This is a genomic window from Nitrospira lenta (assembly GCF_900403705.1).
In the GTDB taxonomy this organism is placed as follows: Bacteria; Nitrospirota; Nitrospiria; order Nitrospirales; family Nitrospiraceae; genus Nitrospira_D; species Nitrospira_D lenta.
The window spans coordinates 171,424-228,976 of sequence record NZ_OUNR01000017.1 but is presented as its reverse complement, the minus strand read 5'-3'; the positions used below and the strand labels follow the sequence as shown (position 1 = coordinate 228,976).

Annotated in this window: 55 protein-coding genes (2 of these 55 running past the window's edge); 47 read left to right on the top strand and 8 right to left on the bottom strand. The window is 56.8% G+C overall.

What is annotated here, in order from left to right; genetic code table 11:
- The 22 genes from NITLEN_RS12795 to NITLEN_RS18165 all read left to right on the top strand — a co-directional run.
- On the top strand, positions 1-884 hold the 3' portion of the coding sequence (locus NITLEN_RS12795; RefSeq protein ID WP_121990006.1) for a hypothetical protein. It extends 196 nt beyond the left edge of the window; only the last 884 of its 1,080 coding nucleotides appear in the window; the start codon falls outside the window, past its left edge; the stop codon is at positions 882-884.
- 3 nt (positions 885-887) lie between these two features.
- Positions 888-2,768: a cytochrome ubiquinol oxidase subunit I gene (locus tag NITLEN_RS12790; protein ID WP_121990005.1), complete on the top strand. Its 1,881-nt coding sequence runs from the start codon at positions 888-890 to the stop codon at positions 2,766-2,768.
- 19 nt (positions 2,769-2,787) lie between these two features.
- Entirely contained in the window at positions 2,788-3,444 is a 657-nt protein-coding gene (locus NITLEN_RS12785; RefSeq protein WP_121990004.1) for a DUF3047 domain-containing protein, read from the top strand.
- A 19-nt stretch (positions 3,445-3,463) separates the two neighbouring features.
- Positions 3,464-3,862, top strand: a complete 399-nt coding sequence (locus NITLEN_RS12780) for a hypothetical protein (protein ID WP_121990003.1) — start codon at positions 3,464-3,466, stop codon at positions 3,860-3,862.
- 36 nt (positions 3,863-3,898) lie between these two features.
- Positions 3,899-4,816: a formylglycine-generating enzyme family protein gene (locus NITLEN_RS12775; RefSeq protein ID WP_121990002.1), complete on the top strand. Its 918-nt coding sequence runs from the start codon at positions 3,899-3,901 to the stop codon at positions 4,814-4,816.
- 5 nt (positions 4,817-4,821) lie between these two features.
- A complete protein-coding gene (locus NITLEN_RS12770) occupies positions 4,822-5,769 on the top strand; it encodes a formylglycine-generating enzyme family protein (protein WP_121990001.1) in 948 nt (315 codons plus the stop codon).
- Between the two features lie 176 nt (positions 5,770-5,945).
- Positions 5,946-6,068 carry a hypothetical protein gene (locus NITLEN_RS18580; RefSeq protein ID WP_281267817.1) on the top strand — a complete coding sequence of 41 codons (123 nt, stop codon included), beginning with the start codon at positions 5,946-5,948 and terminating at the stop codon, positions 6,066-6,068.
- Positions 6,069-6,129: 61 nt separating this feature from the next.
- A complete protein-coding gene (locus NITLEN_RS18575) occupies positions 6,130-6,252 on the top strand; it encodes a hypothetical protein (protein WP_281267816.1) in 123 nt (40 codons plus the stop codon).
- A gap of 66 nt (positions 6,253-6,318) precedes the next feature.
- Positions 6,319-8,229 carry a cytochrome ubiquinol oxidase subunit I gene (locus tag NITLEN_RS12765; RefSeq protein ID WP_121990000.1) on the top strand — a complete coding sequence of 637 codons (1,911 nt, stop codon included), beginning with the start codon at positions 6,319-6,321 and terminating at the stop codon, positions 8,227-8,229.
- 216 nt (positions 8,230-8,445) lie between these two features.
- Positions 8,446-9,618, top strand: coding sequence for a cytochrome c family protein (locus NITLEN_RS12760; RefSeq protein ID WP_245924461.1), 1,173 nt, complete (start codon positions 8,446-8,448; stop codon positions 9,616-9,618).
- A gap of 39 nt (positions 9,619-9,657) precedes the next feature.
- Positions 9,658-10,695, top strand: coding sequence for a c-type cytochrome (locus NITLEN_RS12755; protein WP_121989998.1), 1,038 nt, complete (start codon positions 9,658-9,660; stop codon positions 10,693-10,695).
- Positions 10,696-10,732: 37 nt separating this feature from the next.
- The gene (locus NITLEN_RS12750) at positions 10,733-12,523 is read left to right on the top strand and encodes a c-type cytochrome (protein WP_245924460.1); all 1,791 of its coding nucleotides are present in this window, start codon (positions 10,733-10,735) and stop codon (positions 12,521-12,523) included.
- A gap of 93 nt (positions 12,524-12,616) precedes the next feature.
- Positions 12,617-13,228: a molybdenum cofactor guanylyltransferase gene (mobA, locus tag NITLEN_RS12745; RefSeq protein ID WP_121989996.1), complete on the top strand. Its 612-nt coding sequence runs from the start codon at positions 12,617-12,619 to the stop codon at positions 13,226-13,228.
- Between the two features lie 26 nt (positions 13,229-13,254).
- Positions 13,255-14,241 carry a glycosyltransferase family 9 protein gene (locus tag NITLEN_RS12740; RefSeq protein WP_181416848.1) on the top strand — a complete coding sequence of 329 codons (987 nt, stop codon included), beginning with the start codon at positions 13,255-13,257 and terminating at the stop codon, positions 14,239-14,241.
- 83 nt (positions 14,242-14,324) lie between these two features.
- Entirely contained in the window at positions 14,325-16,049 is a 1,725-nt protein-coding gene (gene argS / locus NITLEN_RS12735; RefSeq protein WP_121989994.1) for an arginine--tRNA ligase, read from the top strand.
- 17 nt (positions 16,050-16,066) lie between these two features.
- Complete coding sequence (gene tgt, locus NITLEN_RS12730; protein ID WP_121989993.1) at positions 16,067-17,233, top strand: tRNA guanosine(34) transglycosylase Tgt; 1,167 nt, start codon at positions 16,067-16,069, stop codon at positions 17,231-17,233.
- 18 nt (positions 17,234-17,251) lie between these two features.
- Positions 17,252-17,590 (top strand): preprotein translocase subunit YajC, encoded by a 339-nt coding sequence (gene yajC, locus NITLEN_RS12725; protein ID WP_245924459.1) that lies wholly within the window; start codon positions 17,252-17,254, stop codon positions 17,588-17,590.
- Between the two features lie 162 nt (positions 17,591-17,752).
- On the top strand, positions 17,753-19,396 hold the full coding sequence (gene secD / locus NITLEN_RS12720) for a protein translocase subunit SecD (RefSeq protein WP_121989992.1): 1,644 nt from the start codon (positions 17,753-17,755) through the stop codon (positions 19,394-19,396).
- 54 nt (positions 19,397-19,450) lie between these two features.
- Positions 19,451-20,368: a protein translocase subunit SecF gene (gene secF / locus NITLEN_RS12715; RefSeq protein ID WP_121989991.1), complete on the top strand. Its 918-nt coding sequence runs from the start codon at positions 19,451-19,453 to the stop codon at positions 20,366-20,368.
- Between the two features lie 113 nt (positions 20,369-20,481).
- A complete protein-coding gene (locus NITLEN_RS12710) occupies positions 20,482-23,661 on the top strand; it encodes a PAS domain S-box protein (protein ID WP_121989990.1) in 3,180 nt (1,059 codons plus the stop codon).
- Between the two features lie 109 nt (positions 23,662-23,770).
- Positions 23,771-25,213: a sigma-54-dependent transcriptional regulator gene (locus tag NITLEN_RS12705; RefSeq protein WP_121989989.1), complete on the top strand. Its 1,443-nt coding sequence runs from the start codon at positions 23,771-23,773 to the stop codon at positions 25,211-25,213.
- Between the two features lie 70 nt (positions 25,214-25,283).
- Complete coding sequence (locus NITLEN_RS18165; RefSeq protein WP_181416847.1) at positions 25,284-25,433, top strand: hypothetical protein; 150 nt, start codon at positions 25,284-25,286, stop codon at positions 25,431-25,433.
- Positions 25,434-25,515: 82 nt separating this feature from the next.
- Here NITLEN_RS18165 and NITLEN_RS12700 read toward each other — a convergent pair whose 3' ends face one another.
- Positions 25,516-26,607: a WD40 repeat domain-containing protein gene (locus NITLEN_RS12700; protein ID WP_121989988.1), complete on the bottom strand. Its 1,092-nt coding sequence runs from the start codon at positions 26,605-26,607 to the stop codon at positions 25,516-25,518.
- A gap of 212 nt (positions 26,608-26,819) precedes the next feature.
- Between NITLEN_RS12700 and NITLEN_RS12695 the strand changes: the two genes are divergently transcribed.
- The 13 genes from NITLEN_RS12695 to NITLEN_RS12635 all read left to right on the top strand — a co-directional run bounded on the left by NITLEN_RS12695 (position 26,820) and on the right by NITLEN_RS12635 (position 40,561).
- Entirely contained in the window at positions 26,820-27,818 is a 999-nt protein-coding gene (locus NITLEN_RS12695) for an inorganic diphosphatase (RefSeq protein WP_121989987.1), read from the top strand.
- Between the two features lie 143 nt (positions 27,819-27,961).
- A complete protein-coding gene (locus NITLEN_RS12690; RefSeq protein ID WP_121989986.1) occupies positions 27,962-28,555 on the top strand; it encodes a 4Fe-4S dicluster domain-containing protein in 594 nt (197 codons plus the stop codon).
- Positions 28,556-28,789: 234 nt separating this feature from the next.
- A complete protein-coding gene (locus NITLEN_RS12685; RefSeq protein ID WP_121989985.1) occupies positions 28,790-29,767 on the top strand; it encodes a TorD/DmsD family molecular chaperone in 978 nt (325 codons plus the stop codon).
- Positions 29,768-29,866: 99 nt separating this feature from the next.
- Positions 29,867-30,820 carry an ethylbenzene dehydrogenase-related protein gene (locus tag NITLEN_RS12680; RefSeq protein ID WP_121989984.1) on the top strand — a complete coding sequence of 318 codons (954 nt, stop codon included), beginning with the start codon at positions 29,867-29,869 and terminating at the stop codon, positions 30,818-30,820.
- 270 nt (positions 30,821-31,090) lie between these two features.
- Positions 31,091-32,857 carry a B12-binding domain-containing radical SAM protein gene (locus NITLEN_RS12675; RefSeq protein WP_121989983.1) on the top strand — a complete coding sequence of 589 codons (1,767 nt, stop codon included), beginning with the start codon at positions 31,091-31,093 and terminating at the stop codon, positions 32,855-32,857.
- 109 nt (positions 32,858-32,966) lie between these two features.
- Positions 32,967-34,085, top strand: coding sequence for a hypothetical protein (locus NITLEN_RS12670; protein ID WP_121989982.1), 1,119 nt, complete (start codon positions 32,967-32,969; stop codon positions 34,083-34,085).
- Positions 34,086-34,111: 26 nt separating this feature from the next.
- A complete protein-coding gene (locus tag NITLEN_RS12665) occupies positions 34,112-34,924 on the top strand; it encodes a tetratricopeptide repeat protein (RefSeq protein WP_121989981.1) in 813 nt (270 codons plus the stop codon).
- 25 nt (positions 34,925-34,949) lie between these two features.
- The gene (gene tatA / locus NITLEN_RS18570) at positions 34,950-35,231 is read left to right on the top strand and encodes a twin-arginine translocase TatA/TatE family subunit (RefSeq protein ID WP_121989980.1); all 282 of its coding nucleotides are present in this window, start codon (positions 34,950-34,952) and stop codon (positions 35,229-35,231) included.
- Between the two features lie 39 nt (positions 35,232-35,270).
- Positions 35,271-36,524, top strand: coding sequence for an NHL domain-containing protein (locus NITLEN_RS12655; RefSeq protein ID WP_121989979.1), 1,254 nt, complete (start codon positions 35,271-35,273; stop codon positions 36,522-36,524).
- A gap of 110 nt (positions 36,525-36,634) precedes the next feature.
- Positions 36,635-37,459: an ethylbenzene dehydrogenase-related protein gene (locus NITLEN_RS12650; RefSeq protein ID WP_181416846.1), complete on the top strand. Its 825-nt coding sequence runs from the start codon at positions 36,635-36,637 to the stop codon at positions 37,457-37,459.
- A 76-nt stretch (positions 37,460-37,535) separates the two neighbouring features.
- Complete coding sequence (locus NITLEN_RS12645) at positions 37,536-37,988, top strand: PDZ domain-containing protein (protein WP_121989977.1); 453 nt, start codon at positions 37,536-37,538, stop codon at positions 37,986-37,988.
- Positions 37,989-37,997: 9 nt separating this feature from the next.
- A complete protein-coding gene (locus NITLEN_RS12640; protein ID WP_121989976.1) occupies positions 37,998-39,293 on the top strand; it encodes a multiheme c-type cytochrome in 1,296 nt (431 codons plus the stop codon).
- A 26-nt stretch (positions 39,294-39,319) separates the two neighbouring features.
- On the top strand, positions 39,320-40,561 hold the full coding sequence (locus NITLEN_RS12635; RefSeq protein ID WP_121989975.1) for a multiheme c-type cytochrome: 1,242 nt from the start codon (positions 39,320-39,322) through the stop codon (positions 40,559-40,561).
- Between the two features lie 197 nt (positions 40,562-40,758).
- Here NITLEN_RS12635 and NITLEN_RS12630 read toward each other — a convergent pair whose 3' ends face one another.
- From NITLEN_RS12630 to NITLEN_RS12620, 3 genes are all read right to left on the bottom strand, one after another.
- On the bottom strand, positions 40,759-41,022 hold the full coding sequence (locus NITLEN_RS12630) for a Txe/YoeB family addiction module toxin (RefSeq protein WP_121990177.1): 264 nt from the start codon (positions 41,020-41,022) through the stop codon (positions 40,759-40,761).
- Positions 41,019-41,261, bottom strand: coding sequence for a type II toxin-antitoxin system Phd/YefM family antitoxin (locus tag NITLEN_RS12625; protein ID WP_121989974.1), 243 nt, complete (start codon positions 41,259-41,261; stop codon positions 41,019-41,021). The genes NITLEN_RS12630 and NITLEN_RS12625 overlap by 4 nt, the downstream gene beginning before the upstream one ends.
- A 175-nt stretch (positions 41,262-41,436) precedes the next feature.
- The gene (locus NITLEN_RS12620) at positions 41,437-41,691 is read right to left on the bottom strand and encodes a hypothetical protein (RefSeq protein WP_121989973.1); all 255 of its coding nucleotides are present in this window, start codon (positions 41,689-41,691) and stop codon (positions 41,437-41,439) included.
- A 276-nt stretch (positions 41,692-41,967) separates the two neighbouring features.
- On the opposite strand from NITLEN_RS12620, the gene NITLEN_RS12615 reads away from it, so the two are divergent.
- The 4 genes from NITLEN_RS12615 to NITLEN_RS12600 all read left to right on the top strand — a co-directional run bounded on the left by NITLEN_RS12615 (position 41,968) and on the right by NITLEN_RS12600 (position 48,504).
- The gene (locus NITLEN_RS12615; protein ID WP_121989972.1) at positions 41,968-44,022 is read left to right on the top strand and encodes a sodium-translocating pyrophosphatase; all 2,055 of its coding nucleotides are present in this window, start codon (positions 41,968-41,970) and stop codon (positions 44,020-44,022) included.
- Positions 44,023-44,221: 199 nt separating this feature from the next.
- Complete coding sequence (locus NITLEN_RS12610) at positions 44,222-44,419, top strand: ubiquitin-like protein Pup (protein WP_121989971.1); 198 nt, start codon at positions 44,222-44,224, stop codon at positions 44,417-44,419.
- Positions 44,420-44,621: 202 nt separating this feature from the next.
- Positions 44,622-46,319 (top strand): single-stranded-DNA-specific exonuclease RecJ, encoded by a 1,698-nt coding sequence (recJ, locus tag NITLEN_RS12605; RefSeq protein ID WP_121989970.1) that lies wholly within the window; start codon positions 44,622-44,624, stop codon positions 46,317-46,319.
- A 7-nt stretch (positions 46,320-46,326) separates the two neighbouring features.
- Positions 46,327-48,504 carry a RelA/SpoT family protein gene (locus NITLEN_RS12600; RefSeq protein WP_121989969.1) on the top strand — a complete coding sequence of 726 codons (2,178 nt, stop codon included), beginning with the start codon at positions 46,327-46,329 and terminating at the stop codon, positions 48,502-48,504.
- Between the two features lie 20 nt (positions 48,505-48,524).
- Here NITLEN_RS12600 and NITLEN_RS12595 read toward each other — a convergent pair whose 3' ends face one another.
- Entirely contained in the window at positions 48,525-48,998 is a 474-nt protein-coding gene (locus NITLEN_RS12595; protein WP_121989968.1) for a DUF192 domain-containing protein, read from the bottom strand.
- A gap of 149 nt (positions 48,999-49,147) precedes the next feature.
- On the opposite strand from NITLEN_RS12595, the gene NITLEN_RS12590 reads away from it, so the two are divergent.
- Positions 49,148-49,333, top strand: coding sequence for a hypothetical protein (locus NITLEN_RS12590; RefSeq protein WP_121989967.1), 186 nt, complete (start codon positions 49,148-49,150; stop codon positions 49,331-49,333).
- Positions 49,330-50,016, top strand: a complete 687-nt coding sequence (locus NITLEN_RS12585) for a flavodoxin family protein (RefSeq protein ID WP_121989966.1) — start codon at positions 49,330-49,332, stop codon at positions 50,014-50,016. The genes NITLEN_RS12590 and NITLEN_RS12585 overlap by 4 nt, the downstream gene beginning before the upstream one ends.
- 128 nt (positions 50,017-50,144) lie before the next feature.
- Here NITLEN_RS12585 and NITLEN_RS18900 read toward each other — a convergent pair whose 3' ends face one another.
- Both NITLEN_RS18900 and NITLEN_RS12575 read right to left on the bottom strand, forming a co-directional pair.
- Positions 50,145-50,351, bottom strand: a complete 207-nt coding sequence (locus NITLEN_RS18900; RefSeq protein ID WP_181416845.1) for a (2Fe-2S)-binding protein — start codon at positions 50,349-50,351, stop codon at positions 50,145-50,147.
- Positions 50,352-50,482: 131 nt separating this feature from the next.
- On the bottom strand, positions 50,483-52,297 hold the full coding sequence (locus NITLEN_RS12575) for a M3 family oligoendopeptidase (RefSeq protein ID WP_121989964.1): 1,815 nt from the start codon (positions 52,295-52,297) through the stop codon (positions 50,483-50,485).
- Positions 52,298-52,448: 151 nt separating this feature from the next.
- Here NITLEN_RS12575 and NITLEN_RS12570 point away from each other — a divergent pair, with 151 nt between their 5' ends.
- Both NITLEN_RS12570 and NITLEN_RS12565 read left to right on the top strand, forming a co-directional pair.
- Positions 52,449-52,778, top strand: a complete 330-nt coding sequence (locus tag NITLEN_RS12570) for a hypothetical protein (RefSeq protein ID WP_121989963.1) — start codon at positions 52,449-52,451, stop codon at positions 52,776-52,778.
- A 3-nt stretch (positions 52,779-52,781) separates the two neighbouring features.
- Entirely contained in the window at positions 52,782-53,627 is an 846-nt protein-coding gene (locus NITLEN_RS12565) for a hypothetical protein (RefSeq protein ID WP_121989962.1), read from the top strand.
- 4 nt (positions 53,628-53,631) lie between these two features.
- Here the strand turns inward: NITLEN_RS12565 and NITLEN_RS12560 are convergent, their stop codons facing one another.
- Positions 53,632-53,949, bottom strand: a complete 318-nt coding sequence (locus NITLEN_RS12560) for a tetratricopeptide repeat protein (protein WP_181416844.1) — start codon at positions 53,947-53,949, stop codon at positions 53,632-53,634.
- A 265-nt stretch (positions 53,950-54,214) separates the two neighbouring features.
- Here NITLEN_RS12560 and NITLEN_RS12555 point away from each other — a divergent pair, with 265 nt between their 5' ends.
- From NITLEN_RS12555 to smbP, 4 genes are all read left to right on the top strand, one after another.
- Positions 54,215-55,159, top strand: coding sequence for a histone deacetylase family protein (locus tag NITLEN_RS12555; RefSeq protein ID WP_121989960.1), 945 nt, complete (start codon positions 54,215-54,217; stop codon positions 55,157-55,159).
- On the top strand, positions 55,156-56,445 hold the full coding sequence (locus NITLEN_RS12550; RefSeq protein WP_121989959.1) for a multiheme c-type cytochrome: 1,290 nt from the start codon (positions 55,156-55,158) through the stop codon (positions 56,443-56,445). Before NITLEN_RS12555 ends, NITLEN_RS12550 begins: the two co-directional genes overlap by 4 nt.
- A gap of 23 nt (positions 56,446-56,468) precedes the next feature.
- Positions 56,469-57,347 carry a sulfurtransferase gene (locus NITLEN_RS12545; RefSeq protein ID WP_121989958.1) on the top strand — a complete coding sequence of 293 codons (879 nt, stop codon included), beginning with the start codon at positions 56,469-56,471 and terminating at the stop codon, positions 57,345-57,347.
- A gap of 93 nt (positions 57,348-57,440) precedes the next feature.
- Positions 57,441-57,553: the 5' portion of a small metal-binding protein SmbP gene (gene smbP / locus NITLEN_RS12540; protein ID WP_219999446.1), read on the top strand. It continues 235 nt past the right edge of the window; 113 of the gene's 348 nt are visible here — the first part of the coding sequence; it begins with the start codon at positions 57,441-57,443; its stop codon lies off the right edge, out of view.

Genomic DNA, 57,553 nt, shown 5'->3' with positions numbered 1-57,553 from the left:
TCACCGCACTCTTGGCCTATCGGGTTGGACGAGCAGCTTCCTGGACGGTGATCGCGCGAGAAGATGGGGTCAGACTCTTGGCTTGGCTGGCCGGATGGATCGGCGCCGTGTACGGCGTTCAGCTCTCGCTTCTGGTGCTCGCATTGTTGTGGATCGTGGGCTACAGCTATCTGCAGCATCCCGATGGCCCGGCCATGATGGCGATTATTATTTCCAGCACGGCGGTGGCCCGCGATGCGTTTGAGATCGGTCATGTGCGAAAGCTCGCGGTCCAGGGACGCCCGTTTCTCACCTTTCCTGATGGAACAGCCCTCCGTACGTTGGTTCGGAGCCGGCTGTCTGAGGTGGGGCCGTGGGGACTCGTTGGTCTCGGTGTCGGCGGGTTGATGGGATTGTCGGGGCATGTGATCGCCGACGGGCAGATGGCGGCACTGGCGCAGTTGCTAGGGATCACGATTCTCGGCGGGGGGCTTGCACTCTGTGCGTATTTTGGTGGCTTGCGCCCTTCCGCCTCATGGATGGAGACGCTCAAGCGGACGGCGCCGACTGAGTTGCTGAAATATTGGTGGTGGCCCGGGATGGCGTTCGCGTCTACGTACTATTTGGTCGTGATGGGATTGGTGTTGTTTGTCGGCGGACAGCCGGGCATGGCAACGGGGCAGGCCGTGGTGGGTGGTGCGTTGGTCACGGCGATCATGACGCTGTATGGATATTACCTGGGCCATCGCCGGCAAGTTGAAGATGAGCAGGCGCCGCAGCTGTCGAGTGGAATGCTGCGCTGTCCTTTCGTCATGGGGATTCTTGGCAAGTCGGCCCCTGCGTCCGGCAGCATGAACGGACTGGCCGGCGACATGGCCTTAAGCAAGACAGGATCAAAGGGGTAGCGTATGCGTCGTCGCAGCTGGATGACCGGTTCCATGATCGCAGTGGTGGTGTGTGTCACGATTCTGGCCGCGCTCGTGCCCGTGATCGGGAATGGACCGAGTCTGTCGTTCGCCGAGGGCACCGCGGATTTGTACTTTGGCACAGAGGGGACGCCACAGGGTCCGCCGGCTCCGGGACCTCATGAGACCGTCTATTCACGGATCGGTTCATTCGATAGCCGGCTCTTGGTCTGGTTCGTGACGCAGCAGCATACCTACTTCGGCGGATTCGTCCTCGCGCTGCCGTTGTTTTGTGCCTTGCTGGAGTTTGCCGGGCTGATCACGAAGAAGCCGGCCTTGTCGCTGCGCTATGACGGCTTGGCCAGAGACTTGGCGAAGGTCGCGTTGCTGGCGCTCTCGGTGACCGCGGTGGTCGGAAGCCTCATGCTGTCCATGTTCATTTACTTCTACCCGTCGTTCATGAAGTATATGGGCGGGACGTTCAAGTCGTTTATGCCGGCGTATGCCATCGTGTTTGTCGGAGAGGCGTTGCTGCTGATCGTCTATTACTACAGCTGGAATCGGATGGCGGAACCCGGGCTGAAGTGGATCCATGCCGCGATCGGCATCCTGACGAATATCTTCGGCACATCATTGTTGTTGCTGGCAAACGCCTGGTCGGCGTTTATGATGGCGCCAGCCGGTGTCGATGCGCAGGGTCGGTTTCTCGGGAACGTCTGGCACTTGCTCCACTCCGCTCTCTGGAATCCCCTCAACGTTCACCGATTCCTCGCGGACATTATGTCGGGCGGCGCGGTGGTGCTGGCCTATGCGTGCTATCGGTTTTTCACCAGCAAAACCAGTGAGGAGCGGGCCTATTACGATTGGGTCGGCTATATCTTTTTGTTCGTCACTGTTTGCGCGTTACTGCCGATGCCTATCGCAGGCTATTGGCTTATGCGCTCGGTGTATGCCTTCAGCCAGAGCATGGGCGTGACCATGATGGGCGGGTTGTTGACCTGGCTCTTTGTCGTACAGGCGTTGTTGATCGGCGCGCTGCTCTTAGGGATCAACTACTACATCTGGCAGAGTATGGCGCGCATCAAGGGCGGGGAGCGCTACCAGTCCTACTATCAATTTCTGCTCGGCGTACTGACGCTGGCGCTGTTCATCTGGTTGACGCCGCATACGGTTTTGATGTCAGGGGCGGAAGTGAAAGCGATGGGCGGAGCCCAGCACCCGGTGGTCGGGAACTACGGGGTGATGTCGGCGAAGAACGGCGCGGTGAATGTGATGATTCTGATCACGGCGCTCAGTTTCCTCTACTATCGGCGGGCCAATCGAACGATGACGGTGTCCTGGGTGAAGACGGGGAATCTTCTGATTGGAACCTTGTACACGGTGGGTCTCGTGAATGTGATCTGGCTGTCGATCTACGGATTCTATTTGCCCGCGAAGGTTCGTGTGGGACTGTCTTCGCCGCAGGCCTTTACGACATTGACGGTGATCCTGGCGGGTGTCGTGATCAACCGTTTCATGCTGCGGGGCTCGATTGTGCATGGTCCCGTGCAATGGGGAAAGATCTCGGTGCGTGGCATGGTGGGGCTCTTCGGCTTGGCGGCGGCGTTCACCTGGGTGATGGGGTTGATGGGCTACATTCGATCGTCCGGACGCCTGTCCTGGCACGTCAGCGAGCTGATGGCCGATGTCTCTCCCTGGGCCTTTACTCCGGATCTGGAGTTCGCGGCGAAGATGGTCACGTTAAACATGATCGTATTTTGGGGGGCGGTGTTCGCGCTTTTTTGGATGTGTCAGCGCGGACAGCAGCCGGTGATGGGAGAAGAGTTTTTCGAGGAGCAGGCGCCAGCGTTGGCTCCCTCGTCTTCGCAAGAAGCCTCATCGTAACGAAAGGGTTGTAACCTCTATGAACGGTCGGATGGTGTGGAGTGCAGTGGCGTTGGCGAGTGTGGCGCTGTGTGTCGGAGCCGTCACCACGGAGTCCGCGTATGCGGAGAACCAAGTCTTGGTGTTGGAAGATTTTCAAGGGAAAGAAGCCGATGGGTTTCCTTCGTCTTGGGATCACGAGAACCAGCGCAGCCATTCCAAAGGGCGTGACGCCTATAAAGTACAGACGGAAAACGGCGTAAATTTCTTATCGGCCAAAGATGCCGGACAGCGTATCAAGAAGAAAAAGATCGACTGGGATCCGAAGGCCTATCCGGTGCTCACCTGGCGCTGGCGCTTATTAAAGGCACCGGCGGGAACGGATCAAATTGCGGCGATCTATGCTTCCCTTGATACCGATCTGATGTTTATCCCGGTGTTCACTAAGTATGTCTGGAGCGGGACCAAGCCGGAAGGGACGCTGACGGAAGGCGGCATGTTCAGCGGGTCTGAGATCGTCATGCAGAGCGGGACCAAAGACGTCGGCCAGTGGTTTGAAGAGCGTGTGAATGTCTATGAGGACTTCAAGCGCTTACATCAACATGAGCCGGCGCCTAAAGCGTGGGGCATTTCGATCATTGCCGCGCCCGGGGTTGAGATTGATTTCGGCTCGCTGGTGGCCAGTCCTGCCAAGTAACGGAGGGAGCACCGTTATCATGACTGAGTCTGGGGACCGAGGCCTTCCCGCCAGAAAGCTCGTGGACATCGTATTCGGTGTGGTGGTGATGGGGACCGTGGGGACGCTGATCGGTCTCATCATGGGCAGTGAATTCATGCCGCCGGCTATTGGTATTGGACTGGTCATGGGCGGCGTCGTGGGTTTTCTTGGCGGCCGAAGGTTTTTGATCAGTATCTTAGTGGGAACGGTGTTGGGTGGTGCGTTGGCCTGGTTGTTGGCCGGGCCGGAACGGATCTCGTATGGGGCCGGTGCCGGAGCGGCCATGGGGGGATTTCTCGGGGTCCAGGTTTCGATGCTGTTGGATATGCGCGCGGCCCGCAAGGCCGAAGCGGCGGGTGCATCCGTTGAAGAGGTGGCTCAGGATGCCCGTCGATAGGGGTCATGTCGGATTTTTGGGGGTGCGTGGAGACGTATGGAAAACAGGGGTGTGCTGATCGGGTCAATCGTCTTTGTCTTCGGGTCGTTCATTCTCCTGATCGTCGGGCTGGTCTATGAGTCGTATAAGGCCAAGCAGATGCGGGAATTGGCCATGAGCATCCAGACGGAATCCCGCCCGGTGGCGTCCCTGCCCGTTGCGCATGATTTCTCCATGTACAAGACGAGAATCGGCGATGAAGGGCGCGAGATGGTGCAGGTGCCGGCAGGGCCGTTTACGATGGGGAGTAACGATGGAGATCCGGACGAAGCACCTGAGCGGCAGGTGTTTTTGAAAGGGTTCTTTATCGATCGAAACGAAGTGACTCAGGATGAGTATCTGCGGTTTGCCAAAATGACCAAACGCGCATTCCCAAGGATCGAAGTCTTTGAGGATGACCAGTCGAAAGTCTTAAAGCCTGAATTGGCGGCGATGAGCGTCTCCTGGGACGATGCGGTTGCCTATTGTAAGTGGGCTGGTAAACGACTGCCGACAGAGGCTGAGTGGGAGAAAGCCGGGCGCGGGGAGGGGCAGCGAAAATATCCCTGGGGTGACAAATTCATAAATAGCGTGGCCAACGTAGATGGGCCTGAAGATGGATACAAGTATCTGGCGCCTCCGGGCTCATTTGAGGCCGGGCGGAGTCCTTACGGATTGCACGATATGACCGGCAATGTTGCCGAATGGGTCGCAGATACGTATGACGAGCACTACTATAAAAAGGCCGGGTTTCGTGACCCGAAAGGGCCTGATGAGGGCGATCTGAAAGTGGTGCGCGGGGGATCCTGGAGGGAGACCGCGCAAAATGCCAGGCTCTCCAAGCGGTTTGCGGCCAAGCATTGGCGGAATGACATCACGATCGGAATCCGTTGCGCGAGCGATTTGGAGCCGAGCGGCGATACGGCCGGTCAGTAGCGGTCATGTTGGAAACTAGATTCAAGGTTGTGTTCCTTATCGTGGTGCTGCTGTTTGCAGCCATGCCGATCATTGCCATTCTTCGTGGGACGACCACGACTCCTTTTGAAGAGAATGATGCCGTCTCCCAGGTCTCGGGGCAGCCTGGCGATGTAACTACAGCAGCCGAAGCGCCGATAGACGAAGAGATGGTCGTGATCCCTGCCGGGCCTTTTCTTCGTGGGACGGATGCGGGCGGACTTGACGAAGGGCCGCCCAGGGAAATCTTTCTCGATGCCTTTCAAATCGACCGCTATGAAGTGACCAATTCTCAGTATGGGCAGTTTGCGTCCGCTACCGGTCACCGAAAGGCTGGGCCGCCGTCGCGGTATGCCAAAAATGTGTCCAAGATGCGCGGCCCGAATCAACCTGCCATCTATGTGTCCTGGGACGATGCGGTGGCGTACTGTCAGTGGAAGGGCCGACGGCTTCCCACGGAGGCGGAATGGGAAAAGGCGATGCGAGGTGCCGACGGCCGACTGTGGCCTTGGGGCAATATGGAGCAGCCGGATGGAGCCAACTGGGCGCGCGTCAATGACGGATTCGAAGCCAGTGCTCCTGCGGGATCGTTTAAGGCGGATGTGAGTCCCTATGGAGTCATGGACGGGGCTGGAAATGTCATGGAGTGGGTCCAGGACTGGTATGCAGAGGGATATTACAAAGACGCATCAGACCGAAATCCATCGAGCCCGGAGTATGGCGTGTATCGAACGATGCGAGGGGGGGCGTACACGACGACTGGGGGCGATCTTCGCCTCACCAGTCGAAGTAAAATGGTCCCTGATTTTCGTGATGAAACGATCGGATTTCGGTGCGCAATGTCAGTGGAAAATGGTGGGGCTGAGACAGCGAATCACAGCATGAAACCTACAGAAAATCAAAGTAGTAGAGAATCAGAAACACGGCCAAAATGATATTGACAACCATACCGGCCAAAACTATAATGTCGAAAATTTTTGAGTTTTTTGTCATGGGTTTCCTTGTGTTGTTATGGCCGCCAGCTAAGGAATTTTGAATAACACACAGGTTTTTTGGTGTCAAGAAATACGCGGACTTCACTCACTATTTCGAGCATGGAAGGGGAGGCAAGATGGCGACGGCAACAGCAGACAGCGATGTGATGGTTAAGGTCGGCAAGATGATTTTCTACATCACTTGTGCGGTGGGTTTGTGGTTCTTCTATTGGTTCGCCGGTATTCAGTGCCCCTGCTAGGGTAGGGCCGCTGTGCGCAGGAATGTTTTGAATCTATGGTCGATCTGATGAGGAGGAGATAATGGGGCAGAATATTTTGTACGGGTTTATCTCTGTGGTGGTCTGCGTGGGGTTTTTCTTGATGGTCGACCATTTCTTGATGGATATGCAGGGCCTGGACTTCTGGTACATGTTCCGCAAGTAGGCTGGCCTGCGTCGGATTTGAGGGCTTGTGATGAATTTTTTTCGTAATGCATTAAGGAGGTATCCCATGGGTCTTGTAACCCGGAAGAAAGTGTTCTCAATCATGGCGCTCTGCGCAATGGTTGGCCTCCTTCTGTTTCCTGTGGTGGTGTCGCTTCCGTCACTGGCAATCGGTGCGGATGCGGCTGACGCAGAAAAGAAGGATGATGCGAAGGTTGAGAAGGGGCGCGACGTCTATTATAAGACGGAGGGTATTGTGGCTGGCGCGCCCGCTCCGAAGACCGTCGATGGTCCAAGGGACTATCCGCGGTACAACTTCGAGAGCCGCGTGCTTCTCTGGTTCGCGAATCAGCAGCATCTCTACTACGGCAGCTTCGTGCTTGCCGTACCGATTTTCTGTATGGTCGTCGAATTCATGGGGGTCGTGACGAAGGATAAGGCGTTGGCGAAGCGGTATGATCAGCTCGCCTATGACTTCATTAAGATCAGTCTTACGGCGTACTCCCTGACGGCTGTGCTCGGCGGTATTCTGATCTTCACCTTCCTCACTCTCTATCCTGCGTTTTTCGGTTATCTGTCCAGCATTTTCCGTCCGGTCATGCACATCTATGCGTTGATGTTCGTGGCGGAGAGCGGCACTCTCTATATCTACTACTATGGCTGGGACAAGATGCGAGAGGGATTCCTGAAGTGGATCCATCTGAGCATGTCGGTAATCTTGAATATCATCGGGACCTTGCTCATGTTCCTGGCGAATTCGTGGATCGGATTCATGATGTCGCCAGCCGGTGTGGATGAGCAGGGGCGGTTCCTCGGAAACATCTGGCACGTTATCCATACGGCCTTGTGGAATCCGCTCAATCTCCATCGAATCCTTGGCAACATGGCCTTCGGTGGCGGTGTGGTCGCGGCTTATGCGGCGTATAAGTTCCTGGCTTCAAAGACCGATGAAGATCGCGCCCACTATGATTGGATGGGTTACATCGCGATGGCGTTGGGCGTTGCGTTTTTGATCCCGTTGCCCTTTGCGGGCTACTGGCTCATGCGTGAGGTTTATGCGTATCGTCAGCAGATGGGCATTACCCTCATGGGTGGATTGCTGGCCTGGCTCTTCATTATTCAGGCGACCATGATCGGCATCTTGTTCCTGAGCACAAACTACTACTTGTGGCAGGCGATGGGCCGGATGCGCGGAGCGGAAAAGTATCAACGCTACATTAAGTATCTGGTGTTCATTCTCGCGTGCGGTTACTTGGTCTTTATTACCCCGCATACGATGGTCATGACTCCTGCGGAGTTGAAGGCCATGGGCGGACAGCAGCATCCGGTGCTAGGTAACTACGGCGTTATGTCCGCGAAGAACGGCGGCATCAACGTCATCATTACCACCACGGTGTTGAGTTTCGTGTGGTATATGCGAGGCAATAAAGTTTCGACCGTCTCTTGGTCGAAGTTTGGAAACATCTTTATGGGATGTTTCTTTTTCTTTGCCTACGTCAATATCATCGGATTGGCCATTTACGGATACTATATCCCGGCTAACGTCCGTGTCGGATTATCCGTTCCGCAGGTGGCAACCACGCTCTCCTGTCTCTTCTTCATGTTTGCCTTAAACAGCGTCATGATGAAGGGTGCCAAGCAGATGGGGCCCATCGAGTGGGGCAAGATTTCTGCCCGCTCGCAGTATGCTCTGATCATGTTGGCGACCGCCTTTACCTGGATGATGGGATTGATGGGGTACATTCGCTCATCGGTCCGCCTCTTCTGGCACGTGAATGAAATCATGCGAGACAACTCACCCTGGGCCTATACGCACACGGTCGGGTTTGCCGCCAATATGATTTCCTTTAACGTCTTGTTCTTCTGGATCAGCATTCTCTTTGTGTTTTGGCTTGGCAGCCTAGCGGCAAAGAAGGCTCCAGCTGGAGAAAAAGCCGGAGTTCCTGGAAGTGCGCCACAACCGGCTGGCAGCCACTAACCATCTTATTGAGCAACTGGCTCAGGGGGAAGGCTGTGCAAGTGCCTTCCCCCGGTGTAGCCGCAGGAGGTTAAAACCGTGGGCGATTTGATTAATCAAGCGCTAGAGATGGGGTGGCCGGCACTAGCGTTGCTGGCCGGCCTGTTAGTGTATTTTCAATTCTCCATCAGTGATCCCGTTGCGAAGAAGCGGGCCACGCTCAAGACGATTGTTGGGATGGCAGCGACGCTTCTTTTGTTCATTGCGATTGTGAACTACACGACCAGTTTCTACGGCGAGAACCGGCTGATGCCGGTGTCGCTCGTCATGATTACCGCCGCCGCGTTCATGGTGGCTGTTTATTTCCCGAACTTTGGGGCCTTGCTGAAAATCGGCGGCCTCATGTTTTTTGTGGCGGCGTTTCTTTCGGGTTACGGAAACTGGCTGCCGCAGGTCGAAGGTGGATTCCCTCCGAAGGAAGAAAAGCTTGAGTATAGTGGTATGACCGCTCAGCAGCTGGCCGATGAGGGTGAGAAAATTATCTTCGGCGGCGTTGGGAAAAATAAGGAGCAGGGTGCCATTGGAAAGGGTCAGTGTCCCCTTTGCCATGCATTCCATGCTGGCATGTTGGGTGAACGTGCGCCTAATTTGAACGGTTTGCCGGAGCGTGCTGGTAAAGAGCGACTCGATGATCCGAAGTATAGCAAGGGTAAGCCTGCTGGTCGTGACTATGCCCAGAAGGAAGCGTTCCCTGGTTCGGGAACGGCTGAAAATGCGATTGAGTACATTGCCGAATCGCACGCCTGTCCGAATTGCTATGTAGTGGCTGGTTTCGGTGTAAAGGGAACCAACGACAAAGAAAGTCCGATGCCGTCGATTCACAAGCCACCGATATCGCTCAGCATTGATGAGCTCGTTGCGGTCGATACCTGGTTGTTTGTCCGTGAAGGGCGAGATGCTCCATCTTTTGAAGAAATCTCAAAGGCCTATGAGAAGTTTATCCCAGAAGCGGATCGGCCTAAAAAGCAAGAAGAGAAGTCTGGTCCTCCGAGTGCGTTGATGGCGGACGGGACAGAGCCAGTTGATCAAATTCTTGCAAAGGCGCAGTGCGTCTCTTGCCATACGATCCCCGGAATTCCGGGTGCGAACGGCACCATCGGCCCCAAGCTGGTTGAGGGAACGAACGCGCCTAGTCGCATCAAGGATAAGGATTATAAGGGAACAGCGAAATCGACATCTGACTACATCATGGAGTCGATTGTGTCACCAAGTGCCTATGTGGTGAAGCCATTCCCGGATAATACGATGCCAAAGGTGTTTGGTCAGAAACTCAGTGCGGGAGCGCTCAAGAAGATTGTGGATTATCTCTCGCAAGTCTACGAGGGGAAAGAGCCTCCAAAGATTTCGTAACTGAGCTGTGAATCTTTTTAGACCAAAGGGAGTGAACTCATGAAAGCATTGATGTCAGTCGGCGCGCTGGTAGGGGCTATTGCGCTCCTCCTGCTAGTCGGGATGATCCTCGACGTCGTCCCGTCGAATACCGTCCGCTTAGTCGAAGGCTACATGCCTATCCAAATGTTGCTTGAGGTCGCCTGCTTCGTTGTCGGCTTTGCCGGATTGAGCTATATGTTTAGCTCAATGGGCATGGCGCTTCCTAGATTTTGGCAGGGAATCGGATTTTGGGCGTTTGTGCTGCTCTATTTGAAGTTCCGCGTCTATCCGCCCATTCCGTTCAGCGTTCGGGCCATGTATGGGACGGTGTCGCTCGTTGCGGTGTTCATGTGGGTGTCCGCAAACGAGGACGACTGGAAGAAGTTTAAGCAGCCGATCATGAACGTCCTCGATGCCCAGAGTGGAGCGAACAAGATGCTCCGCTACGCGTATCTCGTTCTGATTCCAGTCCTTGTTGGTTTCACCTCCTTCAATGCGATGAAGCCAAAATCTGAAGAGCCGGTTGAGTTGCGCACGGTGCATCCGGCTCCTCCGGCCAGCACGAAAGTTCATGGCAAGACCTATACCCTCCAGACCTCCCAGAATCCTTACCGTGTCAACCCTGAAGGGAAGTTTGACCAGGAATATAGCAATAAGCTGATCGTCGAACAGGGCATGGGGCGTTTGATGGCGCCTAATGCCAATCCGTGGGATGAAAAAAACCAGGGCTATCTGAAGTACGTGAAGGAAGGCGGAGAAATATTTTTCCAGAACTGCCACTTCTGCCACGGCGACAACTTGAATGGTCGTGGCCTCCATGCATTTGCGTTTAATCCGATTCCTGCCAACTTCACGGATCCAGGCACAATCGCTCAGCTTCAGGAGACGTTCATTTTCTGGCGCGTTGCCAAGGGTGGTATCGGATTGCCGAACGAAGGATTCCCCTGGGCCTCAGTTATGCCGCCATGGGAGCAGCATTTGACCGTCGATGAAATCTGGAAGGTCATTTTGTTTGAATACTGGCACACGGGTTACTACCCACGGACCTGGGACTAAGTCGTCCCTGGCATAACGGATAACCCTGGATTACGACATGAGGAAAAAAATGATGAATACGTCGATGGGCAAAAAAGCAGGGATCGTCCTTGCCTCGGCCTTTGGACTGGCGCTGTTCTCTGCCGGTCCGCTGGTCCTCTCGGCAACTGCTGAGGAAGTTCCGCAGGGATTTAAGAAGGGTGAGTTGGCGCCTGAACCAGCTGCAGACATGATCGAAGCCGGGAAGCGCGTCTACTTTACCAAGTGTGTGTGGTGCCATGGAGTGGATGGAGCCGGCGACGGGCCTGGGGCCGACCGGCTTTGGCCGCGTCCGCGCAATTTCAACCAGGGGACATTTAAGATCCGGCATACCGCGAGCGGCGAGTTGCCGTTGTTCGATGCCAAAAAGCCGACTCCCGGTCAGAACGATCTTTTTGAGACGGTGACCCATGGGCTGCCTGGTTCTGCAATGCCTTCCTGGGAAGGCATCCTGACGGAAGAGCAGCGGTTGCAGGTGTTGGCGTTCGTCACTACTCAATTGGTGAAGGATCGGAAGTTCACCGACAAGCAATCAGAAGCTCAGACGATTCTCCAGCTCGCCGATTTAAAGCCTAAAGAAGCGACAGAAGAAAGCAAGAAGAGAGGATCCGAGCTGATCGTTGAAAAGAAGTGCGTAGAATGTCACGGCATGGAAGGCCGTGGCGATGGTAACGCCTTCAATCTGAAGGATGACTGGGGTTTCTCGATCCAGCCTGCCAATTGGCACAAGTGCTGGAATTTCCGCGGAAGCCGTCAGGATCCGTACAATGTGAAAAACATTTTCAGGACCTTCTCGACCGGAGTCAATGGTACGCCGATGCCGTCGTTTGCTGATAACACCAGCATCGACGAGCGGTGGGACATTGCCAACTTCGTGAATTCATTGTGCGAAAGAGATCCTGAAGGGAATCCGCTCTCAATTGACCCACAGACGGATAAGCCGAAAGTCAACTTCGTGCTTCCATCAAATCCGGTGGAAGGTGAGATCCCAACGGATATGGAGAACGAAGCCTGGCAGAAAACCCAGAAGCGCCTTATCGCCATGGGTGGTCAGATCACGCATAAGCCGCGTAACTTTGTGAATCGGATCGATGATCTCTGGGTTCGGTCGCTGTATAACGAAAAGTCGATTGTCTATTTGATCGAGTGGGACGATCGTACCAAGAGTATGGCCGAAGGGAAATTGCCCTGGGCTCCGACTCAGGTCAACATTGATGTGAAGGAACAGGATCCGAAGACCGGTGAAGAAGGATCCATTGCGGCGCATCAAAATAATTACACGGTCTACAATGACGCGGTTGCGATCGAAACGCCGGTCAAGTGGCAGGATCTCCCGGCCCCGATTAAGCCGCGGTATCTATTTGGAAGCAATGAGCAATATCCTGTCGATATTGTGAAGTGGGAAGCTGACGGATCTCTCCGGGCCTTCAAGGGAACCGGCTGGGACAAGGATTTTGAAGAACGCGATAACTATGAAGAGAATCTGAAGGTTCTCAAGTCTGAATGGAAGAACGGTCGTTGGTACGTCATGATTCAGCGTCCAGTCGGAAACAAGAAGGACCAGGATTATGACGAAGACACGCTGTTCGAAATGGGGAAATACATCCCGACCGTGTTCTTTGCCTGGGATGGTCACAACGGTGATGCTGGACGCAAGATGGCCGTGTCGGCCTTCTACTACACGTTCATGCAGCCGCCGACGCCCCAGGAAGTGTATATCTATCCGTTCGTTATTGCCGGCGGGATCGTGCTGCTAGAAGCATGGGTTCTGACGCGCCGCGCAAACAAGCGGAAGGGCAAGACGCTCTAAGAGCACTCCGTACGTGAGTGGCTGAGCAGCGAATGAAGGGGGTGGGGTAACCCACCCCCTTCGTGTTTTTACGCCAGGAAGCGGTCGATCTGTATGAATGTAACGGGAGTCGTGCTGGCCGGTGGCAAGAGTCGGAGGATGGGGGAGGATAAGCGTTTTCTGACGGTCGGGGAGGAGACGTTACTGGCGCGAACCACCTCGGTTATGGCTCAGCTATTTTCTGAAGTGCTGGTGATTATTGCGCAGGATAGTCCGCCCCTCACCGTCTCGGGTTGCATCGTTCACAGAGATCTCATCGCAGATTGCGGGAGCCTGGGTGGCCTCTACACAGGTCTGGCACGGGCCACTGAGCCGCGCGTCTTTGTGGTGGCCTGTGATATGCCGTTTCTGAATCCAGACATGATCCAGTGGTTTGTTGACCGCGATCCAGCAGCTGACATTGTCATGGCCCGCCTGCCGGCCGGACTGCAGCCTCTTCATGCGCTCTATAGTAAACGGGCATTGCCGGTCCTTGAGCGCATGGCTATCACGCATGCCCTGAAGATTCAGCAGATCGCCTCGGAGCCATCGCTCCACACAACCGTCGTCTTGCCCGCTGAGTGGGGTGAACGGGACCCACGGGCCCAATCGTTTCAGAATGTGAACACGCCGGCCGATCTCGATGCGGCGAGAGCCGCGCTCCGTAACCGCTCGTTGCCTCAATAATGCCTGCTTCCCAGCGGACAATTCTGGTGATTCACCCCGGTGGGCTGGGTGATGTTCTGCTGTCGGTTGGTGCATTGACTGCCCTGCGGACCGCGTTTCCGCAGCACCGGATCATCTTGCTTGCCGGATCGGGCGTAGGAGATCTACTAGGCCTATGCGGGGTGATCGATCAATCTTTGCCGATGGAGTCGAGTCAGTTGAACGCGCTTTTCTCCGGAAGAGCGCAAATTTCAGATATGCAGCACGATCTCTTGAGGCACTGCGATCTTGCGGTTGGCTGGCTGAGTGATCACGATGGGTCGATCCGGCGTACACTGGGGGAACTTGGAATTCCACGTGTGATTCTGCAATCACCATCTTCAACAGAAGGTTCTCACCAAAGCGAGCGATTCATCCAAACTTTGCAGGGAGAATTTCCTGTCGGTGCGCTTCCCAGCATCCATCTCCATCTTCCTGACCAGGTACTGCGGGCGGGGATCGACGCACTCCATACTGCTGGGATCGAACAAGGGGCACCGTTGATCGCATGCCACCCGGGAAGTGGGAGCAGGCACAAGTGTGTGCGAGCGGATACGTGGGGCGCACTTCTTCGGGGCTGTCGGGCACGGCAGTTCACGCCTGTAGTGGTGTTAGGGCCCGCTGATGATCAAGCAGGGGAGGCCCTTCAGGCGCAGGATATTTCAGAAGTGCCAATTCTTCGCCCCGCGTCGATCGCACTACTCGCCGCAATTTTGGCGCAGGCGCAGGGGTATATCGGTCACGATTCTGGCGTGACCCATCTGGCTGCCTTGCTGGGTGTGCCGACGGTGGCGATGTTTGGGCCAACTGATGAACAGCGATGGGCTCCTCTCGGGGTGCAGGTGACGGTAGTGAGGGGAGAACGCTGCGCATGCGCGAACTGGGATGCGGTGCAGGCCTGCACGGAAAAGTCTTGCCTGAATATAACGGCGGATGAGGTCTTCAAGGCGCTCGATGCCGATGATTTCCGCTACCATCGGGTAACAAATTCCTGACGGCTCACCTTGTCACGCTATATGCCATATGCTACAGTGCAAAATTGTTTTTCTCTTTCTTCTCTAAGCACTTAGGAGATTTTGTGACGCAGGGGCTCGTGCAAGAACAGGTGGCGAATGCGGTTCAAGGAGCTCTCGCTGATGCCAAGGCCAAGGGACAATTGAAAATCGAGTCCTGGCCCACCGTCACCCTGGATGCCCCCAAGCGTCCGGAGTGGGGTGATCTCGCCACGACCGTGGCCATGTCTCTCGCCGCCTCAGAGAAACGCGCCCCCCATGACATTGCCAAAATCATTGCCGACAATCTGTTGACCCGTGATCAATTGTTCGAGCGGGTTGAGATTGTCCGGCCAGGCTTTCTCAACCTGACTGTGAAGCCTGGCATTTGGTTGGAAGTCTTGAGAGACATCGAGCGGAAGGGTGCGGCCTACGGCACGTCTGCAGTCGGAGTCGGGAAGCGCGTGCTGGTCGAATATGTCAGCGCCAATCCCACCGGGCCGTTGCACGTCGGTCATGGTCGAGGTGCTGCGGTTGGTCAAGCGTTGGCACGCCTGCTGAGAGCGGTCGGATACGACGTGGTCAGCGAATACTACATCAATGATGCCGGTCGGCAGATGAAGCTCCTGGGCGCTTCCGTGTATGCGCGGTTGCAGGAACTTGCCGGGACGCCCGTCACGTTTCCGGAAGAGGGTTACCACGGCGAGTATATCCGTCTTGCGGCCGAGCAGATTCAGGCATCCGATGGCGCAACGCTGGCGACGCTGTCTCTGACGGAGGCAGAGCAACGCTGCCGTGATCTGGCCTATCGGACCCTGCTCCAGCACATCCGTGAAGACCTGTCTCTGTTGGGCATTGAGTTTGAATCCTGGTTCAGTGAAGCCTCGCTGATCGAGTCCGGTGCCGTCGAGCGGTCCTTTACTGAGTTGAAGCAGCAGGATCTTCTGTTTGAAAATGAAGGCGCGTTGTGGTTTCGGTCGTCGAAGTTCGGTGATGAGAAAGATCGCGTGGTTCGTAAGCAGGATGGCGAGTGCACCTACCTGGCGTCCGACATCGCCTATCATCGAGACAAGCTCCAGCGAGGCTATGACCTTTTGATCGATGTCTGGGGAGCCGATCACCACGGATATATCCCGCGCATGCAGGCGGTGATACAGGCCTATGGGTATCCGAAAGAGCGGCTGCAGGTCGTGTTGGTGCAGCTTGTGAAGTTGCTGCGCGGCGGCGCCGAAGTCAAAATGTCGAAGCGCTCCGGTGAATTCATTACCATGCGTGAGGTAATCGACGAGGTAGGTGTCGATGCCGCCATGTTCTTTTTTCTCATGCGGGACTCGAACACACATCTGGATTTCGATTTAGAGCTGGCCAAGCAACGGTCATCGGATAATCCGGTCTACTACGTCCAATATGCCCATGCCAGGATTTCGAGCCTCTGGCGGGTGGCTGCGGCGCGTGGGATTGCCTGTCCGACGGCATCCGAAGCCGATCTGACCGTGCTGACCGATCCTGACGAGCTCGCCTTGATCCGGAAGCTCTCGATGTTCCCCGAAGTGCTGGAGGCCAGCGCGCTGGCGTTTGAGCCGCATCGCCTGACCTACTATCTTCAGCAGCTGGCGGCGCTGCTGCACACGTTTTACAACAAGCATCGGATTCTTCCTCCGGCGGCCGATTCGGAGACCGGTGACGCGCCGGTGGCGGAGGCCATTGCCCCCACGACGACGGCAGCCCGGTTGGTGTTGATGCGATCGGTGCAGCAAGTGGTAAAAAACGGATTAACCGTCTTGGGGATTTCAGCTCCCGAGCAGATGTAACGGAACGTCACCGCACCATGATGCAGTTCACGATCAGGCAGCAGGATCGACAGACCAAAGGGCGGCTGGGGCAACTCCGCACCGCCCGGGCCGTCATCGACACGCCTGCGTTCATGCCGGTCGGTTCATTGGGGCCGGTGAAAGGGCTGGAGCCGGAGGATCTTCACGATCTTGGGTTCAGGCTCATGCTGAACAATGCGTACCATCTTTATCTACGCCCCGGTCACAAAGTCGTCGCGGAGTTGGGCGGGTTGCATGCTTTTACGGGATGGCCGGGCGCGATTCTCACCGATAGCGGCGGGTTTCAGATTTTCAGCCTGGCGAAACTGTGCAAGATTACCGATGAGGGGGTGACGTTTCAGTCGCACATCGATGGCTCGACGCATTTCATCACGCCCGAAACGGCGATTGAAATCGAAGAGGCGCTCGGCGCCGACATCATCATGGCGTTCGATCAATGCGTCGCGCTGCCGGCATCGCGCGCGGCGATTCTGGAGGGCGTGCAGCGGACGACGGCGTGGGCGAAACGCTGTCAGGCGAGTCGGCGGCGGAACGATCAGGCGCTCTTCGGCATTGTCCAGGGCGGGCTGGAAGCGGACCTCAGGAGAATCTCGGCTCAAGAGCTGGTGGCGCTGGATTTTGAAGGCTATGCCATCGGCGGACTCTCCGTCGGAGAGAGCAAAGCCGACATGTATGCCATGCTGGATGTGACCGCTCCGGAATTGCCGGAAGCCAAGCCGCGCTATCTGATGGGGGTGGGTCTTCCGGAAGATCTCATCGAAGGGGTCGCTCGGGGAGTTGATCTCTTCGATTGCGTGGTGCCGTCCCGTCATGGGCGAACAGGATGGCTGTTTACCAGCTTCGGGCGGGTTTCCATCAAGCAGGCGCAATACAAGCAAGACGAGCGGCCGATCGATCCGGACTGCGGCTGCTCGGTGTGCAAGCGCTATTCGCGGGCCTATCTGCATCACCTGTTCAACGTGAAGGAAATGCTCGGCGCGCGGCTGAATACGATTCACAACCTTTGGTACTTTGCCGATTTGATGCAACGGGTGCGCTCGTCGATCGAGCGGGGGACATTTCTCACAATGCGCGAGGAGTTTTATCGCGCGCGGGCGGAAGCCGAGCGGGTCGGCGGCGCGACGGCAGTCGCTGCGCAGGAACCGCGGGCCGGCCTCGACTAGGTAAGGGGAGCCAGATTTATGATGATGGTTGGAATGGTGTCGGTGGCATGGGCGGAAGGTCTTGGGGGCGGCGGGAGCACATCGAGTTCGCTGCTTTCGTTGGTGCCGTTTGTCCTGATTTTTGTGATTTTTTATTTCCTGCTGATCCTGCCGCAACAGAAGCGGCAAAAGCAGCAGAAAGCGATGCTCGAGGATCTGAAAAAAGGCGATAAGGTCATCACTGCGTCGGGCTTCTGGGGAACGATTACCAATCTCGGCAAAGAGACGGTGACGCTGCAGATTGCCGACAATACCAAGGTCAAGATTCAGAAAGAGCATATTGCGAGAATACGGGCGGAAGACGACGACAAAGAGTAGTCGGACGACGGTAATCACAAGAGGATGCTCAAACAGGCTGCCCGGCAAGGCTGCGGCAAGCGAAGAGGCGAGGCGTAGGCGGCGGTACGGTGAGTCTCTGAGCACGGCGAGAACGATGCCTGTGGGCTGTTTCAGGATCCTGCAAGAGAGGGTGGCGGAGACATGAAAAAAGTTGGTGGACGGTTTGCGTTACTTGCGTTGGTCATTGTGCTGTCGGTGGTGTTCTTTTTGCCGTCGTACAAGCCTCTATACCAGGCCTTGCCCGACTGGGCGCGAACGATTTTGCCGGATAAGGGTATCACGCTGGGGCTGGACCTCCAGGGCGGCATTCACATGGTGATGGAGGTCGATGAAGACCGGGCCGTCGAGATTGCCGTCGAGCGATCGGTGAACTCCCTGCAGGACATGTTGGTCGACAAGAAGCTGCCGGCAGAATCGGTGAAACGGACGGCGTCGAATCAAATCACCATTCAGTTTGCCAATGCCGAGTTGAAGGCGCAGATCCAGAAGCTCTCGGAAGAGTATCCCACCTTCTTTGAAGTCGAGGCCGTCGGATCGGCGAACAGCCTCGTCTGGGAGTTACGCGAGGCGGAGATCAAGCGGATCAAGGATTCGGCGATCAATCAGGCGCTCGAAACGATCCGGAACCGGATCGACCAGTTCGGCGTGTCTGAGCCGCTGGTGCAGCGCCAAGGCTTGAAGCAGATTGTCGTGCAGTTGCCGGGTGTCAAAGAACCGAAGCGGGCGAAGGACCTCATTAAGGAAACGGCCTTGCTCGAGTTCAAGATGCTCGACGAAGACAATATGATGAAGATGGACTTCCCTGCCCGTATCCCGAAGGAAAAAGAAGCCGAGGTCTTGGCGCAGTTCCAGGGCAAGGTGCCGGAAGGCGATCAGATCCTGTTCGAGCACCAACTCGACAAAGAGACCGGACGTGAATTCCGCACGCCGTACCTGGTCAAGAAGCGAGTCATGCTTACCGGCGATGTGTTGAGCGATGCGCGAGTCTCGATCGGAGAGTTCAACGACCCCTATGTCTCCATCACGTTCGATGCCAAAGGCGGACGGGAGTTTGAACGGATCACCGGAGAGAACATCAAGAAGCGCATGGCCGTTGTGCTCGACAACACGATCTATTCCGCTCCCGTGATTCAGGACCGGATCTCCGGTGGCCGGGCTCAGATTACCGGGACGTTCAGCACGCAGGAAGCCAACGATCTGGCCATCGTCCTGCGGGCCGGTGCGCTTCCGGCTCCATTGAAGATCATTCAAGATCTCACCGTCGGGCCGTCGCTCGGCCAGGACTCCATCGATCAGGGGGTGAAATCCACGCTCATCGCCGGAGCGCTGGTGGTGGTGTTCATGATTGTGTATTACCGGCTGTCCGGGGTGATCGCCGATTTCGCCTTGCTGCTGAACCTGGTCTGTCTGCTCGGCGCGCTGTCGGCGCTGAATGCGACGCTGACTCTGCCGGGCATCGCGGGGATCGTGCTGACCATCGGTATGGGCGTGGACTCCAATGTGCTGATTTTTGAGCGCATTCGCGAAGAATTGCGCGCCGGGAAAGCCGTGCGACTGGCGGTGGATGGCGGCTATGACAAGGCCCTGCTCACGATCATCGACGCGCACGTCACGACCTTGATCACCGGCGTGGCCCTGTTCTTGTTCGGCACCGGGCCGATCAAGGGATTTGCCGTCACGTTGTGCTTGGGGATCGCGATCAATCTGTTCACGGCCTTTGTCGGAACCAAGGTCGTGTTTGACCTGCTGAACCAAGGAAAGAAAGTGGATACGCTCAGCATCTAACCGTGACGCTGGTAGCGGAGACTGAAAGCTGAACGCGACGAAAAGGGAGTGAGCATGTTAGAGATTCTTGGGAAAACGAATTTTGATTTTATGGGCAAACGCAAGCTGTCCTTTGCGTTCTCGGGCGTCATGGTATTGCTCGGGCTCATTGCGATCGTGCAGATCGCGCGGGGCGCGGCCAATCTTGGTATCGACTTCGCCGGCGGCACAGCCGTGCAACTGAAGTTCGAGCAGGCCATCCACATCGATGAAGCGCGAAAAGCGCTGGAGTCGAACGGGGTCGGTGACGCGGAGCTGCAGGAATTCGGGCAGGACAACAAATTGCTCGTCCGCGTGAAAGCCTCGACGACGATCGAGGAGAAAACGGCGGAACGGGTCATGGCGATCTTTACCAAGGAGTTCCCGAACAACAAGTTTACGGTGGACTCTTCGACCGAGATCGGACCGACCATCGGGAAGAAGCTCCAGGAAGATGCGCTCATTGCGGTCGTCATCTCCTTTGCCGGCATCATTATGTACGTCGCGGCCCGGTTTGAGTTGCGGTTCGGTGTCGCGGCGGCCCTGGCCACGTTCCATGATGTGCTGGCCGTGCTGGGCGCGTTTTATCTGCTGGATAAAGAAATCACGCTGCTGGTCGTAACGGCGCTGTTGACCCTGGCTGGATACTCGTTAACCGACACTGTCGTGGTGTTCGACCGGATTCGAGAGAATTTGAAATCGCGGCGGCGTGATTCCGAAGAGACGACGATCAACACGGCCATCAATCAGGTCCTCAGCCGGACGATCGTCACGAGTTTAACGGTGGTCATTGTGCTGGTTCCCTTGACCGTGGCCGGCGGCGAAGTCTTGCATGATTTTTCGCTCGCCCTCCTGGGCGGCGTCATTTTCGGGACCTACTCCTCGGTGTTCGTGGCCAGTCCATTGCTCCTGCTCTGGCCAGGCACGAGCGGACAGATGATGAAACGGAACTAGCGGGGACGGGCGCGCGCTCGTCCCTCACGCGTGCGCCGGTTGGCGCGCGGGCGTGAAGCGCTCGGTTTCCGGATGCCGTCGGTTTCTATCCGCAGGTTGCTTGGGGCGTCCGCATGAAACTCTGGAGTCGGTCTCACAGTCTCCAGCAGAAAATCATCACGGCCATCGTGATGGTGGGCCTGCTGCCACTCAGCCTCTCTCTCCTGCTCAGCTACGTGGAAGAACGGCGGGCGCTCCGCGAGGCCATCGGCGCCAACTTCAAAGAAGTGGCGGTTGAGGCCTCGCGCCGCACTGAAATGCATGTGACGCGCGGGATCAATGAAGCCCAGCAGCTCGGGGCGACCCCGTTTCTCCGCACCGCCGTGACCGAATCGAACCGTACCTACGAGGGTAAGGACGAGCGCGCGATCGATGCCATGATCAAAGATTGGCAACAGCGCTGGCGCCAGCGCGATACGCGCAGCGAGTTCCCGCTGTTCATCAACCGCATCGTCACGAACTATCTCATCCGCTGGCACGATATTCGGAAGTCCGACTATGTGGGCATTCTGGTTACGGACGCCCGCGGCGCCCTCGTCGTCAGTTCTATTCCTCAGGTGGAGTACTTCTACGGCAAGACGTCTTGGTGGACGGCGGTGGTGAAGTCGCAAGTGTCTCGTCCGTATGTCAGCGATATCGCATTCGATCCGGCCTTCGGGACGCACGTGGTGGTGGTGGCGGTTCCGATCATTGAGGACGGCGGCCAGGGAGTCATCGGCGCCGTGACCATTCTGCTCCGGCGGGATACGCTGTTCCATTCGATCGGAGAAGTGTCGATTGGCTCATCCGGCCACGCGATGCTGTTCAATTCCGACGGGGTCTCACTGATATGTCCGGTGTTGTCGCCGGAAGAGCACACGGTCACGCCGGAGTTTGTGAAGACCATCGTGCAGGACAAGGCTGGCTGGGCCATCGCACCCGACGATTCCCATGGCAGCCACAATGCTTTGATCGGATTCGCTCCGGTGCGGTTCAGCGAACCCTTGGCGCCCGGCAGTATGGGCGGCAAGCAGTGGGTGACGGTCATTCGGCAGGACCCGGAAGAGACCTACGCGCCGCTGACGCGCCTGGTTGTTCGGGTGTTACTGTACGGCGCCTTGGTGTTCGCGGTGCTGGTCGGTACCGGTTTGATCGTGGCCCGGCGGATCGCTCGGCCGATCAAGATCTTGCATGATGGCGTGCTGGAGATCGCCAGCGGCCGGCTTGATCAAACGTTGCAGATCCGCACCGGCGATGAAATCGAACACCTGGCCGGGGCCTTCAACCAGATGGCCGCCAATCTGAAATTGTCGTTTACGCAAATCGAACAGCGGATGCTCGAGGTGCACCGGTTAGAAGAAAAGTACCGGGACCTGATCGAGCACTCTCCGGAAATGATTTATCAGCTGGATCGGGTAGGGCGGTTTGTCCATATGAACCAGACCGGGTTGGAGAAGCTCGGGTATAGTCTCGATGAGATGTTGACGATGCGGCTCTGGGACGTGGCGCCGCCGGACCAGGCCGGTCACATCCTGAGCTATCTTGAGCGGCTTATGGTCAAGGGCCGCAATGCGATTGAAACGATCTTTCTCGCGAAGGATGGCCGCCAGATCGATGTGGAAATTCATGCCACGGCGTTGTTCGATCAGGAGGGGGGCGGCATCGTCCACACCCGCGCGTTCGTCCGAGACGTCACCGAGCGGCATCAGCTGGAGCGGCAGCTTCAGCAATATACGAGCAAGCTTGAAACGGCCGTCTCCGAGCGGACACAGGAGTTGGTGGCCTCGCAAGCACGCTACAAGGCGCTCTTCGACCTCGTGGCCGACTCCGTCTTCATGGTGGATCGTGACGGGACCGTGGTAGCGGTCAATCATCGGGAAGAGCAGGCGCTGGGGTACTCGGAGGCGTCGGTGATTGGCCGCAGTATTTTCGATATTGCCTTACCCGCGTTTCGCGAGGGGGTCCGTGCGTTGTTGATGGAATTGGCCGGAGGGCAGCGGCAGGTCCCGACCCACGAAATCGCCGTGCGTACGGCCGCCGGGGTCGAGACGCCGGTGGAAATGGATCTGATTCGCACCGGCGCCGCCGAAGCTCCGTTGATCATGGTTCAGCTCCGCGACATCACGGACCGGAAGCGGATGGAGCAACAACTGCGGTCCTATCGGGATGAACTGGAAGTGAAGGTGCGGGAGCGCACAAAGGAAATCGAAGAGACACAGCACTATCTAGAGAACCTGCTCGAAAATGCGAACGATGTGATCTATACCCTGGACACGGAGCAGCGCTTTACTTACGTCAACAGCAAGATTGAATCCTGGGGTTATCGGAAAGACGATCTCATCGGCCGACCGTATCTGGCCTTGTTGTCCAAGCGGCATCGGGGTCGGCGGCTCAAGAGTACGCTCGATATCGGCGCCAAGCAGGTGTACGAGGTGGAAGTGGTGACCCGCACGGGCGAAGTCCGGTCTGTTATGGTGAGTGTGTCGCCGTTGCATGGGGTGGACGGGGAGATTCTCGGTGTGCTCGGGATCGCCCGCGATATGACCGACACGAAGAAGCTGGAGCAGCAAATCAGGAATTCAGAGAAGCTGGCCTCCGTCGGCAAGCTCGCGGCGGGAGTGGCCCATGAGATCAACAATCCGCTGGGCGGCATCTTGAACTGCCTTTACAATCTCGCGAAGGGGACGATCGCACCAGCCCGGCGTGAGGAATACCTAGCGTCGATGGAAGACGGATTGCATCGCGTGCAGAAGATCGTTCGGCAGTTGTTGGATTTCTCTCAGCAGCACCAGCCTGAATTTGCGCCGGCCGACATCAATACGGTGATCGAGCGGGTGTTGGTGCTGACGAATCATTTGTTCGTGCCGAACCGGATTGTGCTCGAGTCCGCGCTCGGCCATGGATTGCCGGCGGTCATGATCGACCGGCATATGATCGAGCAAGTCTTGATGAATCTGATTTTGAACGCCGTGCAAGCGATGAAAGAGGGCGGAGTTCTCTCGATCAGGACCTGGGTCGAAGAGGGGATTTGTCTGGTGGAAATTCGAGATACCGGATCCGGCATTCCGGCGGCGGTTCTGCCGAAGATTTTCGATCCGTTCTTCACGACCAAGCGCGAAGGCGAAGGGACGGGGTTGGGTTTGTCGGTGAGTCTTGGGATTGTTGAACGGCATGGAGGCAAGATTCTTGTGGATAGTGAAGTCGGCAAAGGCACCGTGTTTACACTCTGGCTGCCCGTCTCCCGCGAGCGGCAGCCGGCGGAGCGGGTTTCATGACGCCATTCACGATGGTGATGGTCGATGACCAACCGTTGATGCGCCTGCCCATCGTCGAGGCCCGGTGGGTGCTCGTCGTGCATGAGCGGCAGCCGGTGGAGCGAGGGGCATGATGGCTCTTACGATTTTGATTGTCGATGATGAGCCATTGATGCGCCTGTCCATCGTCGATGCCTTGGAAGCGGTCGGCCATGATGTCTGCGCCGCCGCCACCGGAACCGAAGGGATCGAAGAGGCGCGCCGACGGGAATACGATCTCGTGATCACCGATCTTCGACTGCCGGGCGCCGATGGCCTGGCGGTGTTGAAGGCGGCCAAAGAGGCGCGGGCGCAGACCGAAGTGGTGGTGATTACGGCGCACGGCTCCGTCGAAACTGCCGTGGGTGCGATGAAGCTCGGTGCCTTCGACTACATTACCAAGCCGTTCAAAATGGATGAGCTGTTGCTGATTGTCGAACGCGCGGGGACGGTGGTTGCGCTGCGCAAAGAGAATCAGGATCTGAAAGAGATCTTGGAGGATAAGTTCAGCTTCGGCGGCATTCTCGGATCCAATACGAAGATGCGGGCCGTGCTGGATAAGATCAAGACGGTGGCGGCCACGGATTCTACCGTATTAATCCTGGGTGAAAGCGGCACAGGAAAAGAACTGGCGGCCAATGCCGTGCATCAGAACAGCCCGCGTCGTGACTACCCTTTGATCAAAGTGAGTTGTGCGGCTCTTCCGGAATCGCTGTTGGAGGCGGAGCTCTTCGGGCATGAGAAGGGTGCGTTCACCGGCGCGTTGCGTCAGCGGCGGGGCCGGTTCGAAATGGCCAATCGCGGCACCTTATTCCTGGATGAAATCGGAGAGATCTCGCCGGTCGTCCAGGTCAAACTGCTGCGTGTCCTTCAGGAGCGGAAGTTCGAACGGGTCGGGAGTAACCAGACGATCGATGTGGATGTGCGGCTGGTTTGTGCGACGCAGAAAGACTTGCGGAAAGAGGTGGCGGCGGGCCGCTTCCGAGAGGATCTGTTTTACCGTTTGAATGTCGTTCAGGTGGTGATTCCACCGTTGCGTGCGCGGCAGGAAGATATCAGCATCATCGCCGATCATGTGTTGCAGACCTGCTCAACTAAGATGAACAAGAAGCTGCGCGGATTTTCACAGCCGGCGCGAGAGCTGCTGATTCGCTATTCCTATCCGGGTAATGTGCGCGAGCTGGAGAATATGGTCGAGCGTGCGGTGGCGTTGGGCCGTGATCGGGAGCCGATTCAGCCGTCCGATCTGTGCGGCTTTCAGGCCTGCCCCTATCAGGGCGGGGAACCGCAAGAGTCCTGCGGATTTTGCAATGAGGGCCTGACCGGAAAGCCCAAGAAGAAAGAGCTGTCGCTCACCGCGCTCTCGACGGCCCGAGAAGCATTTGAGAAAGAGTACATCCTCTCTGTTTTTGAACGGGTGGAGGGGAGTCGCACCACCGCATCGAAAATCCTCGGTTTGTCCCGCAAAGCCTTGTGGGAAAAGTGCAAACGCTACGGCATCCCCTCGGCGAGGGACGAGGGAGAAGAAGAATAGATAATGCCCGCGCTGTCCCATCTCTTCTCTCTTCCCGTCCCATCCCATCTGTGATCCTGAAAGGAACGGTATGAAACCAGGGTATCGTCTCGTCATTGTCGATAAAGCCGGCGTGTTGGTGTCTGAATTTCAGCTGACAGAGGCGGCCCTGGCTCAGCCGGAAGCCTTTGTCTCTGCGTTGAAGCAGGCAGTTGAGGATGTGGAAGAGGAAGAGGTCTGAGGCTAATCTGGGGGTGAGAATACTATTGAAGGGGCTGTTGTCAGCCGGCCTCACGCGGCCGGCTGACGAGCAACTGCTAGATTTACTCGGTCGGTTCGGCTCCGCCTTCCCATAGCTTGATCGTGCGATCCCAGGAGGCGCTGGCGAGCCGTTTGCCGTCCGGGGAAAACGTAATTTGGCGGACGCCGGCAGTATGGCCCTTCACTGTTTTGAAGTGCCGACCGGCGGCGATATCCCAGAACTTGATGGTGTTATCGTCCCCGGCACTCGCGAGCACTTTCCCGTCAGGGGAGATGGCCAGGGTTCTGACCCAGGCGGTGTGTCCATTCAGGCTCTTTTTCTCAATCAGCTTCGGCATTTCGAAGAACTTAATGGTTTTGTCGCGGCTGCCGGTGATGAGAGTTTTGCCGTCTGGCGTGAAGATCATGGCGCCGATCCAGTAGTCCATCGGTTTTTGGAATCCACCGTCATCTTCAATAAAGTAGCCGCGGGTTTCAGTGGAGTCATCGGCATCGCGCTGCCAGTGCCCGTCGTGCAAGACTTTTTCCTCGCCGCTCGGGAGTACTTCCCACAACTTAATTTTTCCGATGTCGGTGCCGCTCGCCAGGTGGATGCCGTCAGGCGAGAAGGCGACGCAGACAGACCAGTGGTGATCGTATTGGTCTTTGCCAAGGAGGGTCATCAATTCGGTGCCGGTGGTGACTTCCCAGATCTTGATGTCTTTATTGTGGCTCCCGCGCGCGAGCATGAGGCCGTCCGGCGAAAGGGAGAGGCTGCATACATTGTGATCGTACCGGGTGAACAGGAGCTTGGTCGGTTCGCCGGTCTTCGGATTCCACAGGCGAATCGTGCGATCTTCGCTCGCGGTGGCGAGGGTGAGTCCGTCCGGCGTAAAGACGATGGCGCGGATGTCGTTGGTATGGCCGCGGAGTGAGCGCAGGAGCCGGCCGGTTTCAATATCCCACATGCGCACCAGGCGTTCGGCTCCGCCGCTGGCCAGGGTCAGTCCATCCGGCGAGAAGGCGACGGCCCAGACGCCGTGGGAGTGTCCTCGAAAGGTTTTGATCTCCCGGCAATCGGTTTTCCAGTATTCGAGAAAGTCGATAGGCGGCGCCGGGGGCGTCGCTATCGGAGGGGTGCCGGGCAGGGAGGGTGTCATTGTGTGTTCAGGCATTGAGTGCTCCACTCACCGGGAGGGCTAGGGACCTCCCTTGATTGCAAATCGGCTTTTGGGGCCAGTATACTTCTCTCGTCAGCGCTGAGAGATCGTAAGAGATGCTTGGCGTTCAAGTCAAGGTGGCGCGGGGCGCCGTATTTCCCGCACAGGCGATTCCGGTGGTGTCAACGCACTGAGTGCTCGTCACATCCATTCTTTCGAGGCTTCCAATGGAAATCAGATTTCAACCCGCATTGCTGCAAGAGGTAATCGACTCCTTTGTGGAAAAGACGGAGCGCGAAGGCGATCCGACGTACTATAAGGAGTTTCATGAGCATGCCGATCCGATCTATGAGAAGTTTATGCTTGAGGATCGGGAAGGGGAATTTAAGAAGCTGTATCAGTATCTGTTCGGTACGTGGGGGTTCTCCGACATTATTCGGGATTCGTTCAACGAATATCCGCTCTTAAAGGATAAGGTCGGGATTGTGCTGGTGAAAGGCGTGCTGAAAGAGGATCAGGAAGGCGTCGACATTCTTCGCAAGTGGGGATCGGTCGAGCAGGATTTGGCCAAAGATTTTGAGGCCAAGGGCATGAAGGGTGTGGGTATTAAGCTGATCCCGCGACGGTTCTATGATCCCGCCTTGACCCGCTATTGCCGCCATGAACTGATGCACATCTCGGACATGCTCGATCCGGTGTTCGGATATGACCCTGATACGAAAGTCGGACAGAACTCCGGAGAAGAAACGTTGATTTTGCAGCGCTACCGCGTGCTGTGGAGTGTGAGCGTCGATAGCCGGTTGAGCGCGGCGGGTCGGGAGCCGATGCTGAGCAAAGAGGATCGGTTCAAGGAGTTTCGGTCGTGGTACCGGAAGATCGCGCCGCCCCAGTTGAAGTCGGTATTCGAAGGCCTTTGGCAGATCTCGTATTTCACCCATTCTGAGTTAATCGAAATGTCGACCGATACCTTGCGTGTGATGGATCGCGCGGTCGATGTGGAAGGGGGCGAGGTTCCAGAGACGGAAAATAAGGTTATGCTGATGCCGGGCTTTCCCTGCCCGCTCTGCCGCTTTCCAACCTATTCATGGGTGGAAGATATGGGCACCAAGCTGGAGCCCTATGTCTTGGACTTCATCCGCGAGAATCATCCCGGATGGGATATTGAGTACGGCGGCTGCGACCGGTGCGTGGAAGTTTACAAGTTGCGGGCTGACGGCGTCATGTAGGTGCAGAAATGATGAAAGCACCTACCAGCGTCGTTCTCGCATCGTTCAAGGCTTCTGCGTCCCGCGAGGGTGCACGTCGGACGTTCACTCGCTGCAGCTTCGTTGAATAGGCGTTTTGATTATCTGCTGACTCAACGAGCATCATGGCATCTAACCCTTCATATGGCCGGCGAGACTTTCTGAAAGATTCTGTGATGTCCGTCGCCAAGGCGGCGCAGGAGTTTTCCAAGCAGGTCGATGCTGTGCCTGAGGCGCCGGCTCCGGTTTTGCGGACGGATTGGCTGCGTCCGCCGGGGGCTGTAGAAGAAGTCTTGTTTCTGGATCGCTGCACGAAATGCGGCGACTGTATCAAGGCCTGCGATCCGGGTGCGATTGTCTGCCATGCCGGGGACGGCACCCCGGTGATTGTTGCCGACCAGGCGCCCTGCCTTTTGTGTGACGATCTTCCTTGCATTACTGCCTGTTCGACGGACGCATTGCGGCCGATCGATCGGATATCTGATCTTCGCCTCGGGGTGGCGCAGGTGTCTCAGCGGCTGTGCACGGCCGGTCAGGGGTGTCATGCTTGCGTCTCGAAGTGTCCTGTGGATGCCTTATCGATGGATTTTTCAACCATGCGGCTTGAGGTGTCCGCAGAGGGTTGTGTGGGTTGCGGCATGTGTGAACATATCTGTAATACCGTCAATGATCACGTGGCGATCCGCGTGATACCCGCGCGACAACTCGCCGGGCTCTGAGAGTTGATGGAAATTTAAATCAACTGTTCTGAAGCGGTGAATTGAAATGTCTAGAGGGAATAAATAAAAAGTAAACGGGCTGAAATCTATGGATTGAAGTCCGAGTTCTTGCTTGACATCCCTATGACCTTTACCTATCATACGCAGGCCCGTGATAGGTCAAGGTAGTGCTGGTTCTGAAGTTATGTGAGTTGTGAGGCCTGGGTTGATTCCCACATCCAGGAGACAATTGTCATGACGAGTAAACAATCGGTGCAGACTGCAACATCTACCGCTGCTGCCGTTATTCCTAATAATACCCCGACGATCAAAGATTCTCCCGCCGTTGAGCGAGCGCTCAATCGCAGCAAGTTATATCTCCTTGTTTCTTGGAGCCTTTTGTATCCTGAGGACGAGGAGTTTCTTGATTACTTGCAGTGCGGGGAGTTTGTCGAAGACGGTCGCGCGGCCTTGGATGCTCTCCAGGCAGCTCTGGATGCCAATCAGGGTGGAGATCGCGCCAAGCTGAAGCTGGCTGCTTTGAAAAAGCAGTTAGATAATGTCGAAAAGCTGGTGGCGTCAGAATGCGTCAACTGGCAGCTCAGCGATCTTCAATCGGAGCATCGGCGTGTATTCAGCAACGTGATCACGCTGGATTGTCCTCCCTATGAAACCCTCTTCGGTAACGATCACGTGTTTGCGCAATCCCATACCATGGGCGACATCGCCGGATTCTATAAGGCGTTCGGCGTCGAATTGTCGAAGGATATTCATGAGCGGCTCGACCATCTCAGTGTTGAGTTTGAGTTCATGCATTTCCTGGCCTACAAAGAGTCGTATTCCCGCTGCCATGACGGTGCCGACAAGACGCAGATCGTTGTGGACGCGCAGAAAAAATTTGTCAAAAATCACATCGGGCGATGGGTGCCGCTGTTTTGCCGGATGCTGACGAAAAAGTCTGATTCCGGACTGTTCAAGATCGTCGCGGACATGACTTCTGACTGGATTGAATTCGAGACCGCGTTCCTTGGCGTGACTCCGCAGCCCTATACGGAAACAGATTATCGTCCGGCGACCTTTAATTCGCCCGAAGGTCAGACGTACGAGTGTGGCGCGCAGGATCAGGGGAATGAGTTGAGCGTATTGTTGAACGAAGTCGGCGCGCAGTCCTTTCTAGATGTGAAGGACAAGGATAAGGACAAGGAGGAGGGCGGACCAGTCGGAACCGCGTAGGTTCCGAGCAATTATTTCTCGTTTTCTCGACGGTAGTTATACGGCAGTTATTTTGGGCGATGTTATTTAATCATTAATTTGAGAGGAGGGATTTGCTGTATGAGAGTTGTGCAGACGACCAACAAGAAATTGGTGTTTAGCATTCTGCTCTCTGCCCTCGTCGTCGGCGTCATGCTGACGATCGGGCAAGTGCCCTTGGCCGTCAGCCAGCCGGTGACGATCCCGGCGAAGGCAGTCAAGGGACCGATTCCCATGGATGGCGCCAACCCCTTGTGGGAGAGCGTCCCTGGTGTAATCGTTCCATTGAGCGGTCAGCTGATCACGACACCTATGCACCCGAACATTTCCGTCAAGTCGATGTTCGTGAAGGCGATGAGCAACGGTAAGGAGCTCGGCCTGCGTGTAGAGTGGAGCGATCAGACCAAGAATGACACAGCCATTGGTCCGCAGGATTTCCGCGACCAGGCTGCGATCATGTTCCCGGTGACCACATCAGGTGCGCCACCGTTCCAGTGCATGGGTCAGTCCGGCGGAACCACCAACATCTGGCGGTGGAACGCGGAATGGCAGAAGGATCTTGGTAAGGACAGCGCGGGTATGTGGGACGTGGACGATCAGTACCCAGGCATTTTCTGGGACTACTATTTCGAAGAGCCGGCCGGTGGCGTGACCTATCCTGATCGGATCGGTCGGAGCCTTGGACCATTCAATTCAGGTATCTGGTCCGGTAACATCATGTCAGACCCGACGCTCCGCGTGAGCTCGGTTGAAGACTTGAATGCCAACGGATTCAGCACCCTCACCACCCAGGCCCATCAGGATGTGCTCGGGAACGGTGTGTGGGAGCCGTCAGGCTCCGTCAAGGGTGGCGGTTACACTGGTCCGACCTGGCGCGTGGTTATCAAGCGCAGCCTGGAGACCAGCGATCCGAACGACACGCAGTTCAAGCCGGGAATGTCTGTGCCCATCGCCTTTGCAGTCTGGGATGGAAACAACATTGAGCGCAACGGTATGAAGGCGCTCTCCACTTGGTTCACGCTCAAGCTTCCGTGAGTGAAGCGGTCTCGCGAGAGACCATCGCTCATCGCTGAATGCGTTGAGGTAAAGTGAGAAAATGGCCCCGGGTCTGCGCTATGTGAATGGCGAATTGACCCGGGGCTTTTTCTTTTTGCGCGGGTGCTGCGGGCCCGTGAGGCAGGTCTCTCTCTATCTCGCAGAGTGTGCTACAGCAGGGTTGCAAATGAAGAAGACGGGAGTGTATAAACGGTGAGTGAAATCATTCGAAACTATCTGATTTTCCGAAGATATTAGAAAGTGGTTTCCATGAAAGTCTCGTTGTTGTTTCCGCCTACCTGGCATCCCTCTCAACCGTATCTCAGTCTTCCCTCTCTCACCGGATTTCTGCATCAGGGCGGCGTGAAAGACGTCTCTCAGCGGGATCTCGGAATTGAGCTGCTTGACCAACTGCTGACCCGCTCATTTGGAGCGGAGGTGCATGAGCAATTGCTCGCGAAGCAGCGGGAATTGGAGCGAAGTACGATCGGAGAGAGTGGCCCTGGAAGTCGTGAGCATGCCGCTAAGATTGCGGAGTCGCTCGACCGATTTCCCTATTTGATTGATCGCGTGGAGCTGGCCAAAGAGACGCTGCGCAGCGAGGCGTTTTACGACCTCGATGCCTACCGCGGCAGTCTCTTTATGATCGATAAATGGCTGGAGCTGGTGTCGTCGGTATATTTCCCAACCCGATTGACGGTTGTGGATAATCAGTTCAGCAATTATTCGATCTATTCCTCGAAAGATCTTATGAAGGTCATTCGAGATGAAGCTCAGAATCCCTATATCAGCCTATTCCGCGACAAATTTATTCCGTCCATCGTGAACGATCGTCCGGATCTGATCGGCGTGTCGATTACGGCCACGTCGCAGATTATTCCTGGCCTGACGCTATGCCGATTGATCAAGGAAGCAGCTCCGGACCTGCATATTACGATCGGGGGAAGCATCTTTACCCGCTTGGTCGATAATATTCGTCGTTGCCCGAGCCTGTTCGATATCACCGACGACATTGTGGTGTTTGAGGGAGAGACGGCGTTGCTGGAGCTGGTCAATCAGATGGCCGGCAAAAAAGATTTCAGCAAGGTGCCGAATCTAATCTATCGCCAGAATGGAAAAATCACGGTCAACCAGCCGTTCTACTCTGAGAATGTGAACCAGTTGCCGGCACCGAACTATGATGGGTTTCCGCTCGACAAATATCTCTCGCCGGAGCCGGTCTTGCCGGTTCAGTTTTCGCGCGGGTGCTACTACAAAGATTGCGCGTTCTGCGCCCTGACGCTTGATCACCAGAATTTTCGGCAGAAGGAGCCGGGCCGGACGATTGAAGAGCTGAAATGGCTCAAGCAGCGGTATGGGGCGCAGAATTTCTTTTTTACCGATGAATGTTTTGCGCTGGCTCCCACGAAGCGGCTTTGCCAGCAGATGACTGAGCAGAAGCTGGATATCAAGTGGACCTGTGAAATGCGGTTCGAAAAGAACCTCTCCCGCGAACTTCTGACGTCCATGCGTGACGCCGGTTGTCTCAAGATCGTGTTCGGCTTGGAGTCCTTCAATCAGCGCATTATGGATTTCATGAAGAAGGGCATCAAGCAAGAGTGGGTTCGGCGAATTGCCGACGACTGCGTGGACCTGGGCATTGCGGTGCACTGTTACATCATTGTCGGATTTCCCACGGAGAAGGAAGAAGAAGCGCTGGAAACGATGAATTTCATCGTGGAGAACAAGAAGCTGCACGAGTCGTTCGGATTCTCCTGCCAACCCTGCCTGTTCGATCTTGAAAAGGAAGCTCCGATCATGAGCGATCCTGGGGGATATGGGATACGCAGAATCATGCGGCCCTCTGCCGAAGATTTGAGTCTGGGATTCTTTTATGAGGTGCAAGAGGGGATGACGCCGGACGAGTCAGAGAAGCTCTATCAGCATGTGTATGAACGGGTGAGTGAAGTGGTGTGTGAATTGCCGTTCAATTACTCGATGGCGGACGGATTGCTCTATATCGCCCATGAAAAGGCGCAGCCCGTCGAAACGCCGTAGCCGGTCAGTGTGTCCGTGTATCCTCGGACGGTGGCAGCGGCCCGGCATTGACCCTGTTTTTTTGCGACAGCTATAATCAAACCCTTGCTGGTTGGAGTGTACGAGGGGCATGAAAAGCGCGACGATGAGTGATCGGATTTCAGGCCGGATCAGCGATTACGGCCCGATGTTCGAATATACGATCAAGCTCGTCCTGCTGACCTCATTCCTTGAGCTGGTGCTCTATCGTCTGGTCTCTCGGCTGGGAATGCATCTGAGCAAGATGGCGGTCGCGCATCCATGGATCACTCCGACCTTCACGACGCTTACGGAAATTGGAACCTGGCTGCTCAACATCGTGGCGATCCTCTTGTTCCTCTCGCTGGGGTTGACGATGGTCAATCGAAGCGCCGGCCAGGACGTGAGCCGGGCAACCAAGGTGGCGATGAGCTGTGTGGTGTTGCTGCTGCTCCTAACGGCGGCCTTCTTAGTGGTGCCTTCCGGCATGATCGGGTCGTTGATCTATAACGTCGTGGCATTTCTGGCGTTGACGTTATTCATGTTCGAGTATGTCTCGACGCAGCAGCAGCGGTCCCATCGGATTTTCGGGGTGACGTTTTACGTCGGTATTTCCGGGTGGCTCTACTATCAGATTCTTTCTACGGCCTACAGCGTGGCGAATACCGTGGCGGCACCGCCGTTCGTGTATGAGGCCCATCGAATCGGCGAAGCCTTGATGGTGCTGGCGAGTTTTCTGACGTTTGTGGCCTATGGGCAGGGGCTTTCGCTCAAGACGAAAAACCGCGTTCAGCGGAGCCGGGCAATCTGGTTCTGGGCGACGACGGGGACGATCTTCACCACCCTCATCTTTACCGATTATCTGCTCGGCTTGTATGATCCGGCCTTGGCATCAGGGGTTCGGCAAGCCTCCCAGGGGATCGGGTGGATTTTCCAGTTCGGCATGGGCTATACCTTCTATCTGCCCTTTGCCATTTACATGGGGGGGCTGCTCTGTTGGTCCTATACCGTCATTAAGCTGCTCAATATGGGACGGCTGGCGGGGTATGGGATCGGCCTGATGTTTATCGCAGGATATGCGTTGCTCTTTTCCAATCTCACGCTGATGGTACTTTTAGGAGTGATGTTGCTCACGATGGATCGGGTCAGACCGGCGGTCTCGGAGTCTCCGGCGACCGCCACGAATACGCTTATGGGCTCTTCGGATGCCCTGGCAACCGAACAGGTATAATCACCGCAACTGACACAGGGGCATGTATGGACACAACGAACCCAAGCAATGAACCCACGCAAACGGCGACCGCGCTGGATCCTGGAGATCAACCGCTCTCACCCGACGAAGAAATCCTGGCGATCGAAAAATTGCTGGCGGAAGAGCCGGACGATTTCCAAGCCCGCTGCCGGTTGGGTGAATTGTACTTCAGCAAAGGGCGGATGGACGATGCCTTGGTCGAGGTCAAGAAGTCGATTGAAATGGCTGAGGGCTTGCGCGCCGAGATGAATCGCTCGCTCGCCATGTACTATTCGAATCTTGGGACCATCTACGCTACGAAGAACATGGCCGACGAAGCCGAGGCCGAATTCAAGCATGCGCTTGAAGTCTTCCCGCATGACATCCTTGCGTTGTTCAATCTGGGCCGGGTCTATGCGGATAAGAAGAAGTTCATGGAAGCCAAGGATTACTACGAGCGCCTGGTTGAGATGACCCCGGAAGATCCGATCGCCTGGTACAATCTCGCCAGCGTGTATGTGGAACTGGATAATCCCCTGGTGTCCGACTACAACACGATCGATATGGGCATCCAGTGTTACATGCGCACGCTCGAACTCGAGCCCACGCATCTGGAAGCCAGCTTCAAGTTGATGGAGATCGCGCTGAATCACAAGAAGTCCGACCTGGCGATCAAGGTGATGGAGAGCGCCGTCGAGAATAATCCCGACGAGCCGTTGGCGTACTACAATCTCATCAGCGTGTACGACAAGTGCAAAATGTTCGAGCAGGCGGAAGAAGCGCGGAAGCGGTTGAAAGAGCGGTTCGCCAAAAAGGCCAAAGAAAGTTCCGCATCCTGATTTACCCCTTACGAAGGAGTCCATCATGTTTGGGAGTCTTGGATTCACAGAGCTGATCCTCATTCTCGTGATCGTGCTGATCATTTTCGGCGCCGGCAAGTTGCCGCAGCTGGGAGAGGGATTGGGCAAAGCCATCAAGGGCTTCAAGAAGTCCGTGCACGAGGCCGACGCCATTGAGGCCGAGGCCCAGGCACTCGCCGCGCAGCAACAAGCGGCAGCTCCGGCGCAGGCCATTACCGCGGCTCCGGTTCAATCGATGACCGTCGATCAGCCGGCTGCCGTCGCGCAACCGGCCTCGCGCGCGTAAGTTTTCTTTCCGATGTGAAGTGGAGACGCACAGACGTCTATGGATACAGAACTGCAGTTAGCCGGCGGCTATATCGAGACCTTTGCGGGAAACGGGAAGGCCCGGAGTACCGGTGACGGGAAGCGGGCGGTGAAAGCGGGAATTCCGCTCCCGCACCATGTCGCGCTCGACAAAGAAGAGAAGTGGCTCTATTTTGCCGAGTCCGGGTCGGATCGTATCCGGCGAGTCAATATTGCTGAGGGCACACTGCACAATTTTGCCGGAATCGGGGAGACCTGCTACAGCGGTGATGAGGGGCTCTGCGGAGAAGCCGGCCTGTATCTGCCGCTGGATGTCGCGTTCGATTCACAGAATAACCTCTTCATTTGCGACTCCGGCAGCAACCGGATTCGCCGAGTCGATCGGGAGACCGGTGTCATTACGACCGTCGTCGGGACCGGCCAGCACGGGTTCAATGGCGATGGTTCGGCGCTTGAAGTGAATCTGACCTGGCCTGCCGCGATTGCATTCGATCGGGATGATGTCATGTACATCGCCGATACGCAGGCGCATAAAGTCCGCCGATTCGATGCGCGGACCGGGATGGTGACGACGGTGGCCGGCGCCTGGACGGCGGAAGATGAATCGCGCGAGCAGCCGTTGGTGGCGCGCAGCCTCGTCGTGCTTTCCGGGGATGCGATCGGCATCGATTTCAGCGATGACCAGGGCTGGCTGATGCCGGTTTGCTCCGATGGTCTGGATTTGTCGATGTATCTGGATGACGGGAAACCCGCGACGGAAGCGCGCCTTTATGATCTCGTCGGAATGGCTGTCGATAGCAAGGGCAACATCGTCGTCGTGGATAAGGGCAGCAACCGCGTGAGAAAGATCGACATGCAGACCGGGATCATTTCTACGGTGGCGGGGATCTGTCGGTACGGTTACGATGGCGACGACAAACCGGCCGTGAAGTCGATGCTGCATGCGCCCGAGGGAGTCGTTTTTGATGCTGAGGACAATCTCTACGTCGCCGATACCATGAATCATCGTGTGCGGCGGATTGATGCGGTAACCGGCACGATTACCACGGTGGCGGGCAATGGCGACAGCGGATATGAAGACAAGAACATGGGCGGATGCGGCGCCGCGCGGTTTGTCGCCAAAGAATCGGCCGGCACGGTCAAGCACGGCGACGGCTTGCTGGGCATCGAAGCCGTGGTGAACTCACCGGTCGGATTGACGCTCGACTCGCAGGATCATCTCTATATTTGCGAACGCGGCGAGAACAAAATTCGCCGGGTCAAGCTGTCATAGGGATCCACCTAGGGGTGTGTCTGGCCTCTCGGCGAATTGTCTGGTAATCTACTGTGACCAGGCGGCGACCGTCGAACTTCGAATCATCTGCAATCATCTGCATGGTGCGAATGACGAATCTCAGCCAGTCCCGTTCTCTTCTGCTGGTGTTTTTTGCCGGCCTCTTCGCTATCGGAAGTGTCCTGGGCGGGTTGGGAATTCCGCTGGTCAGTTCAGCGGGCATGACCATCCGGTCCTATTTCGTCGAGGGCGAACTACCGTCGACTCCTGACGATGCGGCCTGGGCCAACGTTCCTTCCTTAACGGTACCGCTCAGCGGGCAAGTCATTACGCGTCCGGTCTGGCCTGAGCCCACGGCGCGGGCACTCGTCGTACGTTCTCTCCATAACGGCACCGAGATCGCATTTCTGTTGGAGTGGCAGGACAATACCAAGAACGATCGCCTGACTCCCGGGACCTTTCGAGACGGCGTCGCCATCGGATTGCCGCTCGGAGACGCGCCGGCATTCTTCTGCATGGGCCAGCTCGATCACTACATCAACATCTGGCATTGGAAAGCCGATTGGCAGAGCGATATCGACCGTCGCGCCTCCCGCCAAGCCGAAAAGAAGGAAGGCGGCGTGCGCACGTTCGAAGTCATTCCCCGGCGGGTCTCGTCCGTGGAAGATCTGATCGGTGGAGGATTCAGCACCTTGACCACCAAGGAGAAGCAGGGACGGATTCAAGGAAAGGCGCAATGGAAAGACGGCGTATGGCGTGTCGTGATGCGCCGACCGCTGGTGAGCGAAGAGCAAGAGAATGAGGCGAAGCTCATCCCTGGTCGTGTGCAGACCGTCTCGTTCGCAGTGTGGAACGGCGAGAACAAAGAGCGCAACGGACAGAAGTCCGTGGCTCCCTGGTTCCAGCTGGCTATTGATCCGATTGCCAAGCTCTAAGTTCCCTGGTCTAATAAATCGGCAGTCGCATCTGTCGGTGACTCGTAACCGTATCGCTATGAGGAGCCAACGATTCGTGACCATTTCCTTTCGCTTCGGTCGGAGTCTTTTCCTAGCCATCTGTCTGTCAGGTTTCACGATGGCAGGCGGTGCGCCTGCGGTATCGTGGGCGGCTGACGCCGTGGTCATGACCGAGGATGAGGCGGTTAGGTTGGGCGAGGAATTCGGTGTGATGGTTGGATCGGTGGACGAGGATATTCGGAAAGAGCTGAAGCTGCAGGAGGCGAAGGGTGTCGCCGTATTCGAAGTGATTGGGAACTCCCGGGCCGACTATGCCGGCATCAAAGTGCGATCCGTCATCAAGGAAATCGATAAGACGGAAATCAGGAATATGACGGATTTTGGGATCGCGATCAAAAAAGCGATGAAGGAATGCAACTTTACCCTCGGGACCTATGAACCGGCTGATCCCGGCGATCCGGTCGGGTGGGGCGTGAATTTTCATTTTGTCGGCTGCAAGCGGGATTAAGAGCAACAGATGTCATTGACGCGACGCCTGACCATCGGATGTTTTCTTCTGCTCGCCATTGGGCTGACTGCGCTCTCGCATGAGCGGGCCATTGCGCAAAAGTCCGATGCTCCGGTAACGCCCGACTGGGTGGCCGAAATCGAGAACGTGTTCATCCGCTCTGAAGACTGCAAGCAATGTCATGACCGCCACTATGAAGAGTGGAAAGGTATGCGGGAGCAGACGCCGGATCTGAAAACCTTCGGCCGTGTCGATGCCGCGCTCTTGCACGGGACCTCGCTGGAGTCGCCAGTCTTTCGAACCGTATTGGGCGTGTGGATGCAGACGAAGCCGACTCCCGATGAACAGCAGCGGTGCCTGTCCTGCCATGTTCCGTCTACGACGGTGTTCCCCCAGCATGCAGAAAAGATTGTGGCGCAGGTGTTAGCCGGAAAACCGCAGGTCGAAGGGATCGGCTGCGCCACGTGTCACATGATCGGTGCCGTCTCCGCGACGCCCGGTCCTCCGCCGACCTTCAAGCTGATGCCGGGGAAGACGCTCTATGGCCCCTTTGCGAATCCGGAAGAAAACCTCGTGCACATCGGGGCGCAGTCCGATCTGTTCCGCGGAGCGAATTACTGCACGTCCTGCCATTTCGACAAAGTGAAGGATGTGACGAAGCGGGAGCTGCCGGGGGAAATTCTCCAGGGGACGATCTGTCAGGACTGCCACATGGAGCCCTCGACCGGCAGTTCGACGTCCAAACGCGGATCGATGACGCGAGCCATCGGCCGGCACTGGTTTCGAGGCGTTGTTATTCCCGGCACGTTGTTAAAAAACCGGAATCTCCAGGCGGAATGGATGCCGCGTGTCGATATCGAGGTGGCGAAGTCGAACAACACGGTGGAGGGCACGACGCTGGTCAAGATGGGCAGTCTCCCCCACAGTTTCCCTGACGGGGATCCGGTGCTCAAGCAGGTGCTCCTCACCATCACCGTCAAAGACGCGGCAGGCAAGGTCTTAGCGGAAGAGACGAAGCGGTTTGGTTTGCCGTATGACAAAATTCTGCGCGGTCCGATTCCGGATCCCTTCATTAAGGGCGGCAATACGAGGAAGGTGCCGTTTGCCTATTCGATGCCGGCGGGTTCGACACCAGCCTCGGTTGAGGCCGTGTTGAGCTATGCCTTGATTCCGACGCCGGAGCCGGTTCTGCGGGAAGCTTATCTGGCGACATTGAAGAACGACAAGGAGCGGGACGAGGCCAAGCATGTGCTTGATGAGTACCAACAGCCGCGTCTCCTGACCTATCGCGTCAAGACATTGTAGGGTGAATATTGAAAAGAGATTATGACGTGGGGTTATTCGGGCGCATGAAGCAGGTCGTCGTGGGCGCCGCAGTGCTTGTCGGTGTCCTGGCGGTCTGGAGCGGGGGCGAGCCTGTCTTGCATGCGCAGGATGCGAAGTCTCAGGCCGTAATCGAAAAAGCCTTTCCCAGCTCCAGCAAGTGCAAGCGGTGCCATGAGCGCGTGTTTGAAGAGTGGGAAACCTCTCCGCTCTCCAAGTCGATCCATTCGCCGGCCTTCCGTGCCTCGCTGGATGCCTATCTGAATTCCTCTGCAGGCAAAGACAAAGCGATGTGCTTCCGTTGCCACGCGCCCCACGTGCGTGAATTTCCTGAGCAGGCCCAGCTGTTTGTCGATCAGGCCAAGTCGGGTGATCCCTCGTTGGACGGTGTTGCCTGCGCACAATGCCATTTGATCAAGCAGGTCGATCGAGCCAAGCATCCGCCGGAACCGAAGTATGAATTGGGCAGCAAGACGCTCTATGGCCCCTACAAAGATTTTGTTCAGAATCTCGCGCATCAATCGATGGAGCTGGGACTGTTTCAGAAGTCCGACCTCTGTCTGAATTGTCACCAGTCCGTGCCCTCGGCGGCGAATCTGGGCAAGGCCAACGATTTGCTCGGAAGTTACGAGCAGAGCCAGGCGGTGAAGTCCGGCAAAGAATGCCAGAGCTGCCATATGCCTGAGCAGGTCGGGGAGTCGGCCAACGGCGAGAAAAAGCGCAAAGTGGCCAACCATACGTTCCCCGGGCGCATCGGCAAGCTACGGCAGGAAGCAGCGAAGCTGGATGTGCAAACCAAGATCGACGGGGACAAGACGACCGTCATTGTGAAAGTACAAAGCCTCGTGCCGCATAACCTGCCCACGACTCATCCGGCCTGGGCGTCGGTGGTGTTGGATCTCGACATCAAAGGGAAAAATCTGAAGACGGTGTTCGCTGACAAGCGGATTTATGGCCGGACCTATGCCGATGCGAAGGGGCAGAAGACGGTCTTTGATTTTGAGGCGGCGAAAGTGTTGGAAGACACGGTTCTCAAACCTGATGAAACGAGAGTCGAGACCTTTACCTTCCCCACTCCGAAAGACACGAAGACCTTCGACGTCGATGTAACACTCAACTACGCGCCGATCACAGGGCCTGCGCCGTTCCTCCAGCGTGTCGAAGCCGAAGCCTCCAAGGGATCGCAAGATCCGGTCTTCCAGGCGATCGACATCGTCAAACGCACCGAGAACATTCCCATCAATAAGTAGCCGCATCTCATCGCTCGCGACGCGTAGCTTTCTGCAGAAGTCAGGACGGTTTTCGCGCACGCGAGAGCCGACGACGTTTGCCGAGATACGATGGATGTTACTCGAAGATGATTGTGGAGCTCGGCGACTTCATCTTGAAGATGTGCAGAGAATTGTAGATGCCCTTGGCGGGATGGTTGAGGAATCGGTGACGAGGGCTATTCGTAATGGGTCCACATACACAAGATCTTCACAGTTTTGTCCGGTGCGAGCACCTGGTAGGCGAGCCTGTGTTGAATGGTGATTCTTCGCGAATAAGCGCCTTCTAAGTCACCGACCAATTCCTCGTAGGGAGGGGGAGTCTGGAATGGGTTTTTCCGAAGGATTTCCAGCAAGCGCTCGGTTTTTTCTCGCAGGCCTGCCGCAGCATTCTTCTTTGCATCCTTCTGAGCCTGCTTCGTAAAGACGAGTTGCCACTTCACCATCCGGGGGCTTTCGAGCATTTTTCGATAGGCGTCGCAATTCCCTTGCGGATAGATTGCCTCATGCGGGGGATGGAAAGGAGATATACGGTTTCTTGCATCGCGCGCCAATCTTCTTCGGACACCAGCACCGCGCTTGACCGTTTCCCTGCGATCATAATCGGTTCGTGTGAGGCTGCGGTTTCATCGATCAGTCGATACAGCTTTGAGCGAGCGGCGCTGGCTTTGAGCGTAGTCATGGCAGATTCTCCCAGACGAGTCGATGGCCTTCTGATGTAGTGACGGTACGTGATGTCGTACGCTCTGTCAAGGAGTCAGGCTGGAACGGTGCTCTTGCCGTGGCGTCGGCTTAGTAGAAGGCAATAATGTTCGGTGCTGCGAGAGCCGACGACGTTTGTCGAGATAGGATGGATGTTACTCAAAGATGATCGTGGAGCTCGGCGACTTCATCTTGAAGATTTGCAGAGAATTGTAGATGCCCTTGGCGGGGTGGTTGAGGACCAGGCGTGAGTTGGTTACGTGGGTATCGAGCAGTTCGTATTGTCCGCCGCTGTAGTAGAGATCGCAATCGTCGATCTGGCAGTTCTTGTAGACATGGTTGTCCAGCGCGAGCTTGACCTTGCTGAATGTCTGTCCGTCGATCACGATATAGTTCGGTTCAAATCCCATACAGCCCTCCACCAGTGCGGACTATAACAAGTCTCTTTTTGATCCGCAAACCGCCGGGGAGACTCTCAGCAGGTTGTTCTTCTTGCTATTTCTCCATCTTTCGCCTTGATCCCTTTCGGCCATCTGTATAGACTAGCCAAGTTTTTCGGCTAGTTAGCACCATAGCGGCACCTGCACCACCCTGCGGACTTCTTCTTGAAGTGTCCTTCGGATGGGTTGAAGCCACGGGGAATTGAGCGACATTCAACGGTCGTTTAACCACTAGGAGGGTAACCCGTGAGCGACTCAGCCATCATTTCCTTCGCACTCCTCGCAGCCGTCACCGGCATTGCCTATGGCCTCTATCTGGCGATGTGGGTGTTCAAGCTCGACGCCGGTAATCCCAAAATGCAAGAAATCGCCAAGGCGATTCAAGAGGGCGCGAGTGCGTATCTGAATCGTCAATACCGAACCGTCGGCGTTGTTGCCGCAGTGCTCTTCGTCCTGTTGTGGGGCGCGGGGGCGGTGTCCGATAAATTTGGTTTGTTGACGGCAATTGGATTTCTGATCGGCGCCGGCGCGTCATCGCTGGCCGGTTATGTGGGGATGATTATCGCGGTGCGGGCGAATGTCCGGACAGCCCAGGCTGCCCACAAGGGGATGAATGCAGCACTGACGGTCGCATTTCGCGGCGGCGCAGTGACCGGGCTGTTGCTGATCGGTTTGGGCTTGCTGGCCATTACTCTTTTCTACACAGTGGCCACGCAAATGGCAGGACAGGAGAAGGCGATTCATGCGTTGCTGAGTCTTGGATTCGGCGGCAGTCTGATTTCAGTCTTTGCGCGAGTCGGCGGCGGGATCTACACCAAAGCGGCGGACGTGGGAGCGGATCTCGTTGGAAAAGTCGAAGCGGGTATTCCGGAAGACGATCCGCGGAATCCGGCGGTCATCGCAGACAACGTGGGTGACAATGTCGGTGATTGCGCGGGTATGGCCGCGGACCTGTTTGAGACCTACGCGGTGACGACGGTGGCGGCGATGGTTTTGGCGTTCACCTTATTCAATGGGAACAGCGCGCCGATTCTTTATCCGCTCGCTCTCGGCGGCGTGACGATCTTTGCGACGATCATTGGGATTCTCTTCGTGAAGGTGAGCCCCGGCGGTGAGATTATGCCGGCGCTATACAAGGGTTTGTTTGTGGCTGGCGGCATTGCTGCTGTCGCATTCTATCCCGTGACGAACACGATCATGGCCGGTGTGGGTGGCGTGAGTGGGATGAGTTACTACCTGGCGGCGTTGATCGGCTTGGCGGTGACGCTGGCGCTGGTATTTATCACCGATTACTACACGTCCAAGAGCTATGCGCCGGTGAAGGCTATTGCCAAGGCGAGTGAGACGGGCCATGCGACGAACATCATCGCCGGACTGGCGGTGGGGATGGAGGCGACGGCCTGGCCGGTCGTGGTGATCGGAGCGGCGATTCTGACGAGCTACTCGATTTGCGGCGGTGCGGCTTCGGGCGGTTTGTACGGCGTGGCCGTGGCGGCGGTATCGATGCTGTCGATGGCCGGAATCGTGGTGGCGATCGATGCATTCGGCCCGATCACAGACAATGCCGGCGGGATTGCGGAGATGGCCCATCTTGGGAAGGAAGTGCGGGACATCACCGATCCATTGGACGCGGTCGGGAATACGACCAAAGCGGTCACGAAGGGCTACGCGATCGGATCGGCTGGCCTCGCGGCGGTGGTATTGTTTGCCGAATATGCGCGTGAGGTCGCCAAGGGGGCCGGAGCGAGCACGTTCGATCTTTCCAATCCCTCTGTTCTAGTCGGACTCTTCTTAGGCGGAATGCTGCCGTTTATTTTTGGCGCCCTCTGCATGAAAGCGGTAGGAGAGGCGGCCGGTCTCGTGGTGGAAGAAGTGCGGCGCCAGTTTCGGACGATCAAAGGAATCATGGAGGGAACCGGCAAACCGGAATATGGAACGTGTGTCGATATCGTGACGCAAGCGGCGATCAAAAAGATGATGGTGCCGGGCCTTATCCCCGTGATTTCTCCGATTCTTGTCGGTGTGATTCTTGGTCCGCAAGCGTTGGGCGGCATGCTCGTCGGCAGTATTGTCACCGGTTTGTTCGTGGCGATTTCGATGACGAGCGGCGGCGGGGCTTGGGACAATGCCAAAAAGTACATTGAAGAGCAGGGCCTGAAAGGAAGCGATACGCACAAAGCCGCAGTGACCGGCGATACGGTCGGCGATCCCTATAAGGACACGGCTGGTCCAGCGATCAATCCGATGATCAAAGTCATCAATATTGTGGCCTTGCTCATTGTGTCTCTCATTGTGAAATAGCGAGGCGGGCAGGACAGGGGAAGTCTGCGGGAAATGTGAGGGTGGGCGGATGGTTCATCCTGTCACGTCGCGCGTGTCTCGTTTGTCACGCTTGTGCGTTCGGCTTGACGGCTGAAATAACCCTACGGTAAGGTGATCGAAGGGGATCACGCGCCGCGCTGATCCACGAGGGTTTCCCAGAACGACGGGAGGTGCTCGGATGGAAAAACAAGAGCGCAAACAGGAGCCAAAACGCGAGCCTCAATCGAAAGATGAGGTGAAGGCGAATCCGAAGGTCGTTGAGACCGGGAAAAAGCTCACCGAAGATATCGACAAGCTCGTCGATGAGATCGACGAGGTCCTCGAAAAGAACGCTGAAGAGTTCGTTAAGAACTACGTGCAAAAGGGGGGGGAATAGCGAACGACCGGTTCGTGTTCCCCCTTCTTCATGTCTCTCTCTCCGCTGGCCTCATTGTCCCCTCCGTCCGGAACTTGATCCGCCTCCGATCTTCTCTGTCGCGACCGTTTTTGCATGGTTTGACAAAGGGGTGGTGAGCATTTACCATCCGCGGTATCCGACCCGTTGCCCCTATTCGCTTGTAGCCCGTACCGAGGCATGGATGACGTCTAAGCTCTGGGTGTTTCGTGATATTGATCCCGGCCGGCGGGCGACTCTGGCGCAGGCCCTGTCGATCTCGCCTGCGACCGCAGGCTTATTGTTGGCGCGCGGGGTCACCACGCCTGATGAAGCCACCGCCTGGATGACTCCGCTCCGCGCGCATGATCCCTTTCTAATTCCCGACATTGAAGCCGCTATCGATCGATTACGCTATGCCGTGCAGCATGGTGAGCGGGTCTGTTTCTATGGCGACTATGACGTTGACGGGATGTCAGCCACGAGCATTTATTATTCGTTTTTCCGCGGGCTCGGGGCGAACGCGCAAGCCTATGTGCCCCATCGGGTTCGTGAAGGATATGGTTTGAATGAAGGGGCGGTGCGGGCGCTGGCTGCCGAAGGGGTGAAGCTGCTGGTCACGTCGGATTGCGGGACGACTTCGCACCATGAAATTGCGGTGGCCAATCAACTGGGCATGAATGTCATCGTGACAGACCACCATCAGACAGATGAGCAGATGCCGCCGGCATTGGCAGTCATGAATCCGCACCGGCGGGAGGCGCGCTATCCGTTCCGTGGGCTCTGCTCAGGCGGGTTAGCCTATAAGGTGGCCGATGCCTATCGGCAGCGCTATGGCCAGGGAACGGTCGCACTCGACTCGTTGCTGGATCTGGTGGCCTTGTCGACGATTGCCGATGTGGTGCCGTTGCAGGATGAGAATCGAGGGTTGGTGCAGGAAGGCTTGCGGCACCTGTCGCGCGGGGCTCGCTGCGGGATTCGGGCGTTGAAACAGGTTGCCGGAGTGACGCGGGAGTGCACCTCGGAGACGGTGGGGTTCAAGCTCGGCCCTCGGTTGAACGCGGCAGGGCGGTTGGATCATGCAATCAAAGGCGTGCAGTTGCTGACGACCGAGTCCGAATCGGAGGCCATGCAACTCGCACAGGAGCTTGAACAGCTCAATCGTCGCCGGCAGGATCTTGAAGCGGAGATCATGCGAGAGGCCGTCGCGATGCTTGACGGTAGCGAGGCGCCGCCGGCGATTGTGCTGGCCTCCCGTGGGTGGCATTTGGGCGTGGTGGGCATTGTGGCGGCGCGGTTGATGGAGCGATATCATCGTCCGGCGATTGTGCTGGCCATCAATGAGCAGGGCGTCGGCAAAGGATCGGCCAGGACCATTCCAGGGTTCGACCTCTATCAGGCCTTGGCGTCGTGTAAGGATCTGCTGGTGGCATTCGGTGGGCACCCCAGTGCAGCGGGTATGACGATTCACGAGTCGCAATTGCCGGAGTTCCGAGCACGGTTCGCGGCGGTGGCGGGAGCCTGGTCTTTGGCGGGAAATGTGGTTCCTACCCTGCATCTCGATTCCGAAGTCTCGCTGACTGACGTGAACATGCGCCTCATTCAGGAAATCGGCTCGCTGCATCCCTTCGGAGCCGGCAACCCCGAACCGATGTTTGCCGTGAAGGGATTAGCGATCATGGAGGCGCGCGTCGTCGGCGAGAAACATTTGAAGATGACGGTTCGGCAGGGGCGGTCGCTGCCATTCGACAGTATCGGGTTCGGCATGAAGTCGTTGTCAGAGCAGGGCCTGACGCTCAACCAGCCGGTGGATCTGGCCTTCACGCCGGAGATCAATCACTGGAACGGACACGATCGCATTCAATTGCGCATTCGGGATATGCGCGCGACGGCTAGGGAGTAACGCGTCGATGGTCTACGAAACCGTCACGGATATTGATCAACTGCTCGATCGCGTGCGGAGCTATCAGCCGGATGCCGATCTCAGCCTGGTACGTAAGGCCTACGATTTTTCAGCGAAAGCGCATGAGGGGCAAACGCGCCGGTCTGGCGAGCCCTACGTGCAGCATCCCGTCGCGGTGGCTGGTGTGTTGACCCTGCTCAAAACGGATGTGGCGGCGGTCGTGGCGGGACTGTTGCACGATACCTTGGAAGATACGGTGGCGACGCCGGCCGAGCTGGAGCGCGAGTTCGGGAAAGAGGTGGTCCATCTGGTCGATGGAGTGACCAAGATCGGCAAGATCACGTTCCGGAGCTATGAAGAGAAGCAGGCGGAGAATTTTCGCAAGATGGTGCTGTCGATGGCGGACGATATCCGCGTCGTCATCATCAAGCTGGCGGATCGCCTTCACAATATGCGGACGCTCGAACATTTGAGCGAGGCGAAGCGCGTGGAAATTGCCCAGGAGACGCTGGAGATTTATGCCCCGCTTGCGAACCGGATCGGGATCGGGTGGGTGAAGAATGAGCTGGAGGACTTGTGCCTCAAGCATCTCAAGCCGGATGTGTATGAACTCCTGCGGGTGCGCGTCGCCAAGCGCGATGAAGATCGGGAGCAGTACATTCAGGAAGTGCGCGATCTGGTCGAAAAGGCGCTAGCCGACGTCGGGTTGCAGGGGGTGGTGTACGGCCGCCCGAAGCACTTGTATGGCATTTACCAGAAGATGAATAAGCAGGGTATTTCCTTCGAGGAAGTCTACGATCTCACCGCTTTGCGGATCATCACCGATACGAAGATGAATTGTTATGCTCTGCTCGGGGTGATCCATTCGCTCTGGCGGCCTCTCCCCGGACGTTTTAAGGACTACATCGCGATCCCCAAATCCAACCTCTATCAGTCCCTCCACACGACGGTGGTCGGACCGAAGGGCGAGCACGTCGAATTCCAAATTCGGACCGACGAGATGCACCGCGTGGCTGAATATGGGATTGCGGCGCACTGGAAATATAAAGAACAGGATACCGTCGCGGAGAAGGACAGCAAGGCGTTCGGCTGGTTGCGGCAGTTCGTCGAGTGGCATACCGATTTGCCGGACAATCGGCAATTCATGGATTCCGTCAAGCTCGAATTGTTTCATGACGTGGTCTATGTGTTTACCCCCAAGGGGATCGTGAAGGAACTGCCCAAGGGATCCACTCCGGTCGATTTCGCCTATGCCATTCATACGGAGGTTGGCGATCATTGTGTTGGGGCCAAGGTCAACGGCAAGATTGTGCCCTTAAAGCATCAAGTGACGAGCGGGGACACGGTCGAAATTCTGACGTCGCCGAATCAGACGCCGCATAAAGATTGGCTCAAGTTCGTCCGGACCTCGCGCGCCAAAACGAAAATCAAGCATTGGGTCAAAGCCGAAGAGCAAACGCGCAGCATCGACATCGGGCGGCGGCTGTTGGAGTCGGAGCTGCGGCGCCACGCATTCGCGCCGGCCCAGATGTTACGGTCGGAGCAACTGCTGGAGGTCGCGCGTCAGCTCGGACACGACACGCTCGACGAGCTGATGGCGGCGATAGGGTTTGGTCACCTGGCAACGGCTGAGGTCATCGCGAAGCTGGTGACACCGTCGCCGGGAACTGCCGTGCCGGTCGCGGAGCCGGTTACGACGCCGAAGACTCCGGTTGGTAAATCAGACGACAAAGGCGTGCAGGTCAAAGGCGCGCGCGATCTCTTGATGCAGCTGTCCCGCTGTTGCAATCCGGTGCCGGGAGACAGGATTCTCGGCTACATTACCCGCGGGCGCGGATTGACGATTCACTCGGTGGATTGTCCCAACCTGGAAGCGCTGGACTACGACCGGGAACGGCTGGTTGAGGTGGAGTGGGACACGGCGACGCCGGGGTTGCATCCCGTGAAGGTCTCGGTGATCACCGTCGATAAGACCGGAGTGTTGGCGAAGGTGTCTTCCGCGATTGCGGAGTGTCAGGCGAACATCAGCCGGGCGGAAATTGCGACGCGCGAAGACCGGAAGGCGGTGTTAGATTTTGTGGTCGAGGTCAGCGATACGAAGCACATCAATCATGTGCTCAAGGCGATTGAACGGGTCGATGGGGTGATCTCTGCGCGGCGTATTCGGGCGTGGCAGGAGAGATAGCGGCGGCTGGCCGGCAGGTCTTACGGATTCGCAAACTGCAGTTTCGTTCCCTTCTCGATCTTCAATCCATCCACGGTTCCGGCGGCAATCTCCAGCACGTACATCGCCCCGTCATTCGGGCGGTATTGGGGGCAGGAATCATCTGTTCTGGTGCAAATCGGCACGTTCCGTTCAATGTGGATCACGCGCTTTTTTTCATCCATCCAAATCAGATCAAGTGCGATCAGGGTGTTTTTCATCCAGAAGGTCCATTCCTGGGCCTGGTCGAAGAAGAACATCATGCCATGGTCTTTTTTGAGGTGATCGCGGTACATCAATCCGGCGGCGCGTTTCTGTGGGGTATCGGCGATTTCAGCTTGAATGACGGTTCCTGAAGGGGTCTTCACGGGAATCAGCCGTGCAGCTTGGTTTCCGGGAGGAGACGTGGCGTCTCCGCTGGACGGGCCGACCAAGCCGAGCACCATGAATGCCATTAGGATCGCGCGAATGAACATGGAGGCATGGTACTGGCCGGCATGGTGGCAGTCAAGATATCGCCATCGCGCGATGGCGTGGAGCAATGGTGTTGTGTGAGCGAGGTTGGCCGCCTTGCAATCCCGAGGAGACCTGTGCGATCCTCGGCCATCTCAGTCAGGAGGTCCGTATGAAGGAAGTTCGCAAGGTTCATTACGTGAAGGGTGTGTTTGTGTGCCCGAGCTGCCGCCAGTCGTATGTCCAGGAGAAATGGATCGAAGCCTGGCGTGTGCGCTGCCATCGTTGCGAGTATCGTGGAGCCCTCACGGATGTGTCCGTTGAAGAGCGGATGGAAGAGGAAACGTTTCGGCGGTGATCCGGTTTCCACCTCTTGTCGGGCATGAGGACCATGGTCAACCCACAGGTCCTGTGCCCACCGCACTCCCCATTCCTTTCTTGCCTACCGCTCTAGCCTTCTGTCTTCTTCTTTTCATCGCCATTCTCGGGGCCAGTCCTGTCTCTGCGGATGAGTCTGCTCACCTCTCCGTTAAAGTTCTGGTCGCCTACCATTCTCTCTCCGGGAATACTGAACGGATGGCCGAGGCGGTGGTCGACGGCGCGAAGAGCGTTCCGGGCACCGTGGTCGTGATGAAACGAGTCGGGCAGGTCACGGCAGACGATTTATTTTCATCCGATGCGGTCGTCGTCGGTTCACCGGTCTACTGGTCCAACATGTCGGGGGAAGTGAAGACCTTCCTCGATAATTGGCAGTTCAAGTTCGGAGTCTTTCCTGACTTTAAAATGAAAAATAAGGTCGGGGCAGCCTTTGCCACGGGGGGACAGATCTCGAGCGGCAAAGAGGTGACGATGCTGACCATTCTGGCGGCGATGCTCGGGAATCAAATGATCGTCGTGAGCGGCGGCGGCGCATTCGGCGCTTCTGCGACCACTGAAGGCGATAGTCCCGGCATCGACAACAAAGAGCTGGCCGACGCCAGAGCCTTGGGCCAACGGGTTGCCGAAGTTGCCGCGTTCATCCACTCAGCTCCTACCCGCTGAATCTTTTTCGACAATCTGAAGTTTTCTAAATAGCTGGGCACGCAGCGGGGGACGGAAGGTGATATTGACCGCCTGTCGCGCTTCCGTGAAGGGGTGTGGCGTGCGGTGAGTTGATATTGAGAAGAGGGTTACCGGTCTGTTGCGCGGGGGCAGGAGGTCGCTGATGCTTGAGTCGCAATCTCGACGAGCTCACCAATATTCTTTGCGCAACGTCCGCAGCAGCCGTTTTCCTTGAGCTTGAACTTGGCTTTAAGGGCGCAGGGAGTCACGTGGCCGGCCCGGCCAGCTTCACGAACGTCCGATTCAGTAATCCCGTTGCAGAGGCACACGTACATGGGAACCTCCATGAACGATTATGATAACCATTCTCAGTGTAATGGCATGCGGGGATTCTGTCAAGTCTCTTTCGATAAGCCAGAAGTAGGGTGTTTGGCTATCTCGAAGTCGCCGCTTTATCAGGACTTTGTCAGGAAATGGTCGATTCCAATTGGACGACCATTTCGCGGATCGTGTCGAATCCTGATTGCCAGAAGGCTTCCGCCGTCATATCGACGCCCACTTTGGCCAAAATATCCTGGGGAGCTTCAGACCCGCCGGTCTCCAGGAGCTCCAGGTACTTTGGGACGAAAGCCGCACCCTGGTCCTTGTACATGCGGTACAAAGCCAGCACGAGCAGATTGCCGAAGCTGTAGGCATAGCAATAGAACGGGCTGGCGAAGATGTGGGGGATACTGAGCCATTCCCACTGAAACTCATCGGGGACCTTGACGGCCTTGCCGAACTGCTGGCGGAGTTCGCTCAGATAGGCTTTCGCCAGCTGGTCACCCGTCGCGCCGTCTCCCACCATCTGGTGCGCAAGTTTTTCAAAACGGACGAAATAGGCCTGGCGCAAGACCGTGGCATAGATATCGTCGAGCTGGCCGATCAGCAGTCCCTGGCGAACGGCTTTGTTGCGCTCCTGAGACATCAGCGCATCGGAGAGAATTCGTTCGCCGAAGACCGAGGCGGTCTCTGCGAGGGGAAGGGTCGAGTGGAAGGTAAAGACGGAGTGATCCTTGGCCATCATTCCATGGACGGCGTGTCCCAGCTCATGGGCCATGGTGGCGATGTCGCGGGCTTCGCCGGTATAGTTCAGCATGACATAGGGTGTCATGCCGGGGACGACGCTGTAGCAGTAGGCGCCGCCGAGCTTGCCTGAACGGGTCGGGCCGTCAATGTGCCGGTCCGTGAAGACCTGCTCTGCCAGATCGGCCAGGCGAGGAGAAAAGCCGCGATAGGCCTCCAGCACCATCTTTGCCGCGTCCACATACTTGTACTTCTTGGCCTCCGTGCGGTGGGGCGTATAGAGGTGATAGCGGCTCATCGGCGTGATTTTGCAGATCTTTGCTTTGAGTTTGAAATAGGTCTGAAAGATGTCGGCGTTCTTGGCGCAAGCTGAGAGCAATACATCGACCGCCTGATCGGGCACATCGTTACTGAGGTTGCGCGTCGCAATCGGAGAGTCGAAGTGGCGGAGTCCGAGGTTTTCCGACTTCCAGTCGTTCACAAGCGTCTTGTAGATTTCGCCGAGCAGGTCTCGCTGGCCTGAAAACACCCGGTAGAGTTCTTGATAGGCGGCCTGCCGCACGGAGGCTTTCTGGCTGCGGACATACGCCATCAGTCCTTCGCGGTTCATCGTCTTCTTTTTTCCGCCGACCGTCAGCGTGAACGTAAATCCGTTGGTCACGATGTCGTAGAGTGTATGAATCGCGCTAGACCCCGTCACATTTTTCAGATTGACGATTTTTTCTTCAGGTTCCGACAACGTGTGCGGCTTGAATCGCCGGATGGTTTCCAGGTGATACCGCAGGTCGCCGGCATCGGCCATGAGACGGGCCGCATTCGTGTCGTCGACGCTTTGCCACCAGAGTTCAAAGAACAGCAGACGGTTACTGAGGGCGGTCAGCCGTTCCTCGACCTGAGTCTTGAACGAGCGGGCCGCGTCGTCTTTGGTGTTTTCTGAAAACCAGAGATAGGCAAAGGCGCCTAATCTTGATGAGCCTTGCGCGACGGCCTCGCTGCATCTGAGTAACGCGAGCAGATCCTGGCTGGACATTGTCGGCGACAGACCCGGCCGAGCGGCTTCGATCTGTACCACGTTCGCGTCCAACTCGGCCAGGAGCGCATTCAGTTGACGCGTTGGATTCTTGACGAGATGGGTGAGGTCCCATGTATCGGAAAACGTCTTGGGTTTGGATTGGCGCGATGAGGAAGCGGTTTTAGTAGAGGATCTGCCGACCATCGTCTTCTCCTTCGTGAAGCAAGGGTGAATGAGCAGAGATCATACCATTGAGACCGGCGAAGCACGGAGAAAAAGCGCGAAGCGATATGGTCACGGCCGCGTTGACAGCGGTCCGACGGGATGTGAAAATCGCCTAGCAAAGGAATTGAACATGACTGATCAAGAACTCAATCGGGCAATCCAATATGTGACGGCCAGCACCTCGTATGCGCGAGAGGTTGTGGCGGACATCATCAACACTGGTTTGGGTGAATTGTCGGCCATCGGGTCGCAGTCGTCGCGGCGATTTGAACGGGCGACGTTACTGGAATATGTGACGCAATGGGCCATTAAGCGCACAGGGCAACCTGAGCCGTTGGTCCGCGAAGTGCTCGGCTGTGCCAGCCGGTGGTTGGATGAGGTGTATGAAGAAGTGGCGAAGCGTCAGCCGGAAGCGTTGGGGCTGGCTTCCAACGATGATGAGGGGACGGAAGCGGTGTGAGTCATGGCGCGGTTTCGATCTCGAAAAACATTCAAGCTAGTCACTCATCTTCGGGAAGGTCGTCAGGCCCCGCTGCCTGCCTGGAAGCGGGAAGAGCAGGGGTTGTCACGCGATCTTGAGGAGCGCTGTTCGACGGTTCAGCAGCACTGCGGCGACGAAGCCAGTCATCTGCGTTTAGGCCGCCTCGTCCCTCGTCTGACCCACTATGATTTCGGTGTCAGAGAGTCCGCGCTGGCCGAGCTTGAATTGGCTACTCAGCTGATTCGTGTCGGCGCCCGAGTGAATTTTCTGCCGGAGTCGCAAGCGCGAACCGCCGATCTGGAATGTTATCTGGGTCGGGAGCGGTTCTTTGTCGAAGCGACCGCCATGGTGGGATCCGCAGAACGCCGGCAGCTGCCGGTTCGTGGTCTGGCTGAGATCGATGTGCAGGGCGACGAAGAGGATCGTGGCGTCATCCTGATCCATCGCATTCTCGCGCGCATCCGGCAGAAGGCGAAGCAGTTGGCCGACTACTGCGATCCGGTGGTGCTCTGTATCTCCGTCCCGCGTGCGGACCTGTTGGGAGACAAGACGAGCCGGCATGAAGAAATCTGGCTCGACCTCAAGGCGCTGGCCGGTTCGGTCACGGTGCTTCTCACGACATTGCGGCAGCTCAGTGCCGTGATGATTGCCCTGTGGGATGTGGAGCCATTGCCGTCGAAGGCAGGGACGAGACTGGCCAACGTCGATCTTGTTGAACGGCCGAAGCGGCAACGAGGCTATCCGCGTGTCCGGATGTTCGTGCAGAACCCCGGGGTACAGTCACCGCTGACAGCGTTACAGCAAGAGACCTTTCGGCAGGTGCTCTAAGCGATCAGTTGGGAAGCGAACTCTTCAACATCTCCAGATTCTTCGTCACCATGGCATCGCCGTTTTTCGTCGAGACATCGATGCCGGTGCTCGACACCGCGCGACATTCGTCGATCCGGCCGAGCTTGTGCAGAGATTGTGCGAGGGCGTAGTAGGCGGCAGAATAGGTGGGCTTCACCGTGACGCATTGCTGCAGGGCCTTAGCCGCTTCCTCAAAGTTGCCATCTTCCATATAGGCTTTCCCGAGACCGAACCAGGCCACCTCGTCGGTCGGTTCAATCGCGAGCACTCTCTTCAGCGGTTCGATTCTGGGATTGGGCATGTCGTCCTCCAGGCAGGCTGGTGAAAAAGCCCGCCAGCGGCGTTCTCGCATCGCTCAGAGGCTCAACGTACGGAAAAAGTACGATTCGCCTCTTCGCTCGTTGCGGCCTTGCTGGACGGGCTTTTTGATCAGCCTGCGTAATTGATCATCGACCGTAGCACGCATGTTCGCTCGTTGTCTATGCCGATTCCTGCATGCTAATCTGATTTGATACAGCAGGGTGATGCCTTTCACGTTGTACCTCTAACGGCTGACGGCTTTTCGCATGGGCAAGACCGGACTCGTCTACGATCCGCGGTATCTCGAACACGACATGGGGCTGGGCCATCCCGAGTCGCCGAACCGGCTGCGCGCGATCATGCAGCAGCTGGAGCAGAGCGGGACGATGGCGCAGCTGATCCGGATTGAGCCACGCATGGCCGAGGATGAGTGGATCTCTCTGGTGCACACGGAGGCCTATCTTGCCTCGCTGAAGCAGCATGCGCCTGCGAACGGTCGTGTCTCGCTCGATCCCGATACCTCCATGTCTCCCGGTTCGCTCACCGCCGCCTATCTGGCAGCGGGAGGGGTGCTGGCTGGCGTGGATGCGATGATGGCGAAGCAGGTCGATCAGGTCATGTGCGCGGTACGGCCTCCGGGACACCATGCCGAAGCTAATCGCGCGATGGGATTTTGTCTGTTGAACAATGTTGCGATCGCCGCACGCTATGCCCAGAAGAAACATGGTCTTTCCCGTGTCTTGATTGTCGATTGGGACGTGCATCACGGCAACGGCACGCAGCACAGTTTTGAAGCCGATCCGTCGGTCCTCTTTTTCAGCACGCATCAATTCCCGCACTATCCCGGTACCGGCCGCGAGTCGGAGCGGGGCCGTGGCGCAGGGGACGGCTACACGATCAATGTGCCGATGGAAGCAGGAGCAGGTGACGACGAGTATCGGGCCATCTTCCACAAGGTGCTCGTACCGGCGGCAGAGCAGTTCAAGCCTGAGCTGGTGATTATCTCCGCTGGATTCGATGCACACAAAGATGATCCACTCGCCGGCATGGGATTGACCGAGGCGGGCTACGCGGAGTTGACCGGCATCGTCGCCGGCATTGCCACACGTCACGCGCAGGGGCGCATCCTTTCGTCCCTTGAAGGCGGATACAATCTTACCGCCTTGGCGGCTTCCGTCGACGCCCATGTGCGCGGGTTGTTAGCCGTATGACCAGGCTGGTGAAAATAGGGTTGGGCGTGGTCGTGCTGGCCGCCGCGATCTACGTCTATTACACCGAGATCAAGCCGGTCGTGATTTTCGGTCTGCGCGATGAGTATGCGCACGCGATTCCCTTTCAGAAAGTGCCGGAGGGTCTGACGAGTCTGAGTGCTGAGTCATGCGGCCAGTGCCATCGCGAGATCTATGACGAGTGGAAGACTAGCATTCATGCCCATGCCTATGAAGATCCGTTTTTTCAGGCTTACTGGAAGAAGGATAAGAACATCTGGGTTTGCCTGAATTGCCACACGCCGTTGGAAAATCAACAGCCGACCTTGGTGAAGGACATTCCGCGCGGTCGAGTGGAGAAGGCGGTGCAGGAGCCCAATCCGCACTATGATCCCGCCTATCAAAAGGAATCGGTCACCTGCGCCGCCTGCCATGTGCGCGACGGGGTGATCTATGGCCCCTTCGAAGATTCGGCCGCGCCGCATCCCACGAAGTTCGACCCGAACTTCCGGACGACCCAGGTCTGTCAGCGCTGTCACAATGTCGTCTCAGGCCCTGCCCAGTTCTACAATGTGGGCCCTTGCGGGACGTATGCCGAATATGAAGGCAAGTTCTTTATGCAGGAGCGGGGCTTCATCTGCCAGAGTTGCCACATGCCTGAGGTGACTCGCCCGGTGGCGCCAGACAGCCCCATCCGCCATGGCCGCCGGCATTTGTGGCGGGGCGGGCATGATCCGGACATGATTCAACGGGCGGTGGCCATCGAGGTCAAGACGGATACCCCGCAGCCCAAACCGGGCGACGAAATCTCCTTTACGCTCAACCTGATCAATGCCGGTGCGGGGCACAAGATTCCGACCGGCGACCCAGACCGGTACTTTACCATCGAGTTCTCCGTCGAGGACGCGCAGAAGAACGTGTTGGATCAGCAGAAATCGACGATGGGTCGCTGGATTCTGTGGCAACCGGCCATTCTCGAACTGTACGACAACCGCCTCCTGCCTCTGGCGAGCCGGGAGTATAGTTTTGCCTATCGTCTCCCCCCCAAATCAGAGGGCTTGATTCTCAAGGCACGGGTGCAGTACCACATTCTCACGGACAAGCAGCACGAGATGCTGCGGACGAAGTACGGACTGACGGGGAACGACCCCTATCGGTTCGTGATCTATGAACGGGAGTTTCCTCTTTCTGAAAAACTTGCGGCGGTCATGGAACAGGAAAATCGCCGGCAGACCGCGCTCAGCCGTCTGCAAGAAGGAACGAGTTGCAAGGTGCAGGCTGCGAGCTGATTCGATAGGAACAAAGGAACCACATGACACACCCTTTATTGATGGATACGGATACGTTGCAGGAACGGCTCGGACAGCCCGGGTTGGTGATTATCGATGTCCGGGGGAAATCGGCCTATGAGTTCGGCGGTCACATTCCCGGTGCCGTGCATTCGACCTGGCACGAGTACAGCGATCCGAATGCGATTCCGAAAGGGCTCCTGAATCCCGATCTGGCTCAGATTGAGCGGCAGCTCTCGGCCTTAGGGATCAGCAACGACAGCGAAGTGGTCATCTACTCTAACCCCTTCGACAACTGGGGCGATGAAGGGCGCATGTTTTGGATGCTGGAATATCTCGGGCATCAGAACTTGAAGGTGCTCGACGGAGGCTGGGTTAAATGGACGGCGGAGAAACGCCCCTTTGGGCATGGCCGTGAAACACCCAAGCCGGGGACCTTTAAAGCCAAGCCAGTAAAAGCCGTGGCCATTACGAAGGATGAACTCAAGCTCATTGTTCGGCAGGCGCACCCGCAGACGGCTGTGTTGGATGCGCGCAGTCTGGAAGAGTTTCTCGGGAAGGAAGTGTCGGGGATTCCGCGACCCGGACACATTCCGTCCGCAGTGCATGTCGCGTGGAACACGTTTCTCAACAAGGACGCGACGGTGAAGGATTTCGTCACCATCAAAGATGCGTTGCAGGATAAGGGTATACAGGATTCCCAGGAGATCGTCTGTTACTGCACCGGCGGCGTTCGATCGGCCTGGCTCTATTTTGTGCTGAAGCTCGTGGGCTATCAGCAGGTCCGCAATTATCCGGGATCCTGGTGGGAATGGAGCCGGGACTTTGCCTGTCCGGTTGAAAAAGACATCCAGGGGTTGCAGAAAATTCTGGGGTTCAACGAGTCGGCGCGACCTTCTTGACAGTCAAAAAAGCGCTGTGTAAGGTGAATTCACGAGCGCATAATTTTTTGAACTGATCTGCGTAATCCTAATCTAAACCAGGGGGAGGTCAGAATGACAAGGTCTATTCGCCGCGGAATGTTGGTATTGGCGGCAGTGAGTGCGATGGTGGCCGGTCCGGTCATGACCGGGTTGGCGTTGGCGGATAATAAGCATGTAGCCGAGGC

Bases quoted from the DNA above. Each gene is read 5' to 3' on its own strand.
- NITLEN_RS12790 (WP_121990005.1), top strand. From the start codon at position 888: ATGCGTCGTCGCAGCTGGATGACCGGTTCCATGATCGCAGTGGTGGTG.
- NITLEN_RS18580 (WP_281267817.1), top strand. From the start codon at position 5,946: ATGGCGACGGCAACAGCAGACAGCGATGTGATGGTTAAGGTCGGCAAG.
- NITLEN_RS12570 (WP_121989963.1), top strand. From the start codon at position 52,449: ATGACTGATCAAGAACTCAATCGGGCAATCCAATATGTGACGGCCAGC.
- NITLEN_RS12680 (WP_121989984.1), top strand. From the start codon at position 29,867: ATGAGAGTTGTGCAGACGACCAACAAGAAATTGGTGTTTAGCATTCTG.
- NITLEN_RS12550 (WP_121989959.1), top strand. From the start codon at position 55,156: ATGACCAGGCTGGTGAAAATAGGGTTGGGCGTGGTCGTGCTGGCCGCC.
- recJ (WP_121989970.1), top strand. From the start codon at position 44,622: ATGACGTCTAAGCTCTGGGTGTTTCGTGATATTGATCCCGGCCGGCGG.
- NITLEN_RS12700 (WP_121989988.1), bottom strand. From the start codon at position 26,607: ATGCCTGAACACACAATGACACCCTCCCTGCCCGGCACCCCTCCGATA.
- NITLEN_RS12695 (WP_121989987.1), top strand. From the start codon at position 26,820: ATGGAAATCAGATTTCAACCCGCATTGCTGCAAGAGGTAATCGACTCC.
- NITLEN_RS12705 (WP_121989989.1), top strand. From the start codon at position 23,771: ATGATGGCTCTTACGATTTTGATTGTCGATGATGAGCCATTGATGCGC.
- NITLEN_RS12770 (WP_121990001.1), top strand. From the start codon at position 4,822: ATGTTGGAAACTAGATTCAAGGTTGTGTTCCTTATCGTGGTGCTGCTG.
- NITLEN_RS12560 (WP_181416844.1), bottom strand. From the start codon at position 53,949: ATGCCCAATCCCAGAATCGAACCGCTGAAGAGAGTGCTCGCGATTGAA.
- NITLEN_RS12670 (WP_121989982.1), top strand. From the start codon at position 32,967: ATGAAAAGCGCGACGATGAGTGATCGGATTTCAGGCCGGATCAGCGAT.
- NITLEN_RS12610 (WP_121989971.1), top strand. From the start codon at position 44,222: ATGGAAAAACAAGAGCGCAAACAGGAGCCAAAACGCGAGCCTCAATCG.
- NITLEN_RS12785 (WP_121990004.1), top strand. From the start codon at position 2,788: ATGAACGGTCGGATGGTGTGGAGTGCAGTGGCGTTGGCGAGTGTGGCG.
- NITLEN_RS12755 (WP_121989998.1), top strand. From the start codon at position 9,658: ATGAAAGCATTGATGTCAGTCGGCGCGCTGGTAGGGGCTATTGCGCTC.
- NITLEN_RS12620 (WP_121989973.1), bottom strand. From the start codon at position 41,691: ATGGGATTTGAACCGAACTATATCGTGATCGACGGACAGACATTCAGC.
- yajC (WP_245924459.1), top strand. From the start codon at position 17,252: ATGATGATGGTTGGAATGGTGTCGGTGGCATGGGCGGAAGGTCTTGGG.
- NITLEN_RS12565 (WP_121989962.1), top strand. From the start codon at position 52,782: ATGGCGCGGTTTCGATCTCGAAAAACATTCAAGCTAGTCACTCATCTT.
- NITLEN_RS12690 (WP_121989986.1), top strand. From the start codon at position 27,962: ATGGCATCTAACCCTTCATATGGCCGGCGAGACTTTCTGAAAGATTCT.
- NITLEN_RS12760 (WP_245924461.1), top strand. From the start codon at position 8,446: ATGGCAGCGACGCTTCTTTTGTTCATTGCGATTGTGAACTACACGACC.
- NITLEN_RS12655 (WP_121989979.1), top strand. From the start codon at position 35,271: ATGGATACAGAACTGCAGTTAGCCGGCGGCTATATCGAGACCTTTGCG.
- NITLEN_RS12710 (WP_121989990.1), top strand. From the start codon at position 20,482: ATGAAACTCTGGAGTCGGTCTCACAGTCTCCAGCAGAAAATCATCACG.
- NITLEN_RS12665 (WP_121989981.1), top strand. From the start codon at position 34,112: ATGGACACAACGAACCCAAGCAATGAACCCACGCAAACGGCGACCGCG.
- NITLEN_RS12625 (WP_121989974.1), bottom strand. From the start codon at position 41,261: ATGACTACGCTCAAAGCCAGCGCCGCTCGCTCAAAGCTGTATCGACTG.
- NITLEN_RS12675 (WP_121989983.1), top strand. From the start codon at position 31,091: ATGAAAGTCTCGTTGTTGTTTCCGCCTACCTGGCATCCCTCTCAACCG.
- NITLEN_RS12780 (WP_121990003.1), top strand. From the start codon at position 3,464: ATGACTGAGTCTGGGGACCGAGGCCTTCCCGCCAGAAAGCTCGTGGAC.
- NITLEN_RS12640 (WP_121989976.1), top strand. From the start codon at position 37,998: ATGTCATTGACGCGACGCCTGACCATCGGATGTTTTCTTCTGCTCGCC.
- NITLEN_RS18900 (WP_181416845.1), bottom strand. From the start codon at position 50,351: ATGTACGTGTGCCTCTGCAACGGGATTACTGAATCGGACGTTCGTGAA.
- NITLEN_RS12750 (WP_245924460.1), top strand. From the start codon at position 10,733: ATGAGGAAAAAAATGATGAATACGTCGATGGGCAAAAAAGCAGGGATC.
- NITLEN_RS12545 (WP_121989958.1), top strand. From the start codon at position 56,469: ATGACACACCCTTTATTGATGGATACGGATACGTTGCAGGAACGGCTC.
- NITLEN_RS12650 (WP_181416846.1), top strand. From the start codon at position 36,635: ATGACGAATCTCAGCCAGTCCCGTTCTCTTCTGCTGGTGTTTTTTGCC.
- NITLEN_RS12555 (WP_121989960.1), top strand. From the start codon at position 54,215: ATGGGCAAGACCGGACTCGTCTACGATCCGCGGTATCTCGAACACGAC.
- secF (WP_121989991.1), top strand. From the start codon at position 19,451: ATGTTAGAGATTCTTGGGAAAACGAATTTTGATTTTATGGGCAAACGC.
- NITLEN_RS12590 (WP_121989967.1), top strand. From the start codon at position 49,148: ATGAAGGAAGTTCGCAAGGTTCATTACGTGAAGGGTGTGTTTGTGTGC.
- secD (WP_121989992.1), top strand. From the start codon at position 17,753: ATGAAAAAAGTTGGTGGACGGTTTGCGTTACTTGCGTTGGTCATTGTG.
- NITLEN_RS12775 (WP_121990002.1), top strand. From the start codon at position 3,899: ATGGAAAACAGGGGTGTGCTGATCGGGTCAATCGTCTTTGTCTTCGGG.
- NITLEN_RS12765 (WP_121990000.1), top strand. From the start codon at position 6,319: ATGGGTCTTGTAACCCGGAAGAAAGTGTTCTCAATCATGGCGCTCTGC.
- NITLEN_RS12575 (WP_121989964.1), bottom strand. From the start codon at position 52,297: ATGGTCGGCAGATCCTCTACTAAAACCGCTTCCTCATCGCGCCAATCC.
- mobA (WP_121989996.1), top strand. From the start codon at position 12,617: ATGAATGTAACGGGAGTCGTGCTGGCCGGTGGCAAGAGTCGGAGGATG.
- tatA (WP_121989980.1), top strand. From the start codon at position 34,950: ATGTTTGGGAGTCTTGGATTCACAGAGCTGATCCTCATTCTCGTGATC.
- NITLEN_RS12685 (WP_121989985.1), top strand. From the start codon at position 28,790: ATGACGAGTAAACAATCGGTGCAGACTGCAACATCTACCGCTGCTGCC.
- NITLEN_RS12595 (WP_121989968.1), bottom strand. From the start codon at position 48,998: ATGTTCATTCGCGCGATCCTAATGGCATTCATGGTGCTCGGCTTGGTC.
- NITLEN_RS12600 (WP_121989969.1), top strand. From the start codon at position 46,327: ATGGTCTACGAAACCGTCACGGATATTGATCAACTGCTCGATCGCGTG.
- NITLEN_RS18165 (WP_181416847.1), top strand. From the start codon at position 25,284: ATGAAACCAGGGTATCGTCTCGTCATTGTCGATAAAGCCGGCGTGTTG.
- tgt (WP_121989993.1), top strand. From the start codon at position 16,067: ATGATGCAGTTCACGATCAGGCAGCAGGATCGACAGACCAAAGGGCGG.
- NITLEN_RS18575 (WP_281267816.1), top strand. From the start codon at position 6,130: ATGGGGCAGAATATTTTGTACGGGTTTATCTCTGTGGTGGTCTGCGTG.